This is a genomic window from Polyangium fumosum (assembly GCF_005144585.1).
Lineage (GTDB): Bacteria > Myxococcota_A > Polyangia > Polyangiales > Polyangiaceae > Polyangium > Polyangium fumosum.
In genome coordinates, this window is sequence record NZ_SSMQ01000022.1 from 57672 (window position 1) to 115342 (window position 57671).

Annotated in this window: 51 protein-coding genes (1 of these 51 only partly in view); 21 read left to right on the forward strand and 30 right to left on the reverse strand. The window is 68.3% G+C overall.

Features of this window, described 5'->3' with window-relative positions:
- Positions 1-226 precede the first annotated feature (226 nt).
- Entirely contained in the window at positions 227-2407 is a 2181-nt protein-coding gene (locus E8A74_RS21615; protein WP_136930945.1) for a bifunctional alpha,alpha-trehalose-phosphate synthase (UDP-forming)/trehalose-phosphatase, read from the forward strand.
- On the opposite strand, the gene E8A74_RS21620 is transcribed toward E8A74_RS21615, so the two are convergent.
- Genes E8A74_RS21620 through E8A74_RS21635 form a run of 4 tightly spaced genes read right to left on the reverse strand, consistent with a single transcriptional unit; the run spans position 2404 to position 6767 of the window.
- Positions 2404-3405: an oxygenase MpaB family protein gene (locus E8A74_RS21620; protein ID WP_136930946.1), complete on the reverse strand. Its 1002-nt coding sequence runs from the start codon at positions 3403-3405 to the stop codon at positions 2404-2406. The genes E8A74_RS21615 and E8A74_RS21620 overlap by 4 nt on opposite strands.
- A 12-nt stretch (positions 3406-3417) precedes the next feature.
- On the reverse strand, positions 3418-3819 hold the full coding sequence (locus E8A74_RS21625) for a ribosomal maturation YjgA family protein (RefSeq protein ID WP_211365417.1): 402 nt from the start codon (positions 3817-3819) through the stop codon (positions 3418-3420).
- 35 nt (positions 3820-3854) lie between these two features.
- A complete protein-coding gene (locus tag E8A74_RS21630) occupies positions 3855-5363 on the reverse strand; it encodes a serine/threonine-protein kinase (RefSeq protein WP_136930948.1) in 1509 nt (502 codons plus the stop codon).
- Between the two features lie 12 nt (positions 5364-5375).
- The gene (locus E8A74_RS21635; RefSeq protein WP_136930949.1) at positions 5376-6767 is read right to left on the reverse strand and encodes a sigma 54-interacting transcriptional regulator; all 1392 of its coding nucleotides are present in this window, start codon (positions 6765-6767) and stop codon (positions 5376-5378) included.
- 93 nt (positions 6768-6860) lie between these two features.
- Here E8A74_RS21635 and E8A74_RS21640 point away from each other — a divergent pair, with 93 nt between their 5' ends.
- Entirely contained in the window at positions 6861-7043 is a 183-nt protein-coding gene (locus E8A74_RS21640) for a hypothetical protein (RefSeq protein WP_136930950.1), read from the forward strand.
- Positions 7044-7049: 6 nt separating this feature from the next.
- On the opposite strand, the gene E8A74_RS21645 is transcribed toward E8A74_RS21640, so the two are convergent.
- Together E8A74_RS21645 and E8A74_RS21650 are read right to left on the reverse strand one after the other, a co-directional pair.
- Entirely contained in the window at positions 7050-8552 is a 1503-nt protein-coding gene (locus E8A74_RS21645; RefSeq protein WP_136930951.1) for an OmpP1/FadL family transporter, read from the reverse strand.
- Positions 8549-12493 carry a hypothetical protein gene (locus E8A74_RS21650; RefSeq protein ID WP_136930952.1) on the reverse strand — a complete coding sequence of 1315 codons (3945 nt, stop codon included), beginning with the start codon at positions 12491-12493 and terminating at the stop codon, positions 8549-8551. The genes E8A74_RS21645 and E8A74_RS21650 overlap by 4 nt, the downstream gene beginning before the upstream one ends.
- 108 nt (positions 12494-12601) lie before the next feature.
- On the opposite strand from E8A74_RS21650, the gene E8A74_RS21655 reads away from it, so the two are divergent.
- Positions 12602-13519, forward strand: a complete 918-nt coding sequence (locus tag E8A74_RS21655; RefSeq protein WP_136930953.1) for a hotdog family protein — start codon at positions 12602-12604, stop codon at positions 13517-13519.
- Between the two features lie 7 nt (positions 13520-13526).
- On the opposite strand, the gene E8A74_RS21660 is transcribed toward E8A74_RS21655, so the two are convergent.
- Genes E8A74_RS21660 through E8A74_RS21670 form a run of 3 tightly spaced genes read right to left on the reverse strand, consistent with a single transcriptional unit; the run spans position 13527 to position 16285 of the window.
- Entirely contained in the window at positions 13527-14348 is an 822-nt protein-coding gene (locus tag E8A74_RS21660) for a metal ABC transporter permease (protein ID WP_211365418.1), read from the reverse strand.
- Positions 14349-14354: 6 nt separating this feature from the next.
- Positions 14355-15182 carry a metal ABC transporter ATP-binding protein gene (locus E8A74_RS21665; RefSeq protein WP_136930954.1) on the reverse strand — a complete coding sequence of 276 codons (828 nt, stop codon included), beginning with the start codon at positions 15180-15182 and terminating at the stop codon, positions 14355-14357.
- Positions 15179-16285 carry a metal ABC transporter substrate-binding protein gene (locus E8A74_RS21670; protein WP_136930955.1) on the reverse strand — a complete coding sequence of 369 codons (1107 nt, stop codon included), beginning with the start codon at positions 16283-16285 and terminating at the stop codon, positions 15179-15181. Before E8A74_RS21670 ends, E8A74_RS21665 begins: the two co-directional genes overlap by 4 nt.
- 126 nt (positions 16286-16411) lie before the next feature.
- Between E8A74_RS21670 and E8A74_RS21675 the strand changes: the two genes are divergently transcribed.
- From E8A74_RS21675 to E8A74_RS21695, 5 genes are all read left to right on the forward strand, one after another.
- Entirely contained in the window at positions 16412-17383 is a 972-nt protein-coding gene (locus tag E8A74_RS21675) for a hypothetical protein (protein ID WP_136930956.1), read from the forward strand.
- On the forward strand, positions 17380-18426 hold the full coding sequence (locus E8A74_RS21680) for a carbon-nitrogen hydrolase family protein (RefSeq protein WP_136930957.1): 1047 nt from the start codon (positions 17380-17382) through the stop codon (positions 18424-18426). Before E8A74_RS21675 ends, E8A74_RS21680 begins: the two co-directional genes overlap by 4 nt.
- A 65-nt stretch (positions 18427-18491) precedes the next feature.
- Positions 18492-18767, forward strand: a complete 276-nt coding sequence (locus tag E8A74_RS21685) for a hypothetical protein (protein ID WP_136930958.1) — start codon at positions 18492-18494, stop codon at positions 18765-18767.
- Between the two features lie 13 nt (positions 18768-18780).
- Complete coding sequence (locus E8A74_RS21690) at positions 18781-19431, forward strand: class I SAM-dependent methyltransferase (protein WP_136930959.1); 651 nt, start codon at positions 18781-18783, stop codon at positions 19429-19431.
- 50 nt (positions 19432-19481) lie between these two features.
- Complete coding sequence (locus tag E8A74_RS21695) at positions 19482-20714, forward strand: hypothetical protein (protein WP_136930960.1); 1233 nt, start codon at positions 19482-19484, stop codon at positions 20712-20714.
- Here E8A74_RS21695 and gloB read toward each other — a convergent pair.
- Complete coding sequence (gene gloB, locus E8A74_RS21700) at positions 20711-21475, reverse strand: hydroxyacylglutathione hydrolase (protein ID WP_136930961.1); 765 nt, start codon at positions 21473-21475, stop codon at positions 20711-20713. The genes E8A74_RS21695 and gloB overlap by 4 nt on opposite strands.
- A gap of 189 nt (positions 21476-21664) precedes the next feature.
- Between gloB and E8A74_RS21705 the strand changes: the two genes are divergently transcribed.
- On the forward strand, positions 21665-23878 hold the full coding sequence (locus tag E8A74_RS21705; RefSeq protein WP_136930962.1) for a beta-propeller domain-containing protein: 2214 nt from the start codon (positions 21665-21667) through the stop codon (positions 23876-23878).
- A 54-nt stretch (positions 23879-23932) separates the two neighbouring features.
- Here the strand turns inward: E8A74_RS21705 and E8A74_RS21710 are convergent, their stop codons facing one another.
- The 7 genes from E8A74_RS21710 to E8A74_RS21740 all read right to left on the reverse strand — a co-directional run bounded on the left by E8A74_RS21710 (position 23933) and on the right by E8A74_RS21740 (position 31835).
- Complete coding sequence (locus tag E8A74_RS21710; protein WP_136930963.1) at positions 23933-24439, reverse strand: GNAT family N-acetyltransferase; 507 nt, start codon at positions 24437-24439, stop codon at positions 23933-23935.
- Between the two features lie 55 nt (positions 24440-24494).
- Positions 24495-25823: a hypothetical protein gene (locus E8A74_RS21715; RefSeq protein ID WP_136930964.1), complete on the reverse strand. Its 1329-nt coding sequence runs from the start codon at positions 25821-25823 to the stop codon at positions 24495-24497.
- 9 nt (positions 25824-25832) lie between these two features.
- Positions 25833-26978 (reverse strand): acyl-CoA dehydrogenase family protein, encoded by a 1146-nt coding sequence (locus E8A74_RS21720; protein ID WP_136930965.1) that lies wholly within the window; start codon positions 26976-26978, stop codon positions 25833-25835.
- Between the two features lie 11 nt (positions 26979-26989).
- A complete protein-coding gene (locus E8A74_RS21725; RefSeq protein WP_136930966.1) occupies positions 26990-28204 on the reverse strand; it encodes an acyl-CoA dehydrogenase family protein in 1215 nt (404 codons plus the stop codon).
- A 25-nt stretch (positions 28205-28229) separates the two neighbouring features.
- Complete coding sequence (locus E8A74_RS21730) at positions 28230-29384, reverse strand: STAS domain-containing protein (RefSeq protein ID WP_232379690.1); 1155 nt, start codon at positions 29382-29384, stop codon at positions 28230-28232.
- 117 nt (positions 29385-29501) lie between these two features.
- The gene (locus E8A74_RS21735; protein ID WP_136930967.1) at positions 29502-30641 is read right to left on the reverse strand and encodes an acyl-CoA dehydrogenase family protein; all 1140 of its coding nucleotides are present in this window, start codon (positions 30639-30641) and stop codon (positions 29502-29504) included.
- A 12-nt stretch (positions 30642-30653) separates the two neighbouring features.
- Positions 30654-31835 (reverse strand): acyl-CoA dehydrogenase family protein, encoded by a 1182-nt coding sequence (locus tag E8A74_RS21740; protein ID WP_136930968.1) that lies wholly within the window; start codon positions 31833-31835, stop codon positions 30654-30656.
- A 231-nt stretch (positions 31836-32066) separates the two neighbouring features.
- Here E8A74_RS21740 and E8A74_RS21745 point away from each other — a divergent pair, with 231 nt between their 5' ends.
- The 3 genes from E8A74_RS21745 to E8A74_RS21755 are packed head-to-tail and all read left to right on the forward strand — an operon-like array spanning position 32067 to position 34319.
- Positions 32067-32804 (forward strand): hypothetical protein, encoded by a 738-nt coding sequence (locus tag E8A74_RS21745; protein WP_136930969.1) that lies wholly within the window; start codon positions 32067-32069, stop codon positions 32802-32804.
- A gap of 19 nt (positions 32805-32823) precedes the next feature.
- Positions 32824-33303, forward strand: a complete 480-nt coding sequence (locus tag E8A74_RS21750; protein WP_136930970.1) for a hypothetical protein — start codon at positions 32824-32826, stop codon at positions 33301-33303.
- A complete protein-coding gene (locus tag E8A74_RS21755; protein ID WP_136930971.1) occupies positions 33300-34319 on the forward strand; it encodes a hypothetical protein in 1020 nt (339 codons plus the stop codon). Before E8A74_RS21750 ends, E8A74_RS21755 begins: the two co-directional genes overlap by 4 nt.
- A gap of 85 nt (positions 34320-34404) precedes the next feature.
- Here E8A74_RS21755 and E8A74_RS21760 read toward each other — a convergent pair whose 3' ends face one another.
- The 3 genes from E8A74_RS21760 to E8A74_RS21770 form a co-directional block, all read right to left on the reverse strand.
- A complete protein-coding gene (locus E8A74_RS21760) occupies positions 34405-34629 on the reverse strand; it encodes a hypothetical protein (protein ID WP_170229278.1) in 225 nt (74 codons plus the stop codon).
- A gap of 74 nt (positions 34630-34703) precedes the next feature.
- Positions 34704-35735, reverse strand: coding sequence for a hypothetical protein (locus tag E8A74_RS21765; protein ID WP_136930973.1), 1032 nt, complete (start codon positions 35733-35735; stop codon positions 34704-34706).
- Between the two features lie 119 nt (positions 35736-35854).
- On the reverse strand, positions 35855-36973 hold the full coding sequence (locus tag E8A74_RS21770; protein ID WP_136930974.1) for an AraC family transcriptional regulator: 1119 nt from the start codon (positions 36971-36973) through the stop codon (positions 35855-35857).
- A 240-nt stretch (positions 36974-37213) separates the two neighbouring features.
- On the opposite strand from E8A74_RS21770, the gene E8A74_RS21775 reads away from it, so the two are divergent.
- Entirely contained in the window at positions 37214-37564 is a 351-nt protein-coding gene (locus tag E8A74_RS21775; RefSeq protein ID WP_136930975.1) for a hypothetical protein, read from the forward strand.
- A gap of 59 nt (positions 37565-37623) precedes the next feature.
- Here the strand turns inward: E8A74_RS21775 and E8A74_RS21780 are convergent, their stop codons facing one another.
- The 4 genes from E8A74_RS21780 to E8A74_RS21795 all read right to left on the reverse strand — a co-directional run bounded on the left by E8A74_RS21780 (position 37624) and on the right by E8A74_RS21795 (position 41163).
- Complete coding sequence (locus E8A74_RS21780; protein WP_136930976.1) at positions 37624-38289, reverse strand: hypothetical protein; 666 nt, start codon at positions 38287-38289, stop codon at positions 37624-37626.
- A gap of 157 nt (positions 38290-38446) precedes the next feature.
- Positions 38447-39364 carry a hypothetical protein gene (locus tag E8A74_RS54030; protein WP_211365419.1) on the reverse strand — a complete coding sequence of 306 codons (918 nt, stop codon included), beginning with the start codon at positions 39362-39364 and terminating at the stop codon, positions 38447-38449.
- Positions 39365-39408: 44 nt separating this feature from the next.
- Positions 39409-40716: a serine hydrolase domain-containing protein gene (locus tag E8A74_RS21790; RefSeq protein WP_136930977.1), complete on the reverse strand. Its 1308-nt coding sequence runs from the start codon at positions 40714-40716 to the stop codon at positions 39409-39411.
- A gap of 204 nt (positions 40717-40920) precedes the next feature.
- Entirely contained in the window at positions 40921-41163 is a 243-nt protein-coding gene (locus E8A74_RS21795) for a hypothetical protein (RefSeq protein ID WP_136930978.1), read from the reverse strand.
- A gap of 213 nt (positions 41164-41376) precedes the next feature.
- Here E8A74_RS21795 and E8A74_RS21800 point away from each other — a divergent pair, with 213 nt between their 5' ends.
- Entirely contained in the window at positions 41377-41784 is a 408-nt protein-coding gene (locus E8A74_RS21800; protein ID WP_170229279.1) for a DUF2795 domain-containing protein, read from the forward strand.
- Between the two features lie 42 nt (positions 41785-41826).
- On the opposite strand, the gene glmS is transcribed toward E8A74_RS21800, so the two are convergent.
- Positions 41827-43659, reverse strand: a complete 1833-nt coding sequence (gene glmS / locus E8A74_RS21805) for a glutamine--fructose-6-phosphate transaminase (isomerizing) (RefSeq protein WP_136930980.1) — start codon at positions 43657-43659, stop codon at positions 41827-41829.
- Positions 43660-43763: 104 nt separating this feature from the next.
- Positions 43764-44930 carry an MFS transporter gene (locus E8A74_RS21810; RefSeq protein WP_170229280.1) on the reverse strand — a complete coding sequence of 389 codons (1167 nt, stop codon included), beginning with the start codon at positions 44928-44930 and terminating at the stop codon, positions 43764-43766.
- 162 nt (positions 44931-45092) lie between these two features.
- Between E8A74_RS21810 and E8A74_RS21815 the strand changes: the two genes are divergently transcribed.
- From E8A74_RS21815 to E8A74_RS21825, 3 genes are all read left to right on the forward strand, one after another.
- Positions 45093-45440, forward strand: coding sequence for a hypothetical protein (locus E8A74_RS21815; protein WP_136930982.1), 348 nt, complete (start codon positions 45093-45095; stop codon positions 45438-45440).
- 73 nt (positions 45441-45513) lie between these two features.
- Entirely contained in the window at positions 45514-46650 is a 1137-nt protein-coding gene (locus E8A74_RS52525) for an NHL repeat-containing protein (RefSeq protein WP_170229281.1), read from the forward strand.
- A gap of 170 nt (positions 46651-46820) precedes the next feature.
- Positions 46821-48920 (forward strand): esterase/lipase family protein, encoded by a 2100-nt coding sequence (locus tag E8A74_RS21825; RefSeq protein ID WP_136930983.1) that lies wholly within the window; start codon positions 46821-46823, stop codon positions 48918-48920.
- 15 nt (positions 48921-48935) lie between these two features.
- Here E8A74_RS21825 and E8A74_RS21830 read toward each other — a convergent pair whose 3' ends face one another.
- From E8A74_RS21830 to E8A74_RS21845, 4 genes are all read right to left on the reverse strand, one after another.
- Positions 48936-50003, reverse strand: a complete 1068-nt coding sequence (locus E8A74_RS21830; protein WP_136930984.1) for a hypothetical protein — start codon at positions 50001-50003, stop codon at positions 48936-48938.
- Positions 50004-50009: 6 nt separating this feature from the next.
- Complete coding sequence (locus E8A74_RS21835; protein ID WP_136930985.1) at positions 50010-50672, reverse strand: hypothetical protein; 663 nt, start codon at positions 50670-50672, stop codon at positions 50010-50012.
- Between the two features lie 106 nt (positions 50673-50778).
- Positions 50779-51903, reverse strand: coding sequence for a hypothetical protein (locus E8A74_RS21840; RefSeq protein WP_136930986.1), 1125 nt, complete (start codon positions 51901-51903; stop codon positions 50779-50781).
- A gap of 25 nt (positions 51904-51928) precedes the next feature.
- Entirely contained in the window at positions 51929-52645 is a 717-nt protein-coding gene (locus E8A74_RS21845) for a hypothetical protein (protein ID WP_136930987.1), read from the reverse strand.
- 375 nt (positions 52646-53020) lie between these two features.
- On the opposite strand from E8A74_RS21845, the gene E8A74_RS21850 reads away from it, so the two are divergent.
- The 4 genes from E8A74_RS21850 to E8A74_RS21865 all read left to right on the forward strand — a co-directional run.
- On the forward strand, positions 53021-53755 hold the full coding sequence (locus tag E8A74_RS21850; RefSeq protein WP_136930988.1) for a hypothetical protein: 735 nt from the start codon (positions 53021-53023) through the stop codon (positions 53753-53755).
- Between the two features lie 103 nt (positions 53756-53858).
- Complete coding sequence (locus tag E8A74_RS21855) at positions 53859-54254, forward strand: MAPEG family protein (protein ID WP_136930989.1); 396 nt, start codon at positions 53859-53861, stop codon at positions 54252-54254.
- 42 nt (positions 54255-54296) lie between these two features.
- Positions 54297-56138, forward strand: coding sequence for a serine/threonine-protein kinase (locus tag E8A74_RS21860; RefSeq protein ID WP_136930990.1), 1842 nt, complete (start codon positions 54297-54299; stop codon positions 56136-56138).
- 82 nt (positions 56139-56220) lie between these two features.
- Positions 56221-57671 carry the 5' portion of a putative bifunctional diguanylate cyclase/phosphodiesterase gene (locus E8A74_RS21865; protein ID WP_232379691.1) on the forward strand. The gene runs 376 nt beyond the window's last position, so 1451 of the gene's 1827 nt are visible here — the first part of the coding sequence; it begins with the start codon at positions 56221-56223; its stop codon lies off the right edge, out of view.

A 57671-nucleotide genomic window follows, 5' to 3' on the forward strand; every position in this document is an offset into this window, starting at 1 on the left:
CTCGACTCCAACAGAAGGAGCAGCGGCGTCGCAATGACGGGGGTTCGTGCTCAGCGCGAGGAGACCATAGAGCGACGCTTCATCAGCGTCGCGGCCACCTTACCCATCTCCCCCGGACCGTGCAAGAAGTTTCCGAATCTCCCCGGGTCCGTTCGTCCGGGAAAGCAGTATTTGTCCACATATCGTTGGTAGACAAAGCTTTCTGACGGTGCCACCCTCCCCCGCCATGGCTCGCCTGCTCCTCGTCTCGAACCGCCTGCCCGTCACCGTGAAGGTCGAGCACGGCGAGGTCCACGTCACCCGGAGCGCCGGAGGCCTCGCGACCGGCATGAAGGGGCCCCACGAGCGCTCGGGAGGCCTCTGGCTCGGCTATCCCGGCGACGTCTCGCGCCTCCCGCCCGAACAACGCGCCGCCCTCGAAGCGCGCCTCGAAGACCTCCGGTACGTCCCGCTCCACCTCTCCCCGGGCGAGGTCTCCAGGTTTTACGAGGGATTCTCCAATGGCGTCCTCTGGCCGCTCTTCCATTACCTGCTCGACCAGGTCCCCATCGGCGAACGCGACTGGGAGAGCTACCGACGCGTGAATGAGCGATTCGCCGACCTCGTCGCCGCGCACCACCGCGAAGGCGACCTCATCTGGGTCCACGACTATCAGCTCATGCTCGTCCCCGGCCTCCTGCGTAAGAAAATCCCCAACGCGCGAATCGGTTTTTTCCTCCACATCCCCTTCCCCTCCGCCGAGGTCTTTCGCATCCTCCCCTGGCGCACGCAGCTCCTCGAAGGCCTGCTCGGCGCCGACCTCCTCGGGTTCCACACGCTCTCGTACCTGCGCCATTTCGCGTCGTCGCTCCTCCACGTGCTCGGCATCGAAGCCAACGTCGATCGTGTCTTCACGGAAGGACGCGAAGTCCGGCTCGGCGCCTTCCCGATGGGCATCGACGCCGCCGCGCTCTCCACGCTCGCCGGCTCGCCCGAGGTCGACGCCGAGGCGCAAACCTTCCGCCAGCCCGGCCAGCGCATCCTGCTCGGCATCGACCGCCTCGATTACACGAAAGGCATCCCGCGCCGCCTCCTCGCCGTCGAGCGCCTCCTCGAACGCGAGCCCTCGCTCCGCGGCAAGGTCCGCCTCGTCCAGGTCACGGTCCCCTCGCGCACCAACGTCGAGGCGTACCAGGGATTCCGCAGCCGGGTCGACGAGCTCGTGGGCCGCATCAACGGCGCCTACGCCACGGTCCATTCCGTGCCGATTCACTCCATGTATCGCTCCTTCAACGAGCGCCAGCTCGCCGCCCTGTATCGCGCGGCCGACGTCATGCTCGTCACGCCCTTGCGCGACGGCATGAACCTCGTCGCCAAGGAGTTCGTCGCGTCCCGCACCGACGACGACGGCGTGCTCGTCCTCAGCGAGTTCGCCGGCGCCGCCTCCGAGCTCGCCGACGCCTTGCTCGTCAATCCGTACGACATCGGCGGCGTCGCGGCCACGCTCAAGCGCGCCCTCACGATGCCCCAGGGCGAGCGGCGGCAGCGCATGCAAAACCTCCGGCAGCGCGTCCTCGAGAACGACGTCCACGGCTGGGCGCAGAGCTTCCTCTCCACGCTCGAAGAGCAATCCGAGGCGTCGAGCGGGCGCTCCCTCGGCGCGACCACGCCCGCGGCCCTCGAAAGCCTCACCTCCGACCTCCGCAAAGCGCCGCGCCTCACCTTGCTCCTCGATTACGACGGCACCCTCGTCCGGTTCGCCCGCGCCCCCGACGACGCCGCGCCCGATCCGGACCTCCGGCACCTGCTCACGGCCCTCGCCCGGCGCCCCGGCACGCGCGTCCACGTCGTCAGCGGCCGGACGCGCGACGTCCTCGAGCGCTGGCTCGGCGACCTGCCCATCGCGCTCGCCGCCGAGCACGGCTTCTGGACGCGTGACGCCTCGGCGCGAGAATGGCGCCCCCGCACGGACATCCCCTCCGATTGGAATGCGAAATTCCTGCCCTTGCTCCGCCAATTCGTCGCCCGCACCCCGGGCACCTTGCTCGAAGAAAAGAGCGCCTCCCTCACCTTCCATTACCGCATGGCCGACCCTGAGTTCGGCGTACTCCAGGCCAAAGAGCTACGGCTCCACCTCGGCGACCTGCTCAAAAACACGCCCGTCGAGATCCTCCCTGGCGAAAAGATCGTCGAGATTCGCCCCATGGGCGCGGGGAGCAGCGCGCTCGTCACTTCGCTGCTCGAAGGCGCTTCCTCCGGCACCCGCCTCGTCGCGCTCGGCGACGACCTCCTCGACGAGGAGATGTTCGCCGCGCTGCCGCCCCCGCACATCGCCATGCACGTCGGCCCGCGCCCGAGCCGCGCCCCCTACCGTTTGTCCGGGCCGATGGCCGCCCGCACCTTCCTCCAGGCCATCGCCGAAGACTAACCGCGCGGGCACCTCCGCATCACCTCTTCCGGCGGCGCGAGCCCCGCGGGGATCCACCCGCGCGCGTCGAGCGCCTGCACGATCCGCGTCGTCTTCGAAACCCCTCCTCCCCGCGCCGCCTCGATCCGCGCCGCCGCCTGGTGCCACGCAGGCACGTACCGCAAGGCCGGCGGCAAATGCCTCGTTCTGCGGAGCGCGCCGAGCGCGATCTCGTACGCCCGTTTTGCGTCCGCGTCCCAGGGCAAACCCACCGCGCTCCGCCACCGCTCCGGCAAAAGCCCCGCGCAGAGCCTCGCGACGCCGCGCATGTACGGCGGACCAAAAAGCACCCGCAGGATATCCTTCGCCATGTCCCCGAGCTCCAGCGCTCCCTCCACCATCTCCTCGAAATAACGCGCGAAGCTCTCCCAGTCGGGCGGCAATTGCTCCGGGGGCAAACCCACCACGGCGCCCCACCGCTTCGACTCCTCGTAAAAACGCGCCCGATCGTCCCGATCGAGCGGCTCCACGGCCGCCTCGTACGTCGTCAGCGCCCCCTGCACCAGCGTGGCGAATACCCATTGCAGGGCCGCCGGATCGTTCGCGCGATAGCGCGTGCCTGCCCGCCCCTCGCTCGAACGCGACGAAATTCCACCCCGGACCCGCTCGTGGAGCTGAAAGATCCGCCCCCCCACCTCGATCGACATCGAGAGATCACCGAAGACGAGCGCGTGGGTCGCGTACACCGTCCGCCGCGTCCTCGCCATCAGCTTCGTTTGATAATCGCTGAACCGCCCCACGCCCTCGGCCACCTCGGGCAGGAGCACCTCCAGGACCACCGCCGGCGGAATGGCGGCCAGCATCGCCCCTTCCCGCCAAATTCGCCGCACCATCCCTTCCTGCGCGAAGAGCCCCTCCACCTGGCCCACCGCGTGCTCACGCGCGTAGGCGAGGCAACGCTCCCGCTGCTGCCTGTCCTTTTGGGAAACTGCCGCGAGATTTTCGTAGAGGTCTGGCATTGCAACAACGTATCACGACGGCCGCTCCCTCCGCAGCCTCCACGCGCGCTCGATCCCGGCCCCGGCGCTCACACCGACCGCATAATAAATGAGGTCCATCACATGGAATCCATGTCCGAGCGCGAGCCCACCGAGCCGCGTCGCGCGGATCGCAGCCACCCAGGGCGCGTGATAAAGCTGACTGACCTCGATCGCGTAACAAAAGAGCAGCGCAACGGCGGATGCGACAGCCGTCCGACACGCGGGAACGAAGAGCCCCACGAGCCAGAAGCTCATCGTGGCATAAAGCGCGTCCCCCGCTCCTTTCGATAGCCACGCCGGCAAGCCCGGAATTTTCCGCGACAAAAGCCCGAGCCCGATCGTCACGAGCACGAGCGCCGCGTACAGCCCCCGCGAACGACGAGGCGCCGACACGTCGCAGGGGGTATGTCGCGACGAACGTTTCGCCATCAAAGGCAATGCCGCTTGTACTTCTTTCGACCGGACGCGTCGATGAAGAAGGGCGGATCGCAGCCGGCGCTCGCAGCGGCAGGTTTCGCCCGCGTCGTCGTCGTCGTCGGGCGCGGCGCCGCGGTCCCGCTGGGCGAAACGCTCGGCGGCGCAGCCGCGACGACGCTCGTCGCGGAAGGCGCCGGCGCAGCCGCGGCAGAGGGAGCGCTCGTGATCACGGATTCGGGCGCGGCGACGCTCGTGGCCATCGGAGGCGCGCTCTGCGCGGCCGCGGTGCTCGCCGGCACACCCCGCAGCAGAATGACGACGAGCACCACCACGAGGAGCCCGACGAGCCCGACGAGCCCGATCACGACCGGCGTCACGCGCCGCTCCGGCGCATGCGTCGGCGTCGCACCTGGCACCTCCGTTTTCGCCGTCAAAGCCACCACCGACGCCGGGGGCTCCTCGCGGGACGCCGCCACGTCGAGCAACGTCGCCTCCCCGGGGCCCTGCGCGGGCAGGCTCGAAAGCATGGGCCGCAACGAGCGGCGCTCCTCGCTCTCGATCGCCAGGATCAACTGCGCGCGCTCGGCGAGCGTATCCCCCGCCATTTCCTCGACCCACGCGGCGATCTCCGACGGCGTCGCCAGCGGCCCGCACGCTTCGAGCGCCATCGCCATTTCGAGCGCCGTGGGAAAACGCGCGTCCGCGTCGCGCCGGAGCGCGCGCAACGTGACCTCGTCGAAACAAGCGGGCAGCGCGGCCACGCGTTTGCTCGGCGGCTCGACCTCGGCTTCGAGCAGGCGCACGAGCGCGAGGTCCTCCGACGCGCCCGCATAAAGCCGCCGACACGTGAGCGTCTCCCAGAGCACGACGCCCGCCGCATACACGTCCCCCCGCCGATCGAGCACCTCCCCGCGGAGCTGCTCGGGCGACATGTACGCGAGTTTTCCCTTGATCGTATGGTCGCTCGTCACGTGCGCCCGCCCGGCCGCCCGCGCAATGCCGAAGTCGAGCACGCGCGCGACGCCGTCCGCGCCCACGAGCACGTTCTGCGGCGACACGTCGCGGTGCACCACGCCGAGCGGCTCGCCCCGCGCGTCGCGCGCCTCGTGCGCCGCGTGCAGCCCTCGAAGCGCATTCGCCAGCACCGCGGCCACGATCGGCGGCGGGATCTTCTGCTTGCGCTTGCTCGCCGCGCTGATGAGCCGCGCGAGCGGCTCGCCGTGCACGTACTCCATCACCAGGAAGACCTCGCCTTCCTGCGACACCACGTCGAGCGTGCCCACCACGTTCGGGTGCCGGATCCGCGCCGCGATCCGCGCCTCGTCCGTGAACATCGCGACGACCTCGGCGATCCTCGCGTGCCAGGGATGGAGGCGCTTGATCGCCACCGTCCGCATGAACCCCTCGTCCCCGAGGAGCCGCCCGAGGTGGACCGTGGCCATGCCGCCCGCCGCGATCTCGTCGTGCACGCGATAACGGCCCAGCACGAGCACCCGGGGCGCGCCGCGTTCGCCTTCCATTCAGCCCTGAGACTACCCCTTGTGGCGCGCCTTGATGAGCTGAAAGTAGCGCCGCGCAATCCCCGACGCCGCGGCGGCCGCGCCCACGTTGCCGCCGTGCGCCGCGAGCACCCGCTGCACGTACCGCCGCTCGAACTCCTCGACCACGCGCTCGCGCGCCCGCGGCAAAGGCAAATCGAGCGCGAGGATCTCCTCGGCGAAATCTGCCGGCGCGGGCTTCGGCGGCGCGCTCGGCCGCGGCACGCCCGACGCGCGCGGCGTGTTCGGCCGGAGCGTCGCGATCGGCGCGAGCTCGCCGAGGGCCACGCGACGCGCCACGGCGTTGTAGAGCTCGCGCACGTTGCCCGGCCACGCGTAGTCCGCGATCCGCCGCGCGAAATCGGGCGGGAACGGCGTGTCCTTGCCGGCCAGTTGACGCCAGAAGTGTTGCGCCAAGACAACCACGTCCCCCGATCGCCTCCGCAGCGGCGGCAGCTCGATCCGCGCCACCGCGAGCCGGTAGAACAGATCGTCACGGAACCTCCCCGCCTGGATCTCGTGATCGAGGTCGCGCCGCGTCGCCGCCAGGATCCGCACGTCCACGCGGACCCACCGGTTCGATCCGACGCGCTGCACCTCCGAGCGCTCGAGCGCGCGGAGCAGCTTCGCCTGCAGCGGCAGCTCCAGATCGCCGATCTCGTCGAGCAAGAGCGTGCCGCCGTGCGCCTCCTCGAACACGCCCTTGCGGGACTCGGTCGCGCCCGTGAACGCCCCGCGCTCGTGCCCGAAGAGCGCGGACTCGACGAGGTTCGGCGGGACCGCCGTGCAATCGAACACGACAAACGGCCCCTGCTTGCGGGGCCCGAGCTCGTGCAGCGACTCGGCCAGCACCTCCTTGCCCGTGCCCGTCTCGCCCTCGATGAGCACGGGCACGGCCGCGCTCGCGAGCCGCTCGCAGAGCGGATAGAGCGCGCGCATCTCCGGGCTCGCGCCGAACATCGCGCCGAACCGCACGGCCGAGGGGATCGCCGCGGGCGCTTGATCGGCGAGCCTGTCGATGCGGATCTGCGTCTCGCCCATCGTGACGACCTCGCCGCCCGTGAGCAGCGCGCCGAGGACGGCCACGCCTTGCACCGACGTGCCGTTCGTCGACTCGAGGTCTGTCACGCGGAGCTTGCCGCGCAGGATCTCAAAGGCCGCGTGCCTGCGCGACACCAGCCGATCGTCGACGCGGAGATCACACATCGGGCTCTGCCCGACGAGCACGCGCGACGGGTGCCCGGGCGCGATCGTGAACGTCTGTCCGCGGCTCGCGCCGGCGACGACCACGAGCGAAAACCCGGGCGAGGCCGCGCGGTCGGGCCTGCGCACGAGCTCCGTCTCCACCTTGTCGTCGAACTCGTCCTCGTCCTCGCGCCCGCTCATGCCGCGCCATCTCAGCACGCACGCACGCCGACGTCACGGCCCCGGCGCGCGCCCCGCTTTTCGCCGGAGAGCTCGGGCTCCATGCCTTCGCGCATGAACCTCGAGATCGCGGACGAAGAAGCAAGGGAGCTCAAGCTCGCGCTCGACATCCGGCTGCGGGAGATGCGCAACGAGCTCGTCCACACGGACGATCACGCCTACCGGGATGACCTGCGCAGATCGCTCGAACGGCTGGAGAAGGTCGCGGAGAAGGTCAGCGGAAGCGGGACGCGCTGACGGCGCCTACGTCCCGCTCCCCTCCGGCTCCGGCTTCGGCTTCGCCGGCGCCGCCTTCCCGAACGTGTACATCGCGCCGAGGCCCACGATCGTCGCGTTCGCCGCATACGTCCCGCCGTTGATGATGTTCGGCTGCGGCGCGGGGTTCGCCACGAGCGGGCTCACCTGCGGGATCTTCGCTTCGCGTGGATCGACGTCCTGCGAGAACATGATGGCGTGCGCCACCACGAGGTCGAACCGGAAGGGCCCGACGTGGAGCCCCGCGCCGACCGAAGGCGTCAGCTTGTTCGAATCGATCGTCAGCACCGAGACGTATTCGTTCGGCACCGCGCTCGTCTCGAAGCGGAGCCCCGCCCGCACGTCGAGCTGCATCTTCCCCACGGGAATCGCGTATTCGCCGCCGACCTGCGCCGAGAACGCGCCCCGGAAATTGCGCGGCAGATTCACGGGCGGCAAGAGGTACGTCTCGGGAAACCCCACCACGTTCTTCAGCGCGACCCCGTTCGGATTCACGCGAATGCTATCGTGGACCCCCCAATCCTCGTAGGCCACCGCGAGCTCGGCCCGGAGCTTGTCGTTCGGCCGCGCCTCCACGCCGAGCCGCACGTTCCACGGCAGCTCGAAGGCCACGTCCGCGTCCTCGCCTTCCTGCCGCGCCGTCGCGAACGGCGCCGCCGACGGGAGCCGCGTCCGGATCGTCCCGCTCGACCGCACCCAGAACGGCAAATGCCCCGACAAACCCACCCGCACCTTCGGGTGCGGGATGTAAATCACGCCCGCATTCGCCGACGGCGCGATGATCGGCCCGACGGCGAGCTCCGCGAGCACGTCCCACGACGGCTGCTCCGGCGCGCAGAAGAACCGGTCCGGCACGCATCCCGAGAAGACCACCGTGCTCCGGAACGTCCCCGCGAGCACCTCGATCCCCGCGCCGATCCGCAGGTTCGGCGTCGGCGCGTAGGCCGCGTACGCGCCGCCCACTGCGAGGACCGAGCCTTCGAGCGAGAGCAACGAATACCGCTGCGGCGCGGGTTGCCCGTTCGAGGTCTCGGGGTACGTCGCGATGCCCACGTATGGCGCCCATAACCCGACGCCCACGACCCATTGATCGTGCGGGACGAACGAAAACCCGAGCGTCGGGATCGGCAGAAACGGCGCGCTCCCCCGGACCGGATCGAACGTCTGCACGCGCTCGTTCACGGTCGCGCCCGTGTTCGGATCCGTCTGCCGGACGATCGTGCTGCGCGTGTATTCGCTCGAAAAATGAACGTAACTCGCGTCGAAGAGCACGCTCATCCCGGCGTCGTAGAGCCCCGCGGGGTTGTAGACGACGGACCCGAGATCGTCGGCGCCCGCGACGAACGCCCCGCCCCGGCCGAGCGGGCGCACGCCGCGCTCGGACAGATAGAGGCCCGCCGCGCCGGCGGATTCGGAGAAGAGCCCGAGAGAAACGGCGGCGAGCGCGCCCAAGGCGAGCGCGCGCTTCCGCGGGGAGGGATTTCTGGTCATTGACGCGGCCGCTTCTGAACGATGGTGTAGATCTGCTCGAGGCCGCGGGTCGGGCTCGTCAGGAAATCACGCGCGGAGCCGAAGATCGTCTCGTAATCGGTAGGCGCGAGCGGCCCCGGGTTCGCCGCCGCGTCGATGCGGCTCACCTCGGCCACCGTATCCATGATGATCTCCAGCGGCGAGAGCCTCGCCACGCCGTTCACCGGCTCCATCGGCGTCACGAGGTTCGGCAGGATGTGATCCATCACGTGGTACTTGTCGTACACGTCCGAATTGAGCGCCTTCAGGAGCTGGAGCGCCGCCGGCAATGCGCCCTTGTTCCCCGCCTCGTCCTCGGGCCGCGCGCCCGGGGCCGCCGCATTGAGGAGCGGCGCGATCTCGGTATCGGCGAGCAGCGCTTGCAACGCGTCCGCGAGCGACGAGAGCGTCGCTTCGAGCGCCTGCCCGTCGCTCGCGGACGACAGGAGATGATCGAGCAGCCGTTCGAGCTCACGCCGCGCCGTCTCGTCCTGCCGGATCTTCTCCAGCAGGTCCACGAGCGCGGCCGCCATCGGGCTATCGAGCCCATCGGCGAGCGACTTGCCGAGCTCCTTCGCCCAGGTACACGGCGTCCCCTTCTCGCGATCCGGGCAATGCGCGTTCACCTGCTCGCGGAACACGCGCAACGTCGTCGAAAGCGCCCGCGGGATCGCCGGGTTCGCGAACTTCGCCGCCGCGCCCTCGCCCTCCACGGCGAGGAACTGATCCACGAGCTGCGAGCGCGCCCGCTTCCATTGCCCCTTGCGCCTCTCCGCGTCTGCCTTGCACGTGTCGTACGCCGCCTGGCAATCGGCGAGCTCTTGCCCCGCCTTTCCGGAACAGCCACACGCGTTGTCGAAGCGCAGATCCATCGCGTGCAGCCCGTCGGCGAACAACGTGAACACCGTGTGCTGCGCCTGCGGCGTCCCGTCCACCCACGTCGTGCCCTTGTTCCCCTTCCGATCCGTCATCCCCGCGGCCGCGGCGTATGCCGGATCGAACAGGAGCTGCGCAGTCTTTTCGAGCACGTCGGCGCCCGTGAGCACCTTGCCCGCGTTCGGCCCGCGCGCGACCGTGACCTTCGAGACGTCGCGCATCGCTTTCGAGAACTCGTGCAGCGCGGGCACGATGTCGGTCATGAACGCGTCCGCCAGGATCGGCTCGTACGTGTTCACGCCCGCGCCCGAGCAATAGATCGGGTTCGTCTTGGCATCTCCGCTCGAATCACACTCCGCGCCGTGATCGGGCCCCGGCCAGTGGCGCTTCAGGATCTCGATCAGGTCGAGCAGCATGACCTCTCCGTCGGCCACGAACTCGCCGTTCTGCTGCGTGCATTGCGTCCCCGCCGCGTTGCACGTCGCGTTCGCGAACGTGGTCACGAGCGGCCGCAGGTAATCGTAAAACCCGAACCGTTCGAGGACGAACAGCGTGTTTTCCCCCCGCAAGCGCAGAATGTCCGCCGACGTCTGGCACTTGCGCGTTTCGATCTGCGTCTGCGGACAAACCACGGTGGGGACGGGCTCGATCAGGTTCGAGATGAAATCGTTCGTCTTCTTGTTCTTCGCGTTGCCGCCGAGGATGTAGAGGTCGATGTCCGGCAGCACGCTGAACTGATCCGACGTCGCACCGAAGAAGACGAGCCGGTTCAGCGCCTTTGGTTCCGGCTTCAGCGTCAGGCCCGTGATGCCCGACGATTGCTCGAAGAGCGCGCCCTTGTCCGTGAAGACGCCGAGGAAGTTCAGGATGCCTTCGAGCGTGCCCGATTTGATCTTGAACTCGGCGCGCTTCGGGTGATCGGCCGGCAGGACCGAGTCGAGGTAAAACACCCCGAGGTTCGGGAACGCGAGCAGCTCGCATTCGTCGTAGCTGCCGATGAGCGGCCACGACACCGTGAGGCTGCCGAGCGCCGCCTTCACCTTCGCGCCCTGCTTGTTGCACGCCTTCACGTTGTTCGCGTGATGAATGATGTCGAGCGTCCGCTCCCAGCACGAGCGGTTTTCCCCCGCGACCGGCTTCGTCCGATCGACGGGCGTCGACGGATCGAGCGTGTTGTTCGTCGTGACGTTCCACGCCGGACCATTGAGGTCGTCGTCGTAATACGTCATCTCGTCGCGGTTCGTCATGAGCCGCATCAGCGACTCGCCCATGTGCGAGACGCCGCCGGTCGGCGTCACGAACGCCGGATCCCCGAACGATCCGATGAGCTTCGCCGTGAGCCCCGGCCGCTGCGTGACCCGCCCCATCACGGCCGCGATCTCGTCCCAGATCGGCGCCTCGTACGGGATCCCCGCGCGCTTCTCCGTGCCCTGCGCCGCGAGCGTATCGTGATCGAGCGCGATCTTCCGGATCTTCAGCGCCGCGCCGAGCAACCGCGAAAGCTCCTGCTCGTGGTTCTCCACGAGATCGATGAGCCCGAGCACGAGCGCATCCGACTCCGGATCCGCGAGGATCTGCCCGAGCGCATGCGCGAGATCCGGCAGCGGCGAGGTATCGGCCTTGAAACGCCGATACGGAACACAGCTCGCACACTCGGTCCCCGCGGGTTTGACCTCCTCGGTCTCCAGATCGTAGACCGCGTCCTCGCGATCTCCGAGCAGCATCGTCGCCCCCGCGACCGCGTACATCAACGTCTCGCGCTCGTCCTTCCACGCATCCTCGCCGCCGCTCGGCGCGTACTGCGTCGCATCCACGAGCGGCGCGAGGTCCTGCGCGACTGCGCCGATCAACGTGCGCGACGTGTCGACGTATTCGTAGATCTGCGGCTCGGCGCGGCCATACGGATCCGTGCCCGGCGTTCCTTCGGGACTGAACGGCGCGAGCGCCGCGACGGGCACGTTGATGTTCGTGACGAATTGCCCGAACTCGTCCGTGTCGGCGAACCCGTCTCCGTCCGTATCCGCGAACGGCGCGGGCACCGTGCCCGCCTGCCCCGGCACGTTGCCGAACGGCACGACGAACCCGCGTCGATCCCGCCGCGCGATCCACGTCGGCTCCGCGGATGCATCCTTCGCGTACCGCGCGTCCTGGTCGAGCAGGATCCGCGAGAGCATTTCGAGCGTCTCCATCGGCCGGTTCGGCTGCGCCGTCGCCGGGTCCACGACGAGCGGCGCGAGCGGCGCGAGCGTCGGCTTCGAAGTCGCGAGATCGCGCTCGACGACGCGGAGGATCTGCGTGAGCTCGGGCGCCATCACGCCCTCGGGCGCGAGCACGTCGAGCGCGCTGCCGAGCAGCGGGCGCAGCCGCGGATACGAGAGCAAAGGCCGCACCGCACCGAGCGCCGCGCCCGTCGGCCTGTATCCTTGCCGCCCCCATATCTTCGAGAACGCTTGCCGTGCGGGCTCGCTCTGCATGAACGAGGCGAAGACCTCGCCGAGCGCGCGCGTCGAAGCGGGCACCGTGGGCGTTCCTTGGGGCTCGAACGGATTCGACTCGTAGAGGCGCGAGAGGTTCTGGCTGAACGACAGGAGCGCGTCGTGCAGCCGCACCTTGTCACCTTCGGCCTCGGTCGTGACGTCGTCGATCTCGATGTCGGGGAAGATCGCGTTGAAGGCCTGCACGAGGTCGCTGCGCCGCTTCGCCATGGCCTCGACCTTGGCGATGCCGAGCGCACGCGCCGTCTCCTGCTTGGCCCCGCGCGCGGGCGGCAGGAAGCTCGTATCGACCGTATCCGCGTAGATCCCCTGGTTCGAGTAGTGGCAGATCGCATGGTACGATCCGCCCGTGAGATCTTCGGTCAACGAACTCGCGCCGATACGATCGCAGAGCACGCCGTAAAGGTCGTCGCCGAGCGTAGCCTTCGGCGGCGCAATCCGGGTGGTATCGATGCCCTCGTGGCACGACGCGGCCGCAGCGACGGTGGCGACCAGGCCAAACGAACGAAGAACACGGCGCAAGACAGGCGAGCGAGTCAGACGAGCGCGCATGTGGACCCTCCCACGCGAAGGATTCTACACGAGCCCTGCCCCACCAGGAACGCCGACGTTCGACAATTGTCACGAGCGAGGCGCCCAAAGGTTGCTACATCGCCGCGCATGACGTTCATCCCCGCGGAACCCGAGGTCCCGGAAGCACAACGCGCGGCGGGGCCGCTGGTCCTGCGTTACGAGGACATTAGTCAGAACGGAAAACTCCTGCTCGACGCGATGCCGGTGGTGCTCGGGCCTTCAGTGTGGCGGGCGGTGTGGCAACGAGGCGCGGCGCCCGCGCTCGCGGCGGAGGGGATCGTCCCGATCCTGAGCCGTTTCGTGATCGAGGGCGGCGAGGGCCCGCTCTCGGTGATGTCCAAGGTCGAAGGGGACGGACGATTCCAGATCGCGCACACCGTGGGCGCAGACGGCGCGGTCGAGCGGCTGATGCTGAACATGTGGTGCGACGTGTACGGCGAAGCAGGGCGCACGCACGGGCCTCCGCCGGCAAACGCGGGCGAGCGCCTGCTCGCCGGTCGTGTCTTCGCCGAGCACGTGATCACGCGCCCGTTCGGCCCCCCGGAGGCGCGCAAGATCACGCGGGTCTCCGTGCCGGGTCTTCCCGAGGTGCCGCCCGACCGCCATGCGTGGCGACCGCCCGAGGCCTCGATCGAGCTGCCGCCGGGGGCGCGCTGGCTCGACGACGCATTCACGCTCGACGCGACGCACGTGCTCTTTGGTCTCGACCACACGGACTCGAACCAGCACGTCAATTCGCTGGTCTATCCGCGCCTCTTCGTGGACGCCGCGCTGCGCCGGTTGTGGGACCACGGCTGGAAAAACCCACAAATCGCGCGCGCCGCAGAGATCGCTTACCGAAAGCCGAGTTTCGCCGGCGAACGGGTGCGGGTCGCGCTGCGCGCGTTCGCGCGGGACGACGCGGCGGGCGTGGCAGCGATCCTGATGTCGGACGAGGAGGCCCAGGGGCCGATCGAGAAGGCGCGGCCGCGGGTGTTTGCGCGGATGTGGTTTGGCGAGTCTTGAAGGGCGCTCACTTCTTCTTGAACAAAAGGGCCAGCCCGAACATCCCCCCCAGCGTCAGGATGATCGTCGCCCCGCTGGCCACGTCCGCGTAGTACGAAAGCATCAATCCAATCGACGACCCGACGACCCCGATGGCCACCGCGAGCAGCGCCACGCGCCCGATGCTCCGCCCCACCATTTTCGCCGTCGCAGCCGGGATCACCACGAACGAGCTCACCAGCGCGATCCCCACCGTCTTCACGGCCACCACGATCACCACGGCCGTCAGCGCCAGCAACATGTAATCGAGCGCGGCCACCTTCACGCCCGACAGCGCCGCGAGCTCCGGGTCGAACGTCGCATACGCGAGCTTCGTCCACGTGAATGCCATGAGCAGCGTCGTCACCACGCCGACCACGCTCACCGTGATCAGGTCGTCCGGGGATATCGCCAGAATGCTCCCGAAGAGCACCGTCTCGACGTTCACCTGCGGACCGTCCGTCGATCGGAGCCCCAAGAGGAGCACGCCGAGCGCGAACGACACGGCCGAAAACACGCCCGTCGCCACGTCCCCGCGCAGGCTCCCGCGCCGCAGGACATAACCGATGCCGAGCGCGATCAGCACCGTGAACGGCAGCGCCACCCACGTCATTCGCTCCAGCGACACGCCGAGCAAAAGGCCGAGGGCGATGCCACCGAACGCCGCGTGCGCCAGGCCGTCGCCGATGAACGACAGGCCCCGCTGCACCACGAAGACGCCGATCATCGCGCAAAGACCGCCCACCACCGCGCCAGCGATCATCGCCCGCATCATGAAGGGCACCAGCAAGGGCTCGAGCCATCCGTCCACGAACGTTCACTCCTCGTCCGGCAATTTGTGGTGATGCGAATGCGCCGCGTGGTCGCCGCCCGCCACGGCCGATATCGCCGAGAGCGACGCCTGGCCGAGCAGCTCGCCCGGCAATCCCCACGCGGAGACGCGCCCCGCGTCGAGGTACACCACCCGCTCGGCGCAGCGCGCGACCGCCGCCAGGTTGTGCGTCACGAGGATCGCCGCGAGCTCGTCGCTCGCCGAGATCTCCGCCAGCAAATCGAGGAACTCCGCCCGGCCCTTCACGTCGACGCCCGCCGTCGGCTCGTCCAGGATCACGAGCGACGGCTTGTTCACGAGCGCCCGCGCCAAAAAGACCCGCTGCGTCTCGCCGCCCGAGAGCCGCGCGATCTCCTTTTCGAGCAGCTTCTCCCCGCCCACGTGCCGCAGGATCTCGATCGCGCGGGCGCGCTCCTCCTCGCGGATGCGCAAAGGCCAGCTCCCGCGCATGCTCGCCACGATGAGATCGATCGAGCGGGCCGGGAACGTCATGTCGCTCGTCTTGCGTTGCGGCACGTAGCCCACGTCCCGCAACGCTTTTTGCGCGGGTTTGCCCAGGATGCGGATCGAGCCGCTCGTCGGCGGCATCAGGCCGAGCACCGTCTTCAGGAACGTGCTCTTGCCCGCGCCGTTCGGGCCGCAGAGGCATACGAACTCGCCCTTCGGCACCCAGAACGAGATCCCGTCGAGCAGCCTCCGCCCGGGCACGTCGACGATGAGGTTCTCCACCTCGAGGACCCGCGTCAGCGATGGATCGGGCAGCGTGAAATGCCCTTGCGGTATCCCGTCCGCTTCGGCGTGTACGGCGCTCATTTCAAGGCCTTGTCGAGGACATCCGCGTTCTTCAGGAAGAGCTTCTCGTACGTCTCGGCGCCGGCGCTGCCGCCGATCGGATCGAGCTCGAAGAGCGGAAGCTTCCCCTGATCGGCGATCACCTGCGCGGGCCTGCGATCGAGCTGCGGCTCGGAGAAGAGCGCCGCGGGCTTCGTCTTCTCGACCGCGGCGAGCACGTCCTTCACGTATCGCGCCGTCGGCTCCTTGCCGGGGAACGGCTCGATCACGGCCGCGATCGAGAGGCCGTAGCGCTCGGCGAAATAGCCCATCGAGCCGTGGAACGTGACGATCGTCTTTTTCGTCCAGCCCTTCGCGCGCGCTTCGAGGTCCGCGTGCAGCTTGTCGAGCTCCGCCTCCACGGCCTTGCCGCGCGCCCGGTAGCCCTCGGCGCCCTTCGGATCGAGCTTCGCGAAGGCCTCGACGAGCTCGGGCACGACCGACTTCATGCGCACCGGATCCAGCCAGAAATGCGGGTCCTCGGCGCCGTGCGCGTGGTGATGGCCGTGGTGGTCGTGCTCGCCCTTCGCCGCGCCTTTGGGCTCGGGCTTCGGCGCGTGGTCGCCGTCGTCGTGCTCGCGGCCGTCTTCGTGTTTCTCGTGCTCGTGCTCGTGCTTCGCCTTGTCGTCGTGATGATCGTCGTGGCCCTTCGCGTGGTCCTCGCCCTCCTCGGCGGCGTCGGCGCCGACCTCCTCGGCCGTCATGCGCCGCGGGTTCGCCTTGGGGCCGAGCTGCACGATCGGCACGTCCGTGCCCGCGGCGCCCCGCACGATCTTCTCCAGCCAGCCATCCATGCCGAGGCCGACCGAGATGCCGAGCTTGCTCTTCGCGACCTGCGCCATCTCCTTCGGCGTCGGGTCGTAGCTGTGCTCGGAGCGGCCCGGCGGAAGCACGAGCACGACGTCGAGGCCGTCGCCCGCGACGCGTCGCGCGATGTCCCATAACGGGAAGATCGAGACCGCGACGCGGGGTTTGTCCGAGGAGGTAGCGGGCCCGTCCTTGCTGCGGCTACTGCAAGCCGCGGCGACGAGCACGACGAGGACGAGGACGATGGAACGCAGAACCGTGGCGAGTCTCGACGACATGAACAAGGCTTCCCCCCGGGCGAGGACCGGGGCGGCAGGATCGAAGCGAGGGGGGATGCGTGTCAAGCAAGCTCGGATGCGACTCGGGCGATGCCACGACGTAACGCCGTAGTACGATGCGCCGCGATGTCGTCCACGTCCCTCACGGCGCCCAAGGGCAGCCCATCGACGGCGCTCGCCCCGCGCGCCGCCTTTCCTCGCGTCCGCGTTTGCATCGACTGCCGCACGCTCCTCGGCCCGAAAGAGGCGTGTGACGGCGGCCCCAAGCACCGCGTGACCTCGATCGAGACCCCCACCGGGCGCAACGTGCTGCGCACCGAGGTGTGGGGCCCGCCGTCCGTGCGAAGGCGCGCCAAACAGCTCGCGAAGGCCGGCGGCACCTCGCTCGGCGCAGGCACGATCTTCGAGGGGTGCAGCGGCTGCGGCGACTGCGGCGGCGTCGCGCTCGAGGGCGAATTCATCGTTGTCGTCGCCGTGATCGCGCTCATCGCGGCGGCCGGCGCCTTGCTCTACTGGATCATCGCCAAGATCGTCGAGGCCATCCGCGCCTACCAGAACCGGCCTCGGCCGAACGGCGGGCTCACGAAGCCTCCCTCGCTCGGGCGCAGGGCCGGGCCGAGCGGCGTCGTGCTCGGACAAACCAACATGCTCGCGCCCGCGACGGGCAAGGAGTGCGTCGCCTGGGCCCTCGATCTCCGCAACGAGCGTTTCCTCGGCACCGACCTCATGCTGCACGACGCCGAGACCTCGGGCTTCGAGGTGAAGCTCGACGACGGCACCCTCCTGCGCGTGCCCGGGGGCCGCATCCGCCTCGAAGGCCCGAAGAAGCGGGTCGATCGCTCGGACGCGCGGCCCCTCGAAGAGTTCGTCCAGACGATCTCGCCCGAGGACGACCCCGAGGACGAGGGCCTCGATGCATTCCCGTACGACACGGTGGACGAGGTCGTGGTTCGTCCGGGCGATCGGGTGCGTGTCTTCGGCGCGCTCGAACGCGAGGTGGATCCGGATGCGCCCGGCGGGTATCGCGCGTCGAACGCGATCCTCGTGCCGAAGGGCGTGCCTGCCTTCCGCGTGGAGCGCGACAAGGGGCCTTCGTGAAGGCCGAGCTCGCGGCTTGCCAGGTCCACGTCACGCCCGAGGAATACGCGTCCGCCGAGGCCTTCGACGCGATGCTGGATCGCATCGGCGAAAAACTCGCGAACGCGCGGGCGCGACGCGCGAACGGCGCTTACGAGCACCCTTGCCTCGCCGTCTTCCCCGAAATGATCGGCGCCTTCTTGCCGCTCGCCGGCCGGCTCGACACCGTCCGCGACGCGCGCACCGTCGACGAGGCGCTCACGAAGGTCGCGATCCGCTCGCCCTTTCGCATGGCGTCCGCGATGCTCCGCGGCAAGACGGCCCGCACGAGTATCGGCTTTCTCCTCGCGGTCGCCCCCGACGTGCAGCGCCTCTATCGCGAGGCTTTCGCGCGATTCGCGCGGCGCTACGAGGCGTGGACCGTGGCCGGCAGCGCGCTCTTGCCTCGCAATGCGCACGGCGACCTCGCCGATTCGTTTTCGCCCGCAGGCGGGCGTGTCTACAACACCTCGTACACCTTCAATCCCGCAGGCCGGCACGTCTCCGTCGCCCGCAAGGTGAACCTCGTCCCCACGGTCGAGGACACGCTCGGCCTCTCGCCGGGCCGGCGCGGCGAGCTCATGCCGTTCTCCACGCCGTTCGGCCAGGTCGGCACGCTCATCTGTTACGACGGATTCGCCGTCCCGCACACGGCCCGCGAGCCCGACTTCTGCCCCCTGCTCCCCCATTACGATGCACACGGATGCAGCGTGATCGCCCACCCCGCCGCGAATTTCTGGCCGTGGGAGACGCCGTGGACCTTCGGCGGGATGGACGGACATTTGATCCGCAAACAGCAATGGCTCGACGAGGGCCTCTTCGCGCAGATGGAAAGCGCCCCGCTCCGTGCCGTCCGCTACGGCGTGACCGCGCAGCTCCTCGGCCGGGTCTTCGACAGCCACTTCGACGGACGCTCGCACATCCTCGCGCACGACGGCTCCTCCGTGCGCATCCTCGCCGAGGCGGCGCGCGGCGAAACGTCGCCCGACGCCGAAGAGGTGCTCCTCTGCGTGGTCGAGGTGTAGACAACCCCGCGCCGTGGTCTTACCTTCGGGCGCCGGCGACGAGCCACCGAGGAAGCACCACGATCATGAATCAACCGAACCCGTGGATCCTGCTCATGGGAGGCTTCGCGCTCTTCAACGTCGCCGGCATGGCGTACGGGATCAAAGCGCCGGAGTGGGCGAAGATCGCGGCCGCGCTCGCCTGCGGGCTGCTCGGCGTCGTCTGCATCGTCCTCGCGTTCCAGCGTCAGTTCGGCAAGAAACCGGTCCCGCCGCCGAAGGTCGAAAAACGCGCGACGCGCGCGGCACGGGCTTCGTCTCCGCGCCCCACGCAGGCAGGCGACGCGGGCGACGTCTCGTAGAAAGGGCGCTCGGGTGACGTCGCGCGCGTCCGGCTCGACCTCCCGCGACGAAGCGCGCAGGGCCTTGCTCGCGGATCTCTCCGCGGGCCGCATCGTCTCCGACCTCGCCTTCGACCGCCTCTACCCCGAGCGCATCCGCAAACTCTCGAATCGATACTGGACGCCGGTCCACGTGGCCCGCCACGCCGCGGCCCTGTTCGCGAAGCACGGCGCGCGCCGCGTGCTCGACATCGGCGCCGGCATGGGTAAATTCTGCGTCGTCGCGGCGATCACGACGAACCTCGAGCTTTCGGGCATCGAGCAGCGCGAGGGCCTCGTCACGGCCGGCCGGGAGATCCTCGCGACGTATTCCATTCCGCGCGTCACCTTGATCCACGGCACGCTCGACGATGTCGATTTCGACGCGTACGACGGGTTTTACCTGTTCAACCCCTTCGAGGAGGGCACCTTCGCGCCCTCGCAATGGGTCGACCGAACGATCCCGCTCTCCGAGCAGCGCGCCTCCGAGGACGCTGTCCGGGTCGAGGCCGCGCTCGCGCGGGTCCGGCGCGGCACGTGTGTCGTGACGTTCCATGGATTCGGCGGCGCGATCCCCCCGGGATTCGTGTACCTGCCGGAGGAGACGCGCGCCATTCCGTTCCTGCGGCTGTGGGTGAAGGGTTGAGCCTGCGACGAGGGTGGCGCGGCCGTGCCTTTCGCTGGTAAGCTCACCTCGTGCAGGATGACTTCGATTTCGGCACGCGCTCCCGATATCTCGCCGCGATCCTCTGGTTTGCGCTCGCCCTCTTTTGCCTTGCGCTCGCGTTCGGCATGCTCTCGGCGCCTATCCAAGGGCATCCGGTTCTCGCCGTCCTCATCAAAGGATCCATCGTGTTGCTCCTCGGCGCCATCGGCATGGGGACGCTGGTGAGCGGCATGAACGCCCTCTCCGGCGCGAGCGGCAAGGCGCGGGGCGTGCCCGACGAGGCGCTCGCCCATTGCCTCACGTGCGGCGAGCGCACCCCGAACGACGTCGTTTGCCCTGTCTGCGGCGAGCCGCCTTGCGACCGGACGCGCTCGTTCCACGTCGACAAGCAGGGCTGGGGAGGCGCGGCGTTCGGCGTCGCGCTCTTCGGGGCCCTCTTCTGCCTCGGGCTCTTCATCCTCATCGGGCCTTATTACGACGGCGAGCGCCGCGTCTGGGTGCTGCTCGCTTGCGGCGGGCTCGCTTTGCTGCTGCTCGCCGTCGGCGGCGCGGGGCTCGTCGGCTCGCTCGGGACCTTGCGCAAAGGGCTCGGGGGCGGGTCGACCCTCTCGTATTCGGTGGGTGGCAAGGAGCGGCATGCGGGCGGCTCGGGGGCGGCGCTGTGGGGCAAGCTCGTCTGGCTCTCGGGGCAGGCGCGCGTGGTCGCGCCGCTCTCGCCCTACCCGGCGAACGAGGGCGGGTATCGGGTATCGGCGGGCGACATCGAATTCGCGGAAATGATCGCGACCCTCAATGCCGCGGGGATCGTGAACCTGGAGGACGTGACGACCTACCAGTTTCGCCTCGGCGAAGAACCTGCCAAGGAGGACGCTCCCCCGCGCGCCCGAGGCGACGGCCCGCTCCCGTTCACACGCACGAAAAGCCGATGCCTTCGTATCCGGCTCGCGCCCCTCTTGCGCACGGTGAGGCCGACAGGCGAGCCCGACGATGGCCTCTCGGACGTGTACTGCGTGGAGGAGCACCTCGCCTCCGAACCTCGAAACTCCGTGTACCGTTTCTTCGCGCAATACGTGGGCGACGACGTGATCAACGAGGTGGACGTCCGACAACTCCGCCACAGGCTCGACGAAACCCCCGTGCACCGCGCCCAGGCGATCACGCATGCGCGCGCCCTGCGCGAGGGCGGAATCGTCGTCGCGCAAGAACTCGTCGACGCCGTCCTCGGCGGCCTGCGCGAGGCCTCGAAGCAGCCGTCCGTCTAGCGGAACCCGTCCTTCGCCGCCCGCACCTTTCCGAGCGTCTCGGCCCCCTTCGTCCCGCCAAACTTCGCCCGCAAGCTCGGCTCGTCGACCCGCAAGAACGGATTCGTCCGGTGCTCCTCCGCCATCGTGGAGGGAACCGTGGGCTCGCCGCGGCTGCGTTTGTCCTGGGCCGCGACGAGCGCGCGCTTCACGTCCTCGTTTTCGGGCTCGGCGAACACCGCGAATCGCAGGTTGCTCACGGTGTACTCGTGCCCGCAATAGAGCTTCGTCTCGTCCGGGAGCCGACCGAGCTTCTGGCACAAAGAGGCATACATCATCGCCGGTGTGCCTTCGAAGAGCCGCCCGCACCCCGCGACGAACATCGTGTCTCCGGTGAACACGGCGTCGTTCACGACGTACGCGACCGCGCCCAACGTGTGTCCGGGCACGTAAAGCGGCCGAAACGTGAGACCTGCCGCATCGAACGGCGTCCCCTCCTCGACCCCGACCGTCTGCCCCGGAACCCGCCCCTGCGCCAGATCACTCGCGTGGCCGTAGACGGGCAGGTCGCCGAAGCGACCACGGAGCGCCTCGTTCGCGCCCACGTGGTCCCAGTGGTGATGCGTGTTCAGGATGGCCACGAGTTCCAGCCCCTCGCGCGCGAGGGCCGCGAGCACGGGCTCCGCCTCCGAGGGATCCACGACCACCGCCTCGCGCCGCCCCTCGTCGGCCACGAGATACGCATAGTTGTCGCTCAAACAAGGGACGGTGACGACTCGCATGCGGCACACCCTACTGCGCTCGCCGCCCCTCCTCAACAGATGCCGCCTGTGCCACGCCGTCCCCGCTCCCTCCTGGCAGGGGCGCCTCGATGGCACACTTCGGCACCACGGCACAGCCCCATTTCGTGAGGAAATTCGAGGGGCGGAGGCCGAGCGCTCGATGGCCCGCCGCTTGCTCAAAGGACCGGCATGATCAAACACGCTCGCTCCGCCTGGTGGCTCTTCGCTTCGCTGCTCCCCCTCACCGCGGCCGGTTATGGCTGCAGCGGCACGACCGACGTGCGCACGCCGACGACGGCCGAGGCGCGCGGCACGCTGCAACAAGCCCAGAGCTGCGCTGATCTCGAGCAGATGCTCAAGCAAGACGCCATCGCGAAGATGAACGCGCAGATCGACGCGATCATCGCCGAGATCGAGGCCAACGGCGGCTACTGGGGCTACCCCGATTACGGCTGGGAGGACAGCGGCTCGGTCTCGGTGGGCTCGGGCGGCGAAGTCCCCCCCTCCCCGGCCCCTGGCACCGGCGGATCGGGCGGCAGCTCGGGCAGCGGCTCGGGCAGCGGCGGCGCGTCGAACGGCGGCGACGGGTCGGGCACGCCCCCCGAGCATTCGGAGACGAACACGCAGGTCGCGGGCGTCGACGAGGCCGACATCCTCAAGACGGACGGCAATTACCTCTACCTCCTCCACGGGCAGAGCCTCCAGGTCCTGAAGTCCTTCCCCGCTTCGGATCTCGCGATCAACACGACCACGGCGATCGAGGGCAACCCGATCGAAATGTTCGTGACCGACGACCAGCTCGTCATCTACTCGCAGGTCGACGGCACACAGCTCTACACGGACGCGGGCGTGGAGCCGCGCTCGCCGTATTATGATTATTACGGCGGCGGCGTGGCGTACGACGGGTATTACAACCCGTACTACGCGCCGCTCACGAAGATCACGGTCCTCGGCCTCGACGCCGGGCAGACGACGGGCGTGCAAAAGGAGGTCTATTTCGAGGGCAACTACGCCTCCTCGCGCCGCGTGGACAAGCACGTGCGCACGGTGCTCTCCGGCGGCCAGCACGGCCCCGCGCTGAGCTACTACCCCGACCTCGGCAATAGCAACCCGCAGACGGTCGAGGAGTGGACGGCGGCGTTCGAGGACCTCCGCTTCAAGAACGCGCTCGCGATTTACGGCTCGACGATCAACGACTGGCTGCCCTACCGCTTCGAGAAGAGCAACGGCACCGTGTCGGCCATCGCGCCGAGCTGCAGCTCCTATTACGTGCCCACCCAGGGCTCCACGGCGTACGGCCTCGTGCAGGTCGAGTCGTTCGCCCTCGACAACCTCCAGGCGCCCCTCGCCGAGACGAGCATCGTCGGCGCCGTGCACACCGTGTATTCGAATGCGGACTCCCTTTACCTGGCGGCGCAGGCCTGGAAGGACCCAGGGCTCAACTGGAGCCTGCCCGTCGAGGCGGTCGACACCAGCGAGACGTTCGTGCACAAGTTCGACCTCGCGACGAACCCGGCGCAGCCCGCCTACGTCGCGACGGGCGCGGTGCCCGGCTACGTGAAGAACCAGTTCTCGCTCGACGAGAAGGACGGCCTGCTCCGCATTGCGACGACGCGGCAGCTCGCCTCGCAGACGGACTGGACGACCTCGAACAGCGTCTACGTCCTCGGCGAGAGCGAGGGCGCGCTCGTGCAGGTCGGCGCCGTCACGGACCTCGCCCCGGGCGAGCAGATCTATTCGACGCGGTTCATCGGCAATCGCGGGTATGTCGTGACGTTCCGCCAGGTCGACCCGCTCTTCGTGATCGACCTCTCGACGCCCGCGGCTCCGGCCGTCCTCTCCGAGCTCAAGATCCCGGGCTTCAGCGAGTACATGCACCCGATCGACGAGAACCACCTTCTCACGATCGGCCAGGACGCCACGAATGAAGGCCAGATCCTCGGCCTCGCGCTCCAGGTCTTCGACGTGACGAATGCGACGGCGCCGGCGCTGATGCACAAGTACGCGTTCTCGGGCTCGGAGTCGGGTTACTCCGAGGCGGCGTACAACCACAAGGCGTTCAACTGGTATGCCCCGAAGAACCTGCTCGCGTTCCCCTTCAGCGGCTGGAACCCGAACACGGGTGAGATGAAGAGCTCGCTCGAGCTCTTCAACGTGACGCTCGACGCCGGCATCCAGAAGCGCGGCTCGATCGACCACACGACCTTCTTCCAGGCCGATCCGTACGGCTACTGCAATGGCTACTACGGCGTCGACGTTCGCCGCGGCGTGTTCATCGACGATTACGTGTACGCCATCTCGTACGGCGGCGTGACCGCGAGCGACGTGAACAGCCCCGAGACCCTCGTCTCCTCCGTCGCCCTGCCCCAGCCGGCCCAGCCCTACGGCTACTGCGGGTTCTGAGAGCCTTACGCCGCGCCCCGGGGCTCGCTCCTCCCGGCCTCGGGGCGCGGCGGTTCATTCCGACGATCGCTCGCGCGTCATCTCGATCATCGTCGCGCGAAACCCGAGCGACGCAAAAAGCTTCTGCGCCGCCTCGTTCTTCGTAGCCGTCGCGAGCACGACGCGCGGCGCGCCGAGCTCCGATAACCTCTGAATCATCCCCACGCAGAGCGCGCGCCCCGCGCCGAGCCGCCGCGCCTCCGGCTCCACGTAAATGTCGTGCAGGGCGCCGCAAGCGTCGAGCAGCATCGTCCAGTCGCGCTTTTCGAGGCGCCCCCAGGTATACCCGATCACCTGCGCCGCGCCGTCCTCGCCCCGGGCCTCGGCCACGAGCACGACCGAGCCCTGCCGGCCGAGCTCGCTCGCGAGAAAGGCCCCGTATCCTCGCTCGTCGCCCATGGCGAAAAACCGGAGCGAATCGAGCGAATGATGAAACCGGACGAGCGCCGCGCCCATGCGGCCGAGGGCCGAAACATCCTCGGGCTTCGCCGGGCGAACGAGAACGGGAGCGGAGAGGGTCATGGGACCTCCTTAGCAACGGGTATACGAACGAGAAAGCGGACGGCTTCGAGCGTCTTCAATCGCGGAACCGGTGCCGGAGCTTCTCCACGCGCGCCTGGATGATCTCGCCGTGCGCCGCCTCCTCCAACGCCGCGCGCAGCTCCAGGTCGGCACACGCCTCCACGGCGATGCGGATGCGCCGCTTCGTGCCCTCGTCATTCGACTGCGAGAGCGCGATCGCCGCGCCGATGCGTCGCTCGGGCGCGGCGCCGGGGTCCTCCACGACCACCGCGAGATCCTCGGGCACGATGCGGCTTTCGCGATACCCGCCGCGCTCCGCGAGCAGGCGGCGCATCTCGTCGAGCCACACGGAAAAAGGTTTGTCCCGCTGATCGAGCTTTTCCAGGTCGAGCCGCACGACGCTGCTCTGCCCACGCGCGGCGCGGGCCTCCTCGATGCGCCGGAAGAGGATCTCGCGCCGCACGAGGTTCTCGTCGAGCACGGCGGCCGCCGTCCGGGCCACGCGGGGCGGCGGCGTGAGCGGCATGCTGCTCAGGACCGCGGCGCGCACGGGCAGGAGGAACTTCTCGTTGCGGCGCAGCCCGAGCAAGACGCCGTGAGAATGGCGGCGCACGTTCTCGATTTCCGTGTACGGGATGAAGCGCGGGCCGAAGTAGCCGTGAAACACCACGCCGTCGGTGCCGACCACGACCTCCCGGCTGCGCATGAATCGAAAGAGGGCCGCGACGAGCCCGAAGAGCCCCATGGATGGGAGGAGCACGAACGCGAAGAGGACGATCGGGTTCATCGGGCCTCCTTCGAAGGAGCTCGCCAGGAGGACCGCCACGAAAAGCACGGTGAGCGGCGTGGTGAAAAGCATGCCGGTCACGCCCAGGATCTCCCCCCACGGCACGCGCGACGCGGCGCTGGCGAGCGCGACGCGCATCACGCGCGCGGACGCCGCCACGCCCGCGGCCTCCAGCATTCGATGGCCCGTCTCGTCGTCGGGCACGTCGACCGTGACGTCGAACCCATCTTGCAGGCGCAACACCACGCGGCCCGGCGCCTCCAGCCAGCCTTCGGCGACCTCGCTGAGCTGGAACGAGCGCTCCCCCTCGCGCTCGGCGCGCACCACGATCGTCTCGCCCTCGATCGACAGCGATCCCGGCGAGGAATCGCCGCGCCGGCGTGATGGATTGCCGGCGACGATCGCCGCGCCGCCCGCGACGACCAGGCCGACGAGCATGCCCCACGAGAAGGCGCTCGTCAGGGCAAACCCCAGCACGGCGCAGAGCAGCGAGCCGACGAGGCTGCCGATCATGACGACGCGCGCGCGCCTCCGCCACCGCTCGGACGCGGAGAAGCCGACGCGCGTCTCCAACAATCGAAAGCCGTCCTCGGACAAACGCACCTCCTAGCCGTCGATCACCATCTCCGCGATCCGCCTCCGGTGATGCGCGGCGTCCCCGAACGCCGCGCGGCTCCACTGGGCGCGCTTGAAATAAAGCTGGACGTCGCACTCCCAGGTAAAACCGATGCCGCCGTGGAGCTGCACGGCCTTCGCCGCCGCGAACGCGTACGTGTCGGACGCGTGCGCCTTCGCCATCCGCGCGAGCTTCTCCGCTTGCGCGGGCGCGTGATCGATCGCCGCGGCCGCGCGGTACACGAGCGAGCGCGAGAGCTCGATCCGGGCGAGCATCTCGACGAGCGGGAACTTCACGGCCTGGAACGCGCCGATCGGCCGGCCGAATTGCTGCCGGATCTTCGCGTATTCGGTCGTCATGCCGAGCAGCCGATCCGCGCCGCCCACCATCTCCGCCGCGAGCGCCGTCCATATCCGCGGCATCACCCGGCCGAGGATCGACACCGCCGCGCCTCTCGCCCCGATCCGATCCGCGTCGCGCACCACCACGTCCTCGAACCGCACGGCCCCGCTCCGCCGCGTCGCATCGACGAGTTTGTCGGGTGACACCGTCACGCCCGGCGACGCGGCCGGCAGGGCGAACAGGCTCGGCCCCTCGGGCTCGGTCGCCGTCACGAGCACGAGCTCTGCGCTCGGCGCGTCCACGACGAGCTCCTTCGCGCCCGAGAGCAGGATCCGCTCTCCCTCGCGGCGCGCCGTGGCCTCGACGTGTGTATACGCCCAGCCCCCGCGCCGCTCCTCCGATCCTACGGCCGCGCGGAGCTTGCCCTCCGCGATGCGCGGGAGAAAACGCGCCTTCGCCTCCTCGCTCGCCGCCTCCTGGAGAACGAGCGTCGCGAAGAGCGTCCCGACAACCGGCAAGGGCAGGACCACGCGGCCCATTTCCTCCATCAGGACGGCGAGGCTCGTCATCGACATCTCGCTCCCGCCGTGCGCCGCAGGCACCACGAGGCCGAGCCAGCCCGCCTCGGCCGCCCGCGCCCATAGCCCCTCGTCGAAGCCCGCGGGCGTCTCCATCCATCGCCGCACGTCCTCCGTCTTGCAGGAACTCTCGAGCAGCTTCTTTGCTTCGCGCCGGAGGAGCGCCTGCTCCTCGCCATACCCGAAATCGTCGGGGATCCGAGCGGTGCTTTGCATGGTCCCTCTCCTCAGGTGCTCTTCGGAAGGCCGAGGATCCGCTCGCCCACCAGGTTCCGTTGAATCTCGCTCGTCCCGCCGCCGATGGTGAAGCCGAAGCTGTTCATGTACGCCCGCTGAAAATGGCCGCCGTCTGCCGCGCGCTCCGCGCCGAATGCATATTGCGCGAGCGGCCCCTCGAGCTCCTGGCCGACCGCCGCCGCCCGCTGCCCGAACTCGGTCGCCACGAGCTTGCTCAGGAACGGGAGCGCGAGCGGGCGCTCCTCGACGAGCCCGGGCACACGCGCCCGGAGCGCCGACGCGAGCAGCGCCTCCTCTTCGATCGCAAGCTCTGCAATACGATCTCGCATCACGGGATCCTCGCTCGCGGGGCGACCATCCCGAGACACTTCTTTGGCCAGCGCGACGAGACGCGCGACGTCCCCGCCCGCCGCGAGCGCCCCGCCCGTCGCGCTTCCTTCCGACGCGCCGCGCTCGAACGCGAGCGTCATGACCGCGAGGCGCCACCCGTCCCCTTCCCCGGCGAGCAAACACGAGGCCGGGACAAGGACGTCCTCGAAGAGCACCTGGTTGAAGCCGCCCTCGCCCGTCATCTTCACGAGCGGCCGCACCGACACGCCCTTTGATTTCATGGGGAACAGGAAATAGCTGATCCCCGCGTGCTTCGGCGCGCTCGTGTCCGTGCGCGCGAGCAGGATCATGAAATCGGCCCAGAGCGCCTGCGTCGTCCACACCTTGTGGCCATTGACGATGTAATGGTCGCCGTTCCGGACGGCGCTCGTGCGCAGGCTCGCGAGATCACTGCCGGCGCCCGGCTCGCTGAAGCCCTGGCACCACACCTCGTCGCAAGAGAGGATGTTCCGCAGGTAGCGTTGCTTCTGCTCCTCCGTACCCACCGCGAGGATCGTCGGCCCCGCCCAGTCGAGGCCGATGCGATTCACGATGAACGGCACGCCGGCGCGCCCCATCTCCTCGGCCACGACACGCTGCGACCCGGACGGCATCCCCTTTCCGCCATACGCCGCCGGCCACTCGACGCCGAGCAGCCCCGCGCCATACACCTGCTTTTGCCAGGCCTTGAGCCACAGGAATTGCTCTTCGGACTCGACCTCCAGAAACGTCTGCGGGAGCTTGAAGCCCGGGTCGGACGGACGGTTGTCCTGGAAAAACGCTCGCGCCCGCTCGCGCAGGTCACGCGTCTCGGCGGTGTCTCGGGTCGGGTCCATACGAGACGTACGCTACCATGAGGTTTTACCGCTGCGAAGAGGCCTGGATCGGGCTCGGCGCGCGCACGCCCATCGAACGGAGCGCCGTCTTCAGGCCCTCTTCGAGGTCGGCGACCGTCGTCAGCCCCGAAAGATCAACCCCGAGCTCCACGATGGTCTGCGCGACGCGCGGCCGGATGCCGCTGACGATCGCGCGCGCCCCGAGCAGCTCCGCGGCGCGCACGATACGCAGGAGGTGGTCGGCCGTCTCGGCGTCGAGCGTGTCGACGCCCGTCAAATCGAGGATCGCGAAATGCGCGCTGCGCTGGACGATCTCGTGCAGGAGCGCCTGCATGATCGTCGTCGCGCGCGCCCCGCTCACCTGCCCGACGATCGGCAACGTCAAGATGCCCTCCCATACCTGGATGATCGGGGTCGAGAGCGCCGCGATCGTCCGCGCCTGCTGCTCGATCAGGAAGGCATTCTCTTTTTCGGTCCGGCGCAGCGCGTCCTCCGTCACGCGGCGCTCCTCGACCTCCTGGCGGAGCCGCTCCAGCGCGACCGCGAGATCCGCCCGCGTGGCCGCGTCCGCCGCGAGGAGGCGCTCCAGATCGCCCTCCACGGTGCGATCCGAAGGGCGCACGATGAACTCGTCCGCCTCGTCGCCGCGGGACTGGAACGATATCTGCTGCGCCCAGCAATTCGAACCAAAGAGACGCGCGCAGAGGCCGGAGAACTTGCCGCCCATCATGCCCGAGCCCCAGCACACGGAGAGCGCGCGCTGGTACATGGCCTCCCAGCCGTTCGTGCAGCGGAATCGCCCGATCTCGCGCTCGCGATCCAGCGAGACGATCTCCCACAACCCCCAGCCCGCCGCCGCCGCGATGACCGCGAGCGAGGCAAACCCCTCCTCGAACGTGGGGAACGTGGTGATGTGCGCCCAGTCCCCGTCGACGCTGTCGCGCCCGCCGCTCTGGAGCGCGAGGTTGAATCGCTCGACGCCCACCATCCGCGAGAGGCCGAGCATGAGGCCGGAAATGGTGGTCTCTGTCCACATGAGCACGGACGCATGGCCGGCACAAGACAACATGCCCTTCGGCAAGTCGAACGACATGGGCACGCCGCCGACGCCGAACTCGACACGAGAATCAATCTTCGGTTGATCAGGGCCTCGGCCCCCCGAGACAAAGACGTCCGTCATGATCACCCCCCGGTGAATGCATCACGATACGCGTCCGGAACACGTTCGGACCCTCGGGCCAATCCTGAATTCAGCACCCGGGGGGTGCGCAAAACGCGCCGAGGCGCGACGGAGGGTTCAGAACGCGGGTTGCGCGCCGAATCGGGCGAGGTGGTGCTCCTCGTCGCCGAAGAGGGCGTTCAGGACGTGCATGCGCTTGAAATAGAGACCGATATCGTGCTCGTCCGTGATGCCGATTCCGCCGTGGAGCTGGATGGCTTGTTGCGTGACGTAGCGACCGCAAATGGCGAGCTCCACCTTGGCCGCGCTGACGGCGAAGCGGCGCTCCGCCGGATCGGGGTCCGAGACCTTGACGCTCGCGAGGATCGAGGTGCTCTTCGCGAGCTCGGTGCGGATGAACATGTCGACGGCGCGGTGCTGCAAGGCCTGGAACGTGCCGATCTTCACGCCGAATTGCTCGCGCGTCTTCAAGTAGTCGACGGTCATCGCGAGGGACGCGCGCATGACGCCGAGCCCCTCCGCGCACGCCGCCGCCGCGCCGAGATCCATGATTTCATCGAGCACGGGCGCCGCCGCGCCCTCGGGCCCGAGCCGGCTCGCCGCCGGAACGACCACGCCGGCGAGCGTGATCGTCGCGGCTTTTTGCCCGTCCATCGTGTTCACCGGCGTGACGCGCAGGCCCTCGGTCTCCCGCGGGAGCACGAAGAGGGAGATGCCGTCGGTATCGCCCGGAGTGCCCGCGGTGCGGGCCGAGACGACGAGGACATCCGCCGCGTGGCCATTCTGGACGAAAATCTTCTCGCCCTGGAGCACGTAGGCGTCGCCCTGTTTCGTGGCCGTCGTCTCGACCCAGGTCGGGTCATACCGGCCGCCGCGCTCGGCCCAGGCGAGGGCGAGGGTCGTGTCCCCGGCGATGAGCGGCGCGAGGTACGCCTCGTGTTGCTCGGCGCTGCCCGCGCGCAGGATCGCCGTGCCCGCGGCGAGCACGGACGCGACAAAGGGCTCGGGGACGAGGCCCGCGCCGAATTGTTCGAGCAAAATCGCGACGTCCACGAACGAGCCGCCGAGTCCGCCCGCGGATTCGGGGAACGCGAGCCCGATCCAGCCGAGCTCGGCCATCGTCTTCCAGAGTGATTTGCTATAGCCGACGGGGTCTTCCCGCAGGGCACGGAATCGGCTCACCGGGGACTCCTTCTTGAGGAAGGAGGCCATGGTGCTTTCGAGGAGCTTCTGGTCCGGCGTGAGGTCGAAATTCATGGCGAATCCCCGTCAGCTCGGCAGGCCGAGGATGGCTTTGGCGATGACGTTCTTCTGGATCTCGTTGCTGCCGCCATAGATGCTGGCCGCGCGCGCGTAATTGAACTGCGGGGGGACCGAGGCCTCGGCCTCGGGGATCGTGCCCGGCGTGTTGTGCCAGGAGAGCGCATCGTGCCCCATCACGTCCATCGCGAGCTCGTACATCTGCTGCATGATCTCGCTGCCGCGGATCTTCAAGATGCTCGACTCGGGCCCCGGCGCGTGGCCGAGCTCGGCCGACGCAATCGCCCGGTAATTCGCCATCTTGAGCGCCCAGAGCTCGATCTCCATCCGGGCGATCCGCGCGCGCCACGCCGGCACGTCGATCAGCGGCACGCCCCGCTCCTTCGTCGCCGCCGCGATCTGCTTCACGCGCCGCAAGGTCCGCGTCGAGAGCCCCACCGCCGCGATGTACGTCCGCTCGTGGCCGAGCAGCGCCTTCGCCAGCGTCCAGCCGCCGTGCAGCGGGCCGACGAGGTTCTCCGCGGGGACGACGACGTTCTCGAAGAACGTGTCGCAAAACGCCGGCGTCCCCGCGATCGTGAGCGTGGGCCGCGCCGTGACGCCGGGCGTCTTCATGTCGACGAGGAAAAAGCTGATGCCCGATTGTTTCTTCGCGGTCTTGTCGGTCCGCGTGAGCACGAAGATCCAGTCGGCGTACTGCGCGTACGTCGTCCAGGTCTTTTGCCCATTGAGCACGTAGTTGCCCTTGCCGTCGGGCTCGGCCGAGAGCTTGAGCGAGGCGAGGTCGCTGCCGGCGTTCGGCTCCGAATAGCCCTGGCACCAGACCTCCTCGCCCGCGAGGATCTTCGGCAAGAAGCGCTTCCGCTGCGCGTCGCTGCCGAACTGGAGAATGAGCGGGCCGACCATCATGAGGCCGAACGGGGAGAGCGCCGGGGCGCCGGCGAGCTCGAGCTCCTCCGTCAAGATGAACCGGCGCGTGACGTCGAGCTTGGCGCCGCCCCATTCCGCGGGCCAATGGGGCGCGACCCATCCCTTCCCGTGGAGGATGCGGTGCCACTCCATGATCTCATCGTGCTCGAAATGCCCGTCGACGGCCGCTTTCTCGCGGATGCGCGGAGGCATGGCCTCCCGGATCCACGCGCGGACCTCGTCGCGGAAGGCGCTCTGCTCGGGGGTGAAGGACAGGTCCATCAGGCTCTCCGGCTTCCGTCCATAGTGCGAACGGGCGCCGAAGGGAAGAGGCTCGTCGTCGGACGTATCTAGAACGCCGTCCCGTCGCGTCGGAGTATCGCGAGGGCGGCGCCGTCGAGCCCGAGGCCTCGAAACGTATAGAAGCAGGCTCACAAACTTGCCCTTTGGTGATTCCGAGCCTGTACCCTCCTCGGTCGAGCGGCGGCCGAGCGAGCCGGGGACGGAGAGGGAATGCCGAGGGTCATCGTCTGGATCGAGGGGATCGTTGTCGCGTGCGTGACGATGTCGGTCGTCCCGTTTGGCTGTGCGAGCCATATCGAATCTCCTCCGCTGAAACAAACGCCGACCGGCGAAGGGCCACACGCGCCGAACAAGACCATCGCGCGCCTGCGAGCGTGCGTCGAGGAGTACGGCGGGGACCTCGGCGGAGACGCCTTCGAGTTTCACTACGACGTGAAGGTCGACGAAGAGGGGCAGGTGGCCTCTGTGAAGTCGGACGTCTTGCATGCCGATTTCAGCGGGTGCACGCGGGCGGCGCTCCGGGCGATGGAGGTGCCGCCGGAGCTCTTCCGGACATGGATGTTCCAGCCGCTCGCTCGGGCAGACAGGCAGAACAACGCGGCGCGTGGGCTCGCCGGCAATCTCGTCATCGTGGGCGTGACCATCGCCCTGGCCCCCATCATCATCAAAGCGACCGGGGTGACGATCGTGTTTATGATCGGGATCGCGATCGCCGAGGAGGTCGTGGAGGCGGTTCGGAGGAGGAAATCAGAGAAGGACAAGTGCACGGACGGTTATGTGGAGTGCATGGATAGCAAGGTGGGTGACGAGCTTGGGAACAACTGGAATACATCCAGATGCGAAAACTGCTTCCGAATATGTCAAGACGAGAAGTCCTGGCCGCCGAGGGTGAGGATGTGGGAGGACTGGGTACCCTGCGGCCGCTTGGAACCCACCTGGCGAAAGTAGGACAGATATGTTGCGAAAATTGGAGCCGGAAGAGATCGCCTTTATCGAGCGAATCAACGCGGTCTTTTTGTCCGAAGAGCTGGACTTCGAGGAAGCGGTCCGCGAATATCGCCGAATCGAAGAGGAGTTCGTCGAGCGGGCAGGCGACAACGAGCACCATGTCGTGGAGACCAGGCGGCGCATCACGGAGTGGCTCCTGAGTGAGGCGCTCAGAGACGAGCAACCCCACGAGGTTTGCCGGGAGATCTGGCACGAGCTTTTGGAGCGTGGGTTCTCCGGCATCGAGAACCGCCACTGGATGAGCGGCATCTATGCACGGTGCTGCCAGATGAATGGCGAGTTCGAAGCCGGCCTTGCGGTGATCGAGCCGCTCATCGCCGAGGCCGAGCAGGGGCTCGCGGATCCGACGCTTCCACCGAACCCACGTGCCTTTTACGAACAAGAACTCACGAGGGACTGCAAGATACGAGACGAGCTCAAAGCCGGCATCCGAGGGTGAGCGAGGCACGTGGGTGGTCTCGACGGAGGACGAACGCGCCCTGCGGCCCACCTGGCGAAAGTAGGACAGATATGTTGCGAAAACTAGAGCCGGAAGAGATCGCCTTCATCGAGCGAGTCAACGCGGTCTACTTGTCCGACGAGCTGGACTTCGAGGAAGCGGTCCGCGAATATCGCCGAATCGAAGAGGAGTTCGTCGAGCGGGCAGGCGACAACGAGTACCATGTCGTGGAGACCAGGCGGCGCATCACGGAGTGGATCCTGAGCGAGGCGGTCAGAGACGTGCAGCCCCACGAGGTGTGCCGGGAGATCTGGCACGAGCTTTTGCAGCGCGGATTCTCCGACGTCCAGAAGCGCTACAACATGAGCGGCATCTATGCGCGGTGCTGCCAACTGAATGGTGAGTTCGACGCTGGCCTCGCGGTGATCGAACCGCTCATCGCCGAGGCCGAGCAGGCGCTCGCGGATCCGGCGCTCCCGCCGAACCCGCGTATTTTTTACGAATACGCGCTCCCGATCGACCGCAAGATACGAGACGAGCTCAAAGCCGGCATCCGATCGCTCATGCAACGAATCGAAGCGGTCTACTTCTCCGACGAGATGAGCTTCGAGGAAGCGGTTCGCGAATATCGCCGAATCGAAGAGGAATTTGTCGAGCGGGCAGGCGACAACGAAGCCGATGTCGTGGAAACCAGGCGGAGCATCACCGAGTGGCTCCTGCGCCATGCGCTCGAAAAAGAGCAACCCCACGAGGTTTGCCGGGAGATCTGGCACGAGCTTTTGCAGCGGGGGTTCTCCCGCATCGAGGAACGACACAGGTCAAGCCGCATCTATGCGCGGTGCTGCCAAATGAATGGTGAGTTCGACGCCGGCCTCGCGGTGATCGAACCGCTCATCGCCGAGTCCGAGCAGGAGCCCGAGGATGCGGCGCTCCCGGACCCGCATGCATTTTATGAACACGCGCTTGAGAAGCACCGCGAGATACGAGACGAACTCAAAGCCGGTATCCGACGGTGAGCGGCGCACGTGGGGAAGGTCGCTCCACCTCCGCCCGGAGGTCGCTCCACCTCCGAACGGAGGTCGCTCCACCTCCTCCAAGAGGTCACCCCCCTCCACTCGGCGGCCGGCCTGGCTCCCCGAGGAGGTCCACCTCCTCCGCCTCGAAGTCGGCTGACTCCGCCCGGAAATCAGCTTCCCCCCCCAGGAAACCGTCCACCTCCGCCAGGAGATGCAGCACCTCCGATGTGCGGTTGTTCACCTCCGGGAGAAGCCCCCGCATCCCCTTCCGGACGTCCGGAGCCTCCGGGAAGAGGTCGTCGAACGCCAAGGAGGGGTCCTCCACCGCCGAGGAGACATCCTCGATCTCCGGAAAGAGGTTGTCTACCTCCGCTGGGGAGAGCCCTACGGCGTCGTCGCGGTGAACTGCACGCCGCCGCCATCCTTGGCGATCTGTGGCGTGATGATGACGTTGGGGGGAGGCTCCGGGGGACGGCTCGCAATCCCGATGATCAGGCCCGTCAGGGAGAGCCCTCCCACGATGCCGCCCACCGTGGCAACCCCTGTCCACGTGGCAGCAGCCGATTTCGATTCCGCATTGTTCACCTGGACAAGGCCAACCGCCAGGGCCCCCAATCCGAGCCCCATTCCGACGCCGCTGGCAATCATGAGGCTCTGAGGCCACGTGGATTGATCCGCCTTCGCTCCATTCGACAAGTTCGCATTGATATTAAAATGAATCGGCGGGGTGGGAAACTGGACATATTGCGCATGGATGCGCTGCTGCATCGCGATCCGTAGCTCCTTTCGTTCCCCGGCTTTGATGTCCACGTGCGTCTCGTTCATCCAGTACCCGGAAGCGTTCGCTTTGATCTCGTGGCTCCCGGGCTCGACATAGATCTCGTCGTGGTAGGGCCAGTCCATCACGAGTTCCCCGTCCACCGTGATGCGCACGCCGGCGATGTTGATCCGGAGCGCGATCGTCCCGAGGCGCTTCGCGCAGTAGGCCAATACCGTCCGGACCTCCGTGACCGGGTGCAACTTGTAGTCGCGCAGGGCCCAGAACGCGATGACGTCCTGGATGTTGCGTGCGCAAGGGAGGAACAAACCTGCACGCGCCTGGGCCAAACCAAGCTCCAATTGTGTATCCGGCAGGCTGTTGTGCGCGTAGGCATCCTGGTACTTTTCGAGCGCCGCCGCGACCTTGCCTGCTTTCTCCAACGCCTGCGCCTCCAGGAGGAGCTTCCTCGTCGATTCGTGGAAGGTCGTCATGAGGGCGCGATCGGTCGTGTACACGGTGTACGGGATCTCCAATTTCTCGGGCACCTGGATAGGTTCCGTGGGGGCCGGAGCGCCGGCCCCTTCCTCGGCCAGCGACACCGACGAGGAGACCGAGACCGCGAGGAGGAGCGTGCTTGCGAGGAGAAGGTGCTTCATGAGAGGCACGCTACACCCGCCCTCCTAGGCTGGTCAAGACGAACCGTTTGCCCGCGGCACGTCGTCAAACCCTACGTGTTCGCGGGCAAACCTACGGTTCGTCCAGGACCGACGGTCCTTCAGGGGTCCCGCCCGACCTCGTCTCCGTCGCTTTTGCGCAGCTCCTGCGGGGTGCGGCCCGTCCAGCGACGGAAGGCGCGATAGAAGCTGCTCCGCTCCGTGTAGCCGAGGAGGAAGGCGATCTCCTGAATCGAGAGGGATCGATCCTGCAGATAACGGTCGCAGAGGGCGCGGCGTTGCTCGTCGAGCAGATCGTTGAAGACGACGCCCTCGTCCTTGAGGCGGCGTTGCAAGGTGCGCGGGCTCAAGGCGAGGCGCCGGGCGATGTGATCCTGGGACGGGGCGCCGCCGCGCAGCTCCTCGACGAGGAGGCGGCGCACGCGAGCGGCGAGTCCATGGTCGTGCGGGAGGCTCTCGATCTGGCTCCGGGCTTGCTCCTCCAGATAGGCGCGGAGGCGTGGGTTGGCGAGGCGAAGCGGCCGTTCGAGCTCCTCGCGATCGACGATCATCCGTGTCTCGGGCATCTCGAAGCGCACCGGACAGCGGAACGCCTCGTCGTAAGGGCGAAGATCCCGCGGGGCGGCGTGCTGAAACCAGACCTCGCGCGGCCGATAATCCTCGCCGATGTAGATGCTGAAGCTCTTCACCCAGGTCGCCGCGATCGACTCCGCCATCGCGCCGATCCGGCCGATGGATGGATGCAGCACGCGGCGGAGGCGAGCATCGCCGCCCTCCAGGTCGAGGGTGGGAAGCAGCATCTCGTGGATGAGGTGCCGGTAGCGGTCGGCTTGCAGCACGGCGTCGCCGAGCGTGGCGGCGTGCGCCGTCATGTACGTGAGGAGGTTTCCGTGATCGAGCTCGAAGACAGCGCCGAAGGCCAGCCCGAGCGAGCCTCTCGGAAAGCGTGGGGCCGCGATGCGCCACAAGGCCACGTAACGCGCCATGGCGACGCGCTGATCGGGATCCACGAGCTCGATCTCCCCGACGCCCGCCTCGACGAGGAGCGGCCGTGGATCGAGGCCGGCGCCTTCGAGGACGCTCGCCATGTGCCGGAGGGCGCCCGCGTGAACGGTGCTCGTCACCTCCGGCGCGCGGAGCGAACGGACGCCCTCGCGCGGCTCTCGTTGGCTCGGGGCCGCCCCTGCGAGCCCCTCCTCCGCGATCGTGTGCCTGCCCATCGCCTCTGTTCATGACATCGGCGCGACGTGTGGGAGGCGTTGGTTTCTTGCCTTCGTGTCGGCGAACGCAACAACGTTGTCGCGAGCAGACACTGGCGAGAACGCGAAAGGGCGGGCATTCTCGATTTCATCGGTGAGCGCAAAAAGCGCGGGGGCAGCGCCGGATCGGCGGCCCGCGCGGCTGCGTTCGCGATTCATGTCCCACGCGACCGCGTGTCGTGTGACGGAAGGAGAATGGTCATGCTCAAGAAGATCCTCGCTGGTTTTGGTCTCGCGTTGTCGCTCGTCGCGTGCCTGGGCGCGCCGGAGGAGGCGGCAACCCCGGAGGAAGGCGAGACCGGCGTCGCGGAGCAGGCGCTGCGGCCATCCGGCAGCTATCGCACCTACTACAGCGACGCCTCGCATACAGTGGCGATCGGCTGGTACAACATGGAGTGCGATTGGCGCTACGACTCGTCCGACGGTGACTTCAGCAATTACTACAAGGAATACCGCTACGATTGCGCCCCGCCCGCCGATCCCTTCCTGCCGTCGACGAAGTGCTGGAGCTGCACGACGCCGACGTCGTGCTCCCTCCGGGCGTGCCCGTAGAGGCCTGCTTTCGCGCTGCGAGGTCACGAAGCGATCTCGCAGCGCGCCTCCCGCGACGGTCAAAAGCGTTTGCGGAAGCCCAGCTCGGTGGGGGCGTGGATGTAGAGGAGATAGGGGTCGGGACGTTGCCACACCCCCTCCGGGGCCGGGGGCACGTCGTCGGTGTAATAGGCAATGCCCGCGCCGCTGCGCACGAGGAAGTCCGTATCCCGGGCGACCGGAATGGCGACCGAGATGAGCAGCTCGGCGCCCCCACCCCAGCTCGGGGCGTACAGATCGAACGGCGGCACCCAGCAGTGGCCGAGGCCGAGGCCGAGCGTCGCGGCGATGTCCACCCCGCTGCGCGTCGTGATGCCGAGCCCCAGGAGCCCGTAGATCCCGAGCGTGTGTGCCAGGGAGTTCCCGCCTCTGGAAATCCCTTCTTGGGTATTCATGTACCGCAGTCCGACACCCGCGCGAAAGAGGCCGAAGCTGCGCATGTAATCACCCGAGAGCCCAATGAGCAGCGGTTCATGGACGGCGTCGTCATAATCGTACCTTTTGTTAGAACCCCTCACCGCGCCTATGTAAAAGGGCGTCAGGCCAGCGCTCGCCGAGATGACGTGCTTGCGCGGCTCCGCGTCGCGGGCCGGAGCAGGCGGCTCCGCGGCGGACGCATGGAGAGCCATCGAAGTCACGAGGAGCGCGGAAGCGAGGGACGTCGAGAAGCGAAGGGCGATCATCATGCGGACGGGAGCAGCAATGTCGATGCCACACGCTTTTTCGCGGCTATCGCGAAAGGCGCGTGCCTTCGGCGCGGCGCGGCTGCCGGCGGCGCGGGACACATGGATCAGGGATGTTGCCGGCCCGCGACATGTTGCCCGCCGCCACACCTTCGCAGGGCTAAGGGCACGCTGGCGGGACGAACGCAGGGTCGACGAGATCCCCCGCCACGTTGCCCGCGCCGCCGAAGTCCTTCTCGAACTCCCACGGGTTCACGTCGAAGAGCTCCTGCTCGGTCCAGCCGTTCGCGGCATGGATGAATCCCTGCGTCGTGAGGTTCGTGGCGAGCGGCGCGTCTGGCTCGCCGGCATTGACCATCGGCGGCTTCGCGCTCGTCGGCGCGAGGGTGCACGTGTCGAGGCAAGCGAGGAACGGATTGCAGGTGTCTTTCTCGACGTACCCGGCGTGCTTGTCCTTGCTGGAGAACACGACGGGGAACGGCGCGCCGTCCTTCATGGCCGTGGCGCAGGCGGGCAGGTCCCCACAAGCGCCACATTCGGTCGTCTTTTCGCAGAGCGTGGCCTGGTGGCCGACGGCGCGCATCGCGAGGATGCCCGCGGGCGGCGGGACGGACGGGTCGATCGTCACGCCAAAGGCTTCGTTGTCGCCCGCGTGCGCCGTGAGGCCACAATCGCGCTCGTAAAGGTGGTCGTAGACGATGTGGATACGCGTGGCGTCGTCGGGGTGCGGGCGGACGCGGTACACGATGCCGCCCCGGGGGCATCCGTCCTCGGGATCGAGGGAGAGGAACGGGAGGTAACTCTCGGCGAGGGACGCCTCGTACGTGTCGTCGAGGCCGTCGCCGTCCTGATCAACGACGATCATGCCGCCGCCGCTGCCGCTGCCGGCGCCTCCGCCGCCGCCACTCCCGCCGCTCCCGCCCCCGCCCCCGATTCCGCTGCCGCTCCCCGCGCCTGCGCCCGTGAGGATCGGACCCGCGCCGGCGCCGCTGCCGCCGGTGAAGGTATCGACCGGGGGCGAGCTACAGGCAAATGTCCACAGGGCATACGGGATGAGGAAGGAAACGGCAGCATGCATCCCGCCATGATCACGGGGTCATGCGAGCGTGCGGAAGGTGTTCGTCACGCGCCGTCGGTCACGGCTCCGACCACGCCGTCGAAGAATTCCCCGCAGCCCGTCTCGTCGAGGAGCCGATTCCATCCACGCTCGTCGAAAGGCTGGGGCAAGCCGTGGTTCGTGAGCAGGACGGCGATGAGCTGCCGCGAAGGATCGACCCACATGTACGTGCCCGCGCCGCCCGCCTTGCCATACGAGCCCGGGGAGAGGCGCAAGCCCCCGTTCGAGAATCGCGGCGCGAAGAGCTCCCAGCCAAAGCCCTTCGGCGTCGACATCAGGTTCATGAGCGGCGACATGTCCGTCTTCCCGGCGTCGACGAAGGGCGTCTGGTTCGCGACCATTTCGGCGGCGAGCTCCGGCGCGAGGATACGCTTTCCGGCATACGTGCCGCCGCCGAGCACCATCTGGCAAAACGCGGCCACGTCCTTCACCGTGGAGAACGCGCCGTCGCAGCCGCACACGCCGCCGAGCAAAAAGTCGAGGTCGTCCTGCACCGCGCCCCGCACGAGCGTGCTGCGCCGCTCCGTGGGGCCCGTCGCCGCGATGCGCGGCTTTAGCGCAGGCGGCGGATTGTACGTCGTGTCGACCATCCCGAGCGGCCTCCACACGTGATCACGGGCGACCACGTCGAGCGTCGTGCCGGAAGCCACCTCCACGAGCTTGCCGAGCAAGCGATACGTGAGGTCGCTGTATTCGACCTTCGTCCCCGGTGGATATTCGAGCGGTGTCGCCGCCATTTTCCGCCATATCTCGTCCGGCTTGCCGTCGTAGATACGGTTGTCGAGCGGAAGCCCCGACGAATACCGGAGCATGTCCCGCACCGTCACCCGCTCCTTCCCCTCGCCCTTGAACGCCGATAGGTACTTGACAACCGGATCGTCGAGGCGGAGCTTGCCCTGGTCGACGAGCACGAGCGCCGAAATGGCCGTCGACACGACCTTCGTCATTGATTCGAGGTCAAAGAGAGTGTCGAGCGTGACGGGCTCGCCGCCCCCGCGGACTTTCCTGCCGTACGCGTGCTCCGCGACGATCTTGCCATGCCGCGCCACGAGGGCCGCGAATCCCGGGAAGGCCTCGTCGTTCACGCGGCGCTCGAGGCGCGCAAACGCGTCCTGCAGCCGCGCGAAGGACATGCCCACGTTCTCGGGGGCATCCGGCACGAGCGGCCCCGTCGAGGGCGCGGGCGGCCTCGGCGCGACCCTCGCCTCCGCGCCGCCCGACACAGGCGTCGGGCAGCAGGCCGAGGCGAGGAACAAGGCCCCAAACCCCTGGAGGAGTCGGCGGCGATCGATGGGGGACGTGAACTGGCCCATAAGAAGGGAGATTCTTCGTTGGCGGGGGATGGAAGCTTCCTTGCGGGTACACGCGTGGCGTGGGCGCGCAAGCGCAACATTTTGCCGACATTCACACGGGCAGCAAGTTCCTCGTCGGGGGGGTGGGCCATTTTGGGTCCGAGGTTTGGAAGCGGGGCCGGGCGCGCCCGCGCAGGCGCCCGCGCGCCCCTGGGGCAGGGCCCGTCACTTGGTGCCAACGGATTTCGATGGCGTCCAGGCAGGCGGATCACTGGCAGGGAAGGACTCCTCGGACGCCTCGTCCACGAGCTCATCCGCGGCCGTTTTCGGCTCGAGCACCCGGCTCTCCCCTTCCCAGGCGATCGGCGGCCTTCCGTGCTCGGGCTCGTCCGCCGGCGTGCATCCGCTCGGCTTCTCGGGCGGGGCCGTTCGCTCGTTTTGATCCCCAGGGTTCCACGTCTGCGCCATGAGGTTTCCTCCCACAGGTCTCATGCCCGCCTCGCCGCAGACCGCAAGAGGGGCGAAGAACGGGCCGGGTCGACCGCGATGCGGCGCGCCGAGCGCAACCTCAATGGATCACTCGGCCAAACCCTGGACGCAGGTCCCGCCGCGCCCAACGAATGCGGCGAGGCCGAGCCGCGGGGCATCCGGCTGGCCGCACGCCACACGAGGAGGCAGACCATGGCCGAAAAAAACAAGGACGAGAGCAAGGGCACGATGACCGTCCAGGAGGCAGGGCACCTCGGCGGCAAGGAGGTGCAACACCAGCGAGACCTCCGCGATCGGAAGGAGGTCCGCGGACAGGCCTACGACAAGCCGGGGCCGCCCGAGGGGACGGCGTTCGGCATCGGCGCGGTCACGCAGGCGCTGTCCGGCCTGGAGTTCCCCGTGACGAAGCAGGACCTGCTCGCGCGGGCGGGCAACCAGGAGATCGAGTATCGCAAGGGGCAGCCCGTCTCGCTTCGCCAGATCGTCGAGGACCTCGAAGACGAGGAGTTCCCCTCGATGGCGAACATCGTGCAGGCGGTGAGCGCCGCCCTCAAGGAAGAGGGGCTCAGCGGCGGTGAGAAAGACGAGAAGGCGGCTTGAGGCCGTGCGGGGGCACCTCACGACGGAGGTGCCCCCTCGTGTTCATTCGACGGTGACCGTCTTCGCGAGGTTGCGCGGCTGGTCGACGTCGTTGCCCTTCAGGTTCGCCACGAAATACGCAATGAGCTGGAGCGGGAGCACCGTGAGGAGCGGCATCACCTCGTCCGGCGCTTTCGGGATCCACACGATGTGCTGCGCGAGCTCCAGCATCGCCTCGTCGCCCTTCGTGGCAATGGCGATGACCTGACCCTCGCGGGCCCGGACCGCCTGCAGGTTCGAGAGTATCTTGTCGTATTGCGCGTCGCGCGGGCAGACCGCGACGACCGGGAGATGCTCGTCGATCAGCGCGATCGGGCCGTGCTTCATCTCGCCGGCTGCGTAGCCCTCGGCGTGCGCGTAGGAGATCTCTTTCAACTTGAGCGCCCCCTCGAGCGCGATCGGGAAGCCGAGCCCACGGCCGAGGAAGAGCACGTCCTTCGCGTGCACGAGCTTCTTCGCGATGGCATGCACGTAATCGGCGTCGCCGAGGATCTCGCGCTGGTGGCTCGGGATCTCCCATAACGCCTGCAGCACCTGCTGCGCGCGCTCCTGCGGCAGCGTGCTGCGCCGCCGGCCGATGTACACCGCGAGCAAGAGCAGCGCCGCGAGCTGCGTCGTGAAGCATTTCGTCGAGGCCACGCCGATCTCGGGGCCCGCGTGCGTGTAGAGCGCGCCGTCGGACACCCGCGGGATCGCGCTGTCGAGCACGTTCGCCACCGCGAGGACCCGCGCGCCGCCCGCCTTCGCCGCCTTCACGGCCGCGAGCGTATCGGCCGTCTCGCCCGACTGGCTCACCGCGATCACCAGATCGTCCGGATAGAAGAGCGGCTCGCGGTAGCGCACCTCGCTCGCGAGCTCCACGACCGAGGGCACCTTCGCGAGCTGCTCCATCCAGTAACGACCGGCGATCGCCGCATGGTGGCTCGTCCCGCAAGCCACGAAGTACACACGCCGGATCGACTGCGCCACCTCTGGCGTCACGCCCATCTCGGCGGCGTACACGTCGCCCTCGGCGAGGTCGATCCGGCCGCGCAGGGTCGCCTCCACGACCTCCGGCTGCTCGTGGATCTCTTTGCGCATGAAATGTTTGTAGCCGCCGCGCTCGGCCTGCACCGGGCTCCAGTCGATGTGCTTCGCCTTCCGCGTCACGACCTCGCCCGAGACGGTCTCGCAACGCATGCCCGAGGCGCGCAGCTCCGCCACGTCCCCGTCCTCCAGGAAGATCATCGAGCGCGTGTACGCGAGCAGCGCCGGGATGTCGCTGCCGCAGAGCATCTCGCCCTCGCCGATGCCCACGACGAGCGGCGAGCCGTGCCGCGCCACGACCACCACGTCCGGCTCCTCGCGCGACACCACCGCGATCGCGTAGGCGCCCACCACGTGCCGAAGCGCCGCCTGCACCGCGGCAAAGAGCGGCTTTTTCCCGCGCGACAGCTCCCGGTGGATCAGGTGCGCGACGATCTCCGTGTCCGTGTCCGAGAGGAACTTCACCCCGTCGACTTCGAGCTCCTGCCGCACGGCCACGTGGTTCTCGATGATGCCGTTGTGCACGACGGCGACCGAGCCGGCCGAGTGCGGGTGCGCGTTCGCCTCGCTCGGGCGGCCGTGCGTCGCCCAGCGCGTGTGCCCGATGCCCGTCGAGCCCGCGAGGGGCCGCTTCTCCAGCGCTTCCCCAAGCCGCGCGAGCTTGCCCAGCGTCCGCACGATCTCGATGGAATGGCCGTCATGGATGGCGACGCCGGCCGAGTCGTACCCCCGGTACTCGAGCTTCCGCAACCCGTCGACGATGATGGGAGCCGCATGCCGCGTCCCGACGTAACCCACGATCCCGCACATCGGATGCCTCGCTTCGGAGAGCGGCACGCGCGCCGCTGCCGAGGTGTAACCCGAGCCGCGGCGCTGAGCGAAAAAAGTTTGGCGTCGGGAGGCGCCCTGGCAGGTCAGGCGACGGCCTCGTTCTGCCCTGCACGCGTGCGGCGCGCGAAGGCGATCGCGATCCCGCAGGCGATCGCGGACACGAGCGCGGCGCCCCCGAACGCGAGGGCCCCGCCCCCGCGACGATAGACGTGGATCCAGCCGAGCATGCCGGTGACGGAGCCCGCCGAGACCGTGGCTACGAACACGCCCTGCGCCGTCCCGAGCAGGTGCCTCGGCGCACGATCTTTCACGTAAGCGAGGGCTGAGATCCACGCGAGCCCGAAGGCGATCCCGTGGAGCGGCTGGAGCGCGACGAGCGGCAGAAAGCCCGGGACGAACCCGATGAGGGTCCAGCGGAGCGCCGCGACGCCGTACGCGACGGCGAGCAGCACGGGCGCGCGGACGCGGGACGCGAGGGCGCCGGCGTTGGCCATGAGCAGGACCTCGGCGAAGACGCCGACGGCCCAGGTCGCGCCGAGGACACGCGGCGAGGCGCCCCGCGCGAGCAGGTGGAGCGAGAAGCACTGGTCGTAACAGGCGAAGGCGGCCTGGGCGAAGAACGCGGAGGCGAGGAAGAGGCGCACGTCGGCGCTCGCGAGCAGCGCGCGGATCTGCGCGGCCGAGGGCCTCGCGGGGACGGGCACGCGGGAAGGGAGCGCGAAGGTGACGCCGAGCGTGACGAGGAGGAGCGCAGCGATGGCGAGCGGGATTTGCACGGCGGAGGTCGGCTCGAGCCCGCCGGCGAGGACGGCGGCGACGAGAAACCCCATCGAGCCGAAGAGGCGCGTCGCGCCGTAGGGCACGTGCCCCTCGCGGGCCGCTTCGAGGGCCACGACGTCGGCGAGCATGGACATGGGGGAGCGGAAAAACCCGAAGACGACGACCGGCAAGAGCAGCGCGGCGAAGCTCGCGCCCCCGCCGCCCGCGAGCGCCGCGACCCCGGCAAACCCGACGAACGCCCCGGCGCACGCGACGCGCAGGAGGTGACCACGCAGGCCGAGCGCGTCGGCCACGAGCCCGAACACCGGCGGGCCGATCACGCTCATCGCCGGGAACGTGGCCGTGAGCAGGCCAAAGGACAGGCCCTCGATGCCACGCGCCGCGAGCCACGGCGGGAAAAACGGCAAATACACGCCGATCACCGCGAAGCTCGCGAGGTAGTAGAGGCGGAGCGCGACGACGCCGGGCACGAGGGGCCGAACTGTGCGCGACCGATCGGGCCACCGCAACGTGGCGCCGCGCGGCAATGGCCGAGGACGGCCGAGCGCCGGTGTTTCCCGCGATGGGGCCCCGGCGGACCCGGGGTACCGTCATCCGCTCGCCAGCGCCAAGCAGTGGGGAGGAGGAAAGCGATGCACGACCACCCCACGCACGGCAGCCACGACCACCAGCACGGCGAAGGCTGCGGGCATACGGCGATCCGGCACCAGGGGCACACCGATTACCTGCACGACGGGCACCTGCACCACGCGCACGGCGATCACACGGACGAGCACGTCATTTCGGTGGGTCAGGCGAACCGCGACGAATGCACGCCCTCGCACGCCTGCGGTGGGCACGCGCAGGGCCACGCGCACGGCCCTGCGTGCGGCCACGATGGCGTCCCGCACGGGGATCACGTCGATTACCTCGTCGGCGGGCACCTGCATCACCCGCACGGCGGGCATTGCGACGATCACGGCAAGCTCGAGCTCGCCTGATCCGCTCGCGCGACAGTCGGCTTGCGGCCCGACCAGGCCGGCTGGTAGCCTCCCTCGGTTGGAGGTTCTTTTCATGAAATCGAAGGACGATCGGCAATCGATCGAGCGCCCGTTCGGGCGCGTGCTTCTCTCGTGCCTCGGCGTCGCGCTCGCCTCGCTCGCCGTGGCTTGCTCGGACGGCTCGAACAACAACCCGAGCGGCGCGGGCGGTGACGGCGGCGACGGCGGCTCCGGCGCGGCGGGCGGCGCGGGCGGCCAGGGTGGTGAAGGCGGCGACGGCGGCGACGCCCCGATCGTCTACCCCGCGGAGCCCGAAGAGGTCGCGAAGTTCAACCCCGCGCTCGGCGAGCTGCCGGAGGGCCTCGCGATCGACGGGACCACGGCGTACGTGGTTTACTCCGTGGCCCCCAAGGTCGTGAAGGTCGACCTCGAGACCGGCGCCGTGACCGATTACGGCGAGATTCCGGGGCCGATCGGGATCGCGTTCCCGCAGGGCGCCGCCCTCGACGCGCAGAAGAACCTGTACGTCGCGGTGAAGAGCGAAAACCCGGGGATGTTCATGCCGGGCATCTACAAGTTCCCCCCGGGCGGCGGCACGGCCACGCTCTGGAGCTCGCACCCTTCGATGAGCTTTCCGCGGCATATCGCGTTCCATTCCTCGGGATACGGCCTCGTCTCCGTCCCGAACGCGGCGCGGATCTACGTCGTCTCGCCGAGCGGGATCACGGATGATCCGGGCGTCTCGCAGCTCCTCTCGGGCGACCAGACGTCGGCCTGCGCGTATGGCGAGTTCCTTTCGTACGGCGTCACGAGCACGTTTATCTCCGGCAACACGTTCTTCGCGACGAACGCCGACCGCGCGTACATCTTCCAGGGCACGTTCGACGGCCAGACCAGCGAAATTGCGCCGGACATGGTCGCGGGCCCGGACTGCGGGACGCTCGGCGGCGCCGAGAGCATCCTCGAGGATCCGGTGAGCCTCAGCTTGATGCTCGCGGTCCGGCGCACCGACAAGATCATGCGCGTCGAGTTCACCGGCGGGATGCAGGTCCTCGCCGAGACCGCGCTTTACGAGCCCTCGGCCATGGCGATTGGCGAGACGAAGAAGGGCCGCCACCTCTACGTCACGAACTCGGCCCACAACACGTACAACAAGGGCGGCATCCCCGGCCTCGTGCGTATCCCCCTCGACAAGGCCAAGGCCAAGTAAAGCCGCTGCGCACCTCGCCCGGCCCCTTGCTGCGCCGCAGCAATCTCCTCCCTTCTTCCCCATCGTAACCTTGATCTCTCGTCTGCGGCGCTTGTTGCACCGCCGCAGACGACGCTTGCCTTCCTGCCCCCACGCGCCTAGGCTCGATACGATTTCCGTGGAGGTTTGCCATGGCTTTGCGTGAGGTTTCCGTGGGCGTGCTTTTTTTGCTTCTGGCGGCGGCCTGCGGGTCGACCCCGGATCCCGAGGCGACGGGCGGCCAGGGGGGCCAGGGAGCCTCGGGCGGAAATGGGCCGGGCGGCGCGGGCGGGCAAGGCGGCGCGGGCGGGCAAGGCGGCAGCGTGCCTTATCCGCCCGCGGACGCGTTCGATCCGGCGTACGACGCCTATTTCGATCCGCCCGCGGCCGGCGAATACGTCGACGATTACCGCGTCGTCGGCGAGATCAAGCCGCCGTCCTGGTCCTGGGGCAAGATCGAGCTCGTCGAGGGCCTCCAGCGCTACCGCACGGAGGGCTACAACGTCCGCACGCAGAAGCTCCGCTGGGAGGACACGTTCGAGGACGACACGTACAAGCTGAAGACGTATTTCGGCGCGCTCAACCAGCAGCTCGTCGACGGCTTCAACATCCATTACAAGGACGCGTGTGCCGGCGAAGCGGGCAAATCGGGCGCGCCGGCCTGCGGCAAGAAGGGGCCGATGCGCCCCGAGGCGCGGTTCGTCCTCTTGCACCACGGCCCGAAGACGGCGTCGCTCTCGTGTGACAAGACGAAGACGCCCGTCTTGCTCGTGCACGGCGCGATGCAAAACGGCAACGTCTGGCTGCTGCCCGGCGGCGACGACGGCGCGGGCAACGCGTACCCGGGCACGGCGCAGAAGACGGGCTTCGTGCAATGGCTGGAGGAGCGCGGGCATTGCACGTACGCGCTCACGTTCGGCACGTTCCACGGCGACAACTTCAACCAGGCGACGAACCTGGCGAACGTGATCCGCCGCGTCTCCGCGCTCGTGGGCCAGCCCAAGGTCGACGTCGTGGCCTGGAGCAAGGGCGTCCTCGCGGCGGACGTCTACCTCTCGAACGTTTCGAGCTGGAAGGATTGGGGATCCAAGCATTTCGAGCGCGTCGCCGCGGACTCCGCGAAGAACGTGCCCGCCTTCCGCAAGGACGTGCGCACGTACGTGGCGCTCTCGGGTCCGCACCTCGGCATCGACCTGAACTTCCGGCACCCGTACAACAACCTCATCATCTACAGCACGCCCGACGCGGCGCCGATCGGGCAGGGCCCGGTGACCTGGGGCTGGATGAGCGCGGTGCAATGCGTGACGTTCGGGTATGCCTCCGGGCCGAACTCGATCTTCCCGAACCCGTACGCCTACTCGGCCTGCGAGAACCGCGGCGCGACGTGGCCCGATTTCTTCAACCGTATCTACACCTCGAACATCACGGGCCTCGACGCGGAGGGCAAGCCCGTCTCCCAGGCGAGCCTGGAGGCGCTCAACGTGGGGGACGGCGCGAACGCGGCAACGTTCGATTTCGATCAGTACAACCACGCGATGTGGGGCTCGATCGACGAGTCCGGGACGCACGTCTCCGCCTACCTCGGGCAGCTCCAGACGGCCTACGACCTGCGCTCGTTTTATCCCCTGCCAAACCGGCAGGACGATCCGGCCTCGTACGATTGGTCCGAGCTCGACACGGACGAAACGAAGTGGCGCGACTGGGTGAGCATCTACAAGCTCGGCTACAACCCGGCCGGGCTTCCTGGAACCGGCGGATGGGTCGACGACGACGACGCGCACATCACCTGCCGCGCCGCCTCCTACGATCCGCAAACCTCGCCCTGCAAGGCGAAGCACGTCTCGTACGACACGGAGCATGCCGAGGACTACTCGTTCGGATACGCGACGTACACGCTCATGGACGGCATCGGCATCGCGGCCGTCATGGAAATGGGCGGCAACTTCATCGAGCGATTGAAGGGCCACGGGCTGAGCCCCGACCTCGAATCCCTCTACGTGGTGCACGGCCAGAAGCCCGGCGCGCCCGGCACGATCTTCGAGATCGACGGGATGGAGTGCCCGACCTGTGATCCGAAGGGCGACGGCGTGCTCTTCGACGTCAGCATCGCCGCGCGGGATCAGCTCACGCAGGGCTGGCCGGCGGACGCGAAGGCGTCACGATCGAAGCAAGAAGGGGTCGCGTTCGGCCACCTCGAGGTCGGCGTCGCGCCGGCCGTTTGGGAGAAGATCGGCGCGGCGTTCGGGCCGTGAGAGGGCGCCCTGCGGTCACTCGGCCGCTGGGGTGTTGCAACAGAACACCGCCGGCTCGATCGCCTTGATCTCTCCAGTCACAGCGCCGCCCGAGGCGACACACGTCCCCGGCTCGTTCTGGAGCCAGAACGCGCTGACACCTTGGATGTTGGTCGGCATGCTCGGATCTCCGCAGTAACCCAGCCCGTCCACGGGCCACGCGAGCATCGTCGCATCCGAACAATCCGCCTGCTGATGCAGGTTCATGACCGACACGCACACCGCATCCCCTGCCGGCGCGCATTCACACGGCGTGCACCCTCGCCCCTCGTCGACATCCGCGTAAAACACGAACGACTCCGGGAAATCCGCGGGGCATGCCGCCCCCTCCGGAGATGTTCCCTCGAGCCGTAGGCACGAGCGAAACCCGGACGGCAGTTCTTCGTCGCGAAGGCCGCAGGGCTGACCCGGCGGACACGTCGCGTCGTCCTCATGGCGGCACGCCCGCGCCGTCGTCTCCCACATCGACGACGAGCCGAAATGCGGCGGTGGGGGCAGCGGATCCTCCGCGACGGCGCATCCGCCCACCTCGGTCGGCTCGAACGAGTAGGAACCAAGCGCGGGGATCGGAAGCGATGGAGCCGCTTGACAGGCGCCGTCCCATGCCGGGGGAGGAATCGCCGCGCCGACGACGGCTCCACCACAAGCGTCGTTGTCGAACGCAAGGACGGGACCGAACGCGCAGGCCGGCTCCGTGCACCGGCACTCCGGGCACGCGTGTGGTGCCAGGATGCCCGCGCCGCCGTTGAAGTCCGCCTTGGGCATGCTCTTCGGACACGCAGGCAACGCGCGCTCCTCGCCGATCCAGAGCGCCACCGGGACCGCTTTGACACCCAGGACCACATCGGCGCACGCCGCGCCGCAGGCCATGGGCTTCTTCTCGTCGTTCTCGTGACAGGGGTCGGGATTACCGTCCTTGTCCTTGTGGTCATAATCCGGGTCCTTGCACGTATAGATGACCACGGGCTCATGGGGACCTTCACAACCGGACCCTGCGAGCGCCAAAAACAAACAAAAGAGCGTCTGATACGAGTGGTTCATCATCGATTCTCACTTCGACTGCGGCGTCGGTTTGTCTCGTTTCCAAAAATCCAACGTCAGCTCCACGGACAGGGTGGCGAAGAGCGGGAACGACCGCCATTCCGGGTCTCTGCGCTTGTTCACGATGAGCCGCGTCGGCCAATCATAAACGTCCAAGGTGAGGATGGGTCGGAGCGAGAGACGGTCGGCCAGCGTGATCAGCATGTCGACACCGGCGTTCAATGACCCGCTGGTTCTCCACCCATGTTCCCACGTCGCACCGGGTGTTCGAGGAAAGTAGGCGCCTCCAGGCATCCGCCACCCACCACAAAACCCGAATGGCTCGATGCGCCGGATACAGACGCCGACGGTACCGTTGGCGTAGGCGCCCTCGACCTCGGCACCGTAGAGCGTCGCAGGCGTGACGGTCCGGAGGTAGGTAAAGGTCAATGTGAGACCGCCGCCCCACCCATCGTCCCCGAAGGTGCGCAGCATGAGCGTCGCGGTCCCCCCGACACTGAGCACGTTGGGCAGGTACCCGCCGAGTTGAAGGGCTGGTCCGGCTCCGATGGACCACGCAGCATCGAGACGCGACCGGCGCTCTCCAGGAGAGGCAGAAACCCCAGGTGCTGCCCGCGCCAAACCGGGAACCACCAGGAGCGATGCGCCCACGAGCACGCCGACGCGCAGCATGATCTCCGGCTACACCAAGTTTGTCCGCGGGTCAAGGCGGCGTCGAGACGGTTCCCGGCCTGTCGCGGGAAACCGGCCCGACCCAACCTCGTGTCCCGAGCGGTCCTCAGCTCGACGGCTCGCCGCCCTTTCGCTGCGCTGCCAGCTTGTCCCGGAGCTCGACAAAGGACTCGATCATATCTCGGTAATACTTCGGGGTCAGGCCCGCCTGCATGGGAACCTCGCCTCGCGCCTGCGCCTCGCTCCGGCGCTGGAGCTCTGCTTCGAGCCCCCGTTCAAGCTCCCCGATGAGGGGTTCGAGCACGGAGAGGCCCTCGTCGGGCTTGTGGGTGCGCAAGCACGCGTCCGCGTATGTCTCTGCCTCCTGGCATTGTTCCCAGAGATCCGAGAAGCCCAGGCGGACCACCTCGTTCCAGGCCTCGCGGCAGACCTCGAAGGGTTGTTCGAGCATCGTTGCTGCCCTGAGCACATCGCGGGCGATGCGTCCCTTCACGCTGAGCACGAGGTCCGGGGTGGCTTCGTCCTCGCCGGCGCGCGCCGTGAAGTCCGCCTCGACCCGCCTGTAATCGGCGGCGACGTCGGCGAAGCTCCGCTCCCGCGTCCTCGCAAAGGTCTTGTAGACGGCGAGGCACGCTTTGGAGAACTCGTCCCAGAGCGCAGCACTCTTCTCCTCTTCCGGGGTGGGAGGGTGCGCCTCGTCGAGCCGCCGGGTGCTTCGCTCTGGGCCGAGCTGTCCCCTCTGCTGCGCCAGGAGCGCGCCCTGGAGGTCGTGCAGTCTTCCCAGCTCCTGTTCGTAAAAGCCCGTGGATTTCTGCGCCGCCTTGGCCTCCTCGAGCCCACGCTCGAGCTCGGCGATGAGGGGTTCGAGCACGGCGAGGCCCTCCTCGGGCTTCTCGTCGTACGCGCAGCAATCCGCGTAAAATCCGCTCATCAGGCATTCTCGGAAGGTGTTCGAGAAGCCGAGGCGAACAAGCTCGTTCCAGACCTCCCGGCAGACCTCGAAGGGTGGATGCTTGGAGTGTGCCGTCGAGAGAATGTCTTCGGCGATGCGGCGCTTCGTCTCGAGCACGCCGAATTCATGGTCGCCCATTCGTGCCACATATTCAGCCTCCAGCCTGCGGTAGTCTTCGGCGACATCGACGAAGTCACGCTCGAACGATTTGGCCAAAATGGCCTCGCTCGCATTCGCAAACTCTTGGCCGAGTTGCTCGAGTTCTTCTTCCGTGATCATGCCACCTACTCCAGATGGTCTCCTGTTATTTGCAGGATGCCCACGTACCGTCCGTGAATTCGACGCCGTCCTGCCATTCCTTGTGCGCCTTGCACAGCTCCCAGCACATCTTGCATCTCTTCGAGTTCCATGTGCTGCCCCGTTTGCTCTGCAGAGGCGACATGAGGCAATTGTTTAAACCACTTTGACATTCCTCCTCCCATTTTTCCCGCTCTCGAAACGTCTTCACAATATCCGCCTTGCTGAGCTCCAGCGAAGCGGCGCACACGATGAGGACGCCGGGGCCCACTTCGATGACGAGGTCGGCGAGGGCGACCGCCACGACCACGAGCAACCCGGGGTTCCCGACGAGCCCACGCTCGGCCGTTGTCTGCCCGTTCGCAGGAGCGGGCGACGCGGACAGGCGCAGCTTGCGCAGCCCGAGCAGCTCCTCCGGGACGGTCATGCCTCGCAGCGCGATCCGCATACATACCGCGAGTTCCGTATGGGGTACGCCTTTGCTCTCCACATCCACGACGTGGCCGTCCTCGTCGACCTTCACCCTGGCATCAAACGTGTAATATCCGCTCCCGAGCTCACCGCCGAGCTCATCGACGCACGCGCGCAGGCGCTCCGCGGTGGCGTCGGGGACGCGCGGGCGGTCGTCCTGCTGCGCCAGTTGTCGGACCGTGGCCCCGCAGCCGAGCGGCACGAGCGCCATCGTCGCGCAGCCGAGGAGCCCGAGGGAGAGGAGGGATCGCATGCGCTGGAACGGCATGACCGAGATGCGACCAGAGTTCTCGAGTTCCGTCAATTCGGCACGTAAGCGCCGTCACCATGCACCACGTGGTCGACGCTCGAACCCCTCGCCATCGTCCTCGCCCATGACCCCAAGGCCCCCCAAACCCCCCGTACGTCTCCTCCCCGATGACCCGCATGCCCCCCAAACCCCTCGCGCCCCTCATGCCGGAGGACCCGCGTGGCCCCTTCACCTGCCGTTGCCCTCCTCTCCGATGACCCCCACGCGGTCCCAATCCCCCGAGCGCGTCCTCGCCTTCGAACCTCGTCCCCCCTCCCGATGTCGTCTCACTCGTCTCCCTTGACGGCCGTGACCTCCCAACCCTATCCTGACCACCTCGTGCGAAACCTGACCCTCGGCGACCTCGATCTCGGCATGCGTGATCTCCTCACCGACCGCAAGCCCAACCTCGTGCTGCTCGTTTGCAGCCAGGTCTACCTCCCCCAGCTCCAGGCGCAGTATGCGACCATCGAGGCCCTCGCGCCGGCCCTCGTGGGCCGCGCGTTCGCCGACGAGCTCGCCGAGGCCGATTTCCTTCACGACAGCTTCGGCGGCGGCCTCTGGGATTATACGGAGGCCCTCCTTCATGCGCCCGATGTCTCCGAGGTGACCCGCTCCATCGTAAGACGTGTCCGCGAGGCATTGCTGCCGAAGCGCAGCCTCCTCGCCGATTCGTATGCCGAAGAGGCCGCCGCGGCGAAAAAAAACCGATTCAAGCTCGCCGAGCTCGAGGCCGATCTGAAGTCGCTGCCGCTGCCGGATGGCAAGACGCTCCATCATTGGGCCATGGGCTTCGTCGACGCGGGCGATACGCTCGGAAAACTCCTCTCCGCGCGTGCCTCTGTCGAGGCGGACGCCCAGAACGACGGAAAGAACAACCAGATTCGCAAATCGACGATCAAGCTCCTCCACCGATTCCGCGAGGCTACGCGTGACGAAATCGAGCTCCACGCGAGCCTGCCACGCGATCTCGAGAGCCGGGTGTTCGGGCTCTTCGATGAGCTCTCCGCGCGGCGCAGCAAAAGGAAGACGGGCGGGGAGGAGCCCCCGAAGGGACAAGGCGGGACGGGCTGACGCGACGAGGCGAACGCGCGGGCCGCGTGGGGCTTCCCCCGGGGTCCGCGCCGCGGTAGAACGGGCCTCCGGCCGAACGAGCGCCGGGGAGCCTGTACGTCTCATGTCCAAAGATCTCGCCCTGCCCGCATTGACGACGATCGCCGCGCTCGTGGCGTATTTCGTGTTCATGCTCAACGTCGGCCGCGCCCGCAAGAAATTCAACGTTCCGGCGCCCCAGACCTCCGGGAGCCCCGATTTCGAGCGCGTCCTGCGGGTGCAGCAGAACACGGTCGAACAGATCACTCCGTTCTTCGCGGCCCTGTGGATCTGCGCCTTGTTCACGAGCGCGAAGCTCGCCGCGGGGCTCGGCGCCGTCTGGGTCCTCGGCCGGATCCTCTACGCGTGGGGCTACTACCAAGCCGCGGAGAAACGTGGGCCTGGTTTCGGGATCGCGATGCTCGGTTACATGGGCCTGCTCATCGGATCGATCTACGGCGTGATCACCCACCTGCTGTGATAGGCTCCGGGGCCACCGCGTCGAGGAGGGCCGGAACGTTCGATGTTGCTTGCGCCGGGGACCGTGATCGCGGGTCGATACCGCATGGAGCGGCCGCTCGCGTCCGGGGGCATGGGCTCGGTGTGGGTCGGGCGGCACGTCACGCTCCAGACCGACGTCGCGATCAAGTTCATCTCGAACGAGTCGGCCGCGTCCCAGGCCGCGCGCGCACGCTTCGAGCGTGAGGCCCGCTCGGCGGCGCACCTCCGCCACCCGAACGTCGTCGCGGTCCAGGACTACGGCATCGAGGACGAGACGCCCTACCTCGTGATGGAGCTCCTGCGCGGCGAGAGCCTGGAGGAGCGCATCCTCGCGCGGGGCCGGCTCTCGCTCGAAGCGCTCGCGCCGATCGTGCAGCAGATGAGCCGGGGCCTGCGCAAGGCGCACGAGGCCGGCGTCGTCCACCGCGATCTCAAGCCCGGCAACGTCTTCCTCGCACGGGACGACGACGACGAGGTCGAGGTCGTGAAGATCCTCGACTTCGGTATCGCCAAGGAGACGGACATGTCCCTCGGCGAAGCCACGAAGACGAGCGAGCTCATGGGCTCGCCGCATTACATGAGCCCCGAGCAGCTCCGCAGCTCGAAGAAGACCGACGTGCGCAGCGATCTCTGGTCCGTCGGCGTCGTGCTCTACCGCGCGCTCACGGGCAAGATCCCCTTCCCCGGCGACACGCTCGCCGAGGTGATGGTGCAGGTCTTCTCCGCGCGCGTGCCGCCAGCGACGACGCTCGTGCCGGAGCTGCCGCCCGCGATCGACGCGTTCTTCCAGCGGGCGCTCGCGCGGAACCCGGACGATCGGTTCCAGTCGATGCGCGAGCTCGCGGAGGCGTTCCAGTCGGTCGCGAGCGGCCGCGGCATGCCGGCAGCGCCCGCGGCCCCGAGCCCGGCGGACGCCCCGCGTGGCTCGCTCCCGAGCCTCAGCGCGGTCGCGACGCCGCTGCCCGTCGCGCCGCCGATGGGCGGTGTGCCTGCGGCGCCGTCGTCCTCGCCGGGCATGTTGGCGCCGCCGTTCGTGCCTCCCGCGCCGCCTTCCTCGCGAGGTTTGTCGGCGCCGCAAGCCTTCGGCCCCACGACGACGCCGCCCGCGGTCGCGCCGCCCCTCACGCCGCCCGTGTCCACGGTGGGTCCGGATGCACCTCCGCCGCTCGTGCCGGGGGGCCCCACCGCGCCGCCCGTCTCCGTCCCGACGTTTCCGCCCGCGGACGCCTCGGCCGCGCCGCTCGGCGCCCCGTCCCCGCAGCCGCCCGCGGCCACGCCCTTCCCGGCGCCGCCGGGTGTCGCCGCGCCGGAGCACGAGGCCCCGGACCCGCTCGACCCGCGTGCGTCCCGACGAACCCGGCAGGTGCAGGCGGCGGTGATCGGCGTGATCGGCGTGGGACTCCTGCTCGCGATCGTCCTCATCGCGTCGCGCCGATCGCCCGATCCCGACGTCGCGACGACTCCGCCCGAGACGACATCGTCCGATTCGATGGGCGTGGCCACGGCGGCGGGGACGGCGCTCACGCCGGACGAGATGGCAGCGGCAGTCCCGGACGAAACACCGATCGAAATCCTCGCGGACGAGGCGATCCCTGCGCCGAGCGCCACCCAAACGTCGCGCCCCGCGGGCTGGACCTGGAAGCCGATCCCGAAGGGCCACGGGCGACTCCTGATCCGCGCCAAGGGAGGCGCCTGCAAGGTCACCGTCAATGGCGTGTACTACGGTGTGACGCCGATCGACGTGGTGGTGGAGGCAGGAAAGCAACGCGTTTTTTGCCGCATGCCGACGGGCTCCACGCGATCCAAGGAGCTACGCGCGCCCGAGTTCAAGGTGACCAAGGTCGAGTTCGAAGTGAAGCAATGACGTCGGCCCCGGGCGGCCGGCCACGCTCGGAATTTGCGGGCGACGAGACGCTAGGCTTTCGCTATAGGTAGTATTGGCCAACGTGACGAGCTCAGATACGAAAAACGATCTGCCCGAGGAGATCGAGGCAGACCTCGAAGAGGACGACGAGGAGGAGCGCCGCGACACGCGCGAGTGGCGCACCCGCTCGTGGCTGCCGAAGGCGCCGCTCTTCGGGCTCGACGCGAGCCTGTCGGAGCTCGGCGTGGCGATCCTGGAAGCCGACGCCGAAGGCCGCATCGTGCGCATGAACGCGACCGCGGAGCGGCTGACGGGCGAGAGCTTCGAAGACAAGCGCGGCGCGCCGCTCGACGAGGTCTTCCGCGTGAGGCCCGTCTCGCCCCCCACGCCGTTCCCCTCCGAGGGCCCGACGAGCGGCCAGCTCCCTGCGGGCCTGCACGGGCACACGGCCCTCCTGGAGCGGAAAGACGGGCAGATCGTGGCGATTCGCCACGCCACGGGCATCGCTGGCACGGCCGAGAGCACGCCCGAGCGCGCGGGCAAACTCGTGGTGTTCCGCGACGCGAACGTCGAGCAGCTCCTCTCGCTCCAGATCGCGCGGCAAGCGCGCTACGACGCGCTGACGGGCCTCTTGAACCGGCACGCCTTCGCGGAGCGCATCGAGCACGCGCTCGCGCAGAGCCGGGAGCGCGGGGTGCGGCACGCGATCGTGTACTTCGACCTCGACCGGTTCCGGCTGGTCAACACGACGTGCGGCCACGACGCGGGCGACGACCTGCTCCAGTGGGTGGCGACGCGCCTGCACGAGATCATGGGGCCGCAGGACGCGGCGGGCCGGATCGGCGGCGACGAGTTCGTCGTGCTGCTCCACGGCCGCGACACGCTCGAAGCCGAGCAGGTCGTGCGCAAGCTCCAGCGGACGCTGCACGAGTTCCGCTTCGGCTGGCAGAAGAAGACGTTCCCGGTCGAGGCGAGCATGGGCCTCGTGCCGTTCGGCGCCGAGTTCCACCGCGCGGCGGAGGTGCTCGGCGCAGCGGATCAGGCTTGCCGGCTGGCGAAGGACAGCGGTCGCGGGCGCCTGCAGATCTACATGAACGACGACCAGGACATGGCGCGGAGCCGGCGCGCCATGCAGTGGGTCGCGAGCATCCAGCGGCACCTCGCGGACGGCCGCCTGCGCCTCTTCGCGCAGGAGATCCACGCGCTGCCGCCGACGAAGCGGCGGGGCCTGCATTTCGAGGTCCTCGTGCGCGTGGTCGGCGACGAGGGCCAGCTCGAGTCGCCGGTCGGGATCATCCAGGCGGCCGAGGACAGCCGCATGATGGACGAGATCGACCGGTACGTCGTGCAGAGGACGCTGGCGACGCTCGGGGCGCTGCCGAAGGAGCACCTGAAGAACCTGCACACGTGCGCGATCAACCTCTCGGCGCTCTCGCTCCTGCGCGAGGGGCTGCTCGATTTCCTCGTCGAGCAGCTCGGCAAGTACAAGGTGCCGGCGACGAAGATTTGCTTCGAGATCACGGAGACGGCGGC

Excerpts from the sequence above, each read along its gene's own strand:
- E8A74_RS21615 (WP_136930945.1), top strand. The coding sequence starts at position 227 with ATGGCTCGCCTGCTCCTCGTCTCGAACCGCCTGCCCGTCACCGTGAAG.
- E8A74_RS21620 (WP_136930946.1), bottom strand. The coding sequence starts at position 3,405 with ATGCCAGACCTCTACGAAAATCTCGCGGCAGTTTCCCAAAAGGACAGG.
- E8A74_RS21630 (WP_136930948.1), bottom strand. The coding sequence starts at position 5,363 with ATGGAAGGCGAACGCGGCGCGCCCCGGGTGCTCGTGCTGGGCCGTTAT.
- E8A74_RS21635 (WP_136930949.1), bottom strand. The coding sequence starts at position 6,767 with ATGAGCGGGCGCGAGGACGAGGACGAGTTCGACGACAAGGTGGAGACG.
- E8A74_RS21640 (WP_136930950.1), top strand. The coding sequence starts at position 6,861 with ATGAACCTCGAGATCGCGGACGAAGAAGCAAGGGAGCTCAAGCTCGCG.
- E8A74_RS21645 (WP_136930951.1), bottom strand. The coding sequence starts at position 8,552 with ATGACCAGAAATCCCTCCCCGCGGAAGCGCGCGCTCGCCTTGGGCGCG.
- E8A74_RS21650 (WP_136930952.1), bottom strand. The coding sequence starts at position 12,493 with ATGCGCGCTCGTCTGACTCGCTCGCCTGTCTTGCGCCGTGTTCTTCGT.
- E8A74_RS21655 (WP_136930953.1), top strand. The coding sequence starts at position 12,602 with ATGACGTTCATCCCCGCGGAACCCGAGGTCCCGGAAGCACAACGCGCG.
- E8A74_RS21665 (WP_136930954.1), bottom strand. The coding sequence starts at position 15,182 with ATGAGCGCCGTACACGCCGAAGCGGACGGGATACCGCAAGGGCATTTC.
- E8A74_RS21670 (WP_136930955.1), bottom strand. The coding sequence starts at position 16,285 with ATGTCGTCGAGACTCGCCACGGTTCTGCGTTCCATCGTCCTCGTCCTC.
- E8A74_RS21675 (WP_136930956.1), top strand. The coding sequence starts at position 16,412 with ATGTCGTCCACGTCCCTCACGGCGCCCAAGGGCAGCCCATCGACGGCG.
- E8A74_RS21685 (WP_136930958.1), top strand. The coding sequence starts at position 18,492 with ATGAATCAACCGAACCCGTGGATCCTGCTCATGGGAGGCTTCGCGCTC.
- gloB (WP_136930961.1), bottom strand. The coding sequence starts at position 21,475 with ATGCGAGTCGTCACCGTCCCTTGTTTGAGCGACAACTATGCGTATCTC.
- E8A74_RS21705 (WP_136930962.1), top strand. The coding sequence starts at position 21,665 with ATGATCAAACACGCTCGCTCCGCCTGGTGGCTCTTCGCTTCGCTGCTC.
- E8A74_RS21710 (WP_136930963.1), bottom strand. The coding sequence starts at position 24,439 with ATGACCCTCTCCGCTCCCGTTCTCGTTCGCCCGGCGAAGCCCGAGGAT.
- E8A74_RS21720 (WP_136930965.1), bottom strand. The coding sequence starts at position 26,978 with ATGCAAAGCACCGCTCGGATCCCCGACGATTTCGGGTATGGCGAGGAG.
- E8A74_RS21725 (WP_136930966.1), bottom strand. The coding sequence starts at position 28,204 with ATGGACCCGACCCGAGACACCGCCGAGACGCGTGACCTGCGCGAGCGG.
- E8A74_RS21730 (WP_232379690.1), bottom strand. The coding sequence starts at position 29,384 with ATGACGGACGTCTTTGTCTCGGGGGGCCGAGGCCCTGATCAACCGAAG.
- E8A74_RS21735 (WP_136930967.1), bottom strand. The coding sequence starts at position 30,641 with ATGAATTTCGACCTCACGCCGGACCAGAAGCTCCTCGAAAGCACCATG.
- E8A74_RS21740 (WP_136930968.1), bottom strand. The coding sequence starts at position 31,835 with ATGGACCTGTCCTTCACCCCCGAGCAGAGCGCCTTCCGCGACGAGGTC.
- E8A74_RS21745 (WP_136930969.1), top strand. The coding sequence starts at position 32,067 with ATGCCGAGGGTCATCGTCTGGATCGAGGGGATCGTTGTCGCGTGCGTG.
- E8A74_RS21765 (WP_136930973.1), bottom strand. The coding sequence starts at position 35,735 with ATGAAGCACCTTCTCCTCGCAAGCACGCTCCTCCTCGCGGTCTCGGTC.
- E8A74_RS21770 (WP_136930974.1), bottom strand. The coding sequence starts at position 36,973 with ATGGGCAGGCACACGATCGCGGAGGAGGGGCTCGCAGGGGCGGCCCCG.
- E8A74_RS21775 (WP_136930975.1), top strand. The coding sequence starts at position 37,214 with ATGCTCAAGAAGATCCTCGCTGGTTTTGGTCTCGCGTTGTCGCTCGTC.
- E8A74_RS21780 (WP_136930976.1), bottom strand. The coding sequence starts at position 38,289 with ATGATGATCGCCCTTCGCTTCTCGACGTCCCTCGCTTCCGCGCTCCTC.
- E8A74_RS54030 (WP_211365419.1), bottom strand. The coding sequence starts at position 39,364 with ATGCATGCTGCCGTTTCCTTCCTCATCCCGTATGCCCTGTGGACATTT.
- E8A74_RS21790 (WP_136930977.1), bottom strand. The coding sequence starts at position 40,716 with ATGGGCCAGTTCACGTCCCCCATCGATCGCCGCCGACTCCTCCAGGGG.
- E8A74_RS21795 (WP_136930978.1), bottom strand. The coding sequence starts at position 41,163 with ATGGCGCAGACGTGGAACCCTGGGGATCAAAACGAGCGAACGGCCCCG.
- E8A74_RS21800 (WP_170229279.1), top strand. The coding sequence starts at position 41,377 with ATGGCCGAAAAAAACAAGGACGAGAGCAAGGGCACGATGACCGTCCAG.
- glmS (WP_136930980.1), bottom strand. The coding sequence starts at position 43,659 with ATGTGCGGGATCGTGGGTTACGTCGGGACGCGGCATGCGGCTCCCATC.
- E8A74_RS21815 (WP_136930982.1), top strand. The coding sequence starts at position 45,093 with ATGCACGACCACCCCACGCACGGCAGCCACGACCACCAGCACGGCGAA.
- E8A74_RS52525 (WP_170229281.1), top strand. The coding sequence starts at position 45,514 with ATGAAATCGAAGGACGATCGGCAATCGATCGAGCGCCCGTTCGGGCGC.
- E8A74_RS21825 (WP_136930983.1), top strand. The coding sequence starts at position 46,821 with ATGGCTTTGCGTGAGGTTTCCGTGGGCGTGCTTTTTTTGCTTCTGGCG.
- E8A74_RS21830 (WP_136930984.1), bottom strand. The coding sequence starts at position 50,003 with ATGATGAACCACTCGTATCAGACGCTCTTTTGTTTGTTTTTGGCGCTC.
- E8A74_RS21835 (WP_136930985.1), bottom strand. The coding sequence starts at position 50,672 with ATGCTGCGCGTCGGCGTGCTCGTGGGCGCATCGCTCCTGGTGGTTCCC.
- E8A74_RS21840 (WP_136930986.1), bottom strand. The coding sequence starts at position 51,903 with ATGATCACGGAAGAAGAACTCGAGCAACTCGGCCAAGAGTTTGCGAAT.
- E8A74_RS21845 (WP_136930987.1), bottom strand. The coding sequence starts at position 52,645 with ATGCGATCCCTCCTCTCCCTCGGGCTCCTCGGCTGCGCGACGATGGCG.
- E8A74_RS21855 (WP_136930989.1), top strand. The coding sequence starts at position 53,859 with ATGTCCAAAGATCTCGCCCTGCCCGCATTGACGACGATCGCCGCGCTC.
- E8A74_RS21860 (WP_136930990.1), top strand. The coding sequence starts at position 54,297 with ATGTTGCTTGCGCCGGGGACCGTGATCGCGGGTCGATACCGCATGGAG.